53 protein-coding genes, 18 tRNA genes, 1 rRNA gene, 1 pseudogene, 3 riboswitches and 1 other annotated feature (1 of these 77 running past the window's edge) are annotated in these 57671 nt (G+C 37.5%); of the genes and pseudogenes, 58 read left to right on the plus strand and 15 right to left on the minus strand.

Annotation, left to right across the window (positions count from 1 at the left end; all coding sequences use genetic code 11):
• The first annotated feature begins 164 nt into the window (after nt 1-164).
• From rrf to ACZ11_RS14165, 20 genes are all read left to right on the plus strand, one after another.
• Nucleotides 165-280, plus strand: a 5S ribosomal RNA gene (rrf, locus tag ACZ11_RS14070).
• Nucleotides 281-290: 10 nt separating this feature from the next.
• Nucleotides 291-366: transfer RNA gene (locus ACZ11_RS14075), tRNA-Val, on the plus strand.
• 24 nt (nt 367-390) lie between these two features.
• Nucleotides 391-465 (plus strand) — tRNA-Met (locus ACZ11_RS14080).
• Nucleotides 466-469: 4 nt separating this feature from the next.
• Nucleotides 470-545, plus strand: a tRNA-Asp gene (locus tag ACZ11_RS14085).
• A 13-nt stretch (nt 546-558) separates the two neighbouring features.
• Nucleotides 559-634 (plus strand) — tRNA-Thr (locus tag ACZ11_RS14090).
• 6 nt (nt 635-640) lie between these two features.
• Nucleotides 641-724: transfer RNA gene (locus ACZ11_RS14095), tRNA-Tyr, on the plus strand.
• A gap of 13 nt (nt 725-737) precedes the next feature.
• A tRNA-Trp gene (locus ACZ11_RS14100) sits at nt 738-811 on the plus strand.
• A gap of 47 nt (nt 812-858) precedes the next feature.
• A tRNA-His gene (locus tag ACZ11_RS14105) sits at nt 859-934 on the plus strand.
• Nucleotides 935-943: 9 nt separating this feature from the next.
• Nucleotides 944-1018, plus strand: a tRNA-Gln gene (locus tag ACZ11_RS14110).
• A 15-nt stretch (nt 1019-1033) separates the two neighbouring features.
• Nucleotides 1034-1106: transfer RNA gene (locus tag ACZ11_RS14115), tRNA-Lys, on the plus strand.
• 15 nt (nt 1107-1121) lie between these two features.
• Nucleotides 1122-1198 (plus strand) — tRNA-Arg (locus ACZ11_RS14120).
• Between the two features lie 16 nt (nt 1199-1214).
• A tRNA-Pro gene (locus ACZ11_RS14125) sits at nt 1215-1291 on the plus strand.
• Nucleotides 1292-1306: 15 nt separating this feature from the next.
• A tRNA-Ala gene (locus ACZ11_RS14130) sits at nt 1307-1382 on the plus strand.
• 14 nt (nt 1383-1396) lie between these two features.
• A tRNA-Ser gene (locus ACZ11_RS14135) sits at nt 1397-1489 on the plus strand.
• A gap of 7 nt (nt 1490-1496) precedes the next feature.
• Nucleotides 1497-1572: transfer RNA gene (locus ACZ11_RS14140), tRNA-Phe, on the plus strand.
• 3 nt (nt 1573-1575) lie between these two features.
• Nucleotides 1576-1649, plus strand: a tRNA-Gly gene (locus ACZ11_RS14145).
• 9 nt (nt 1650-1658) lie between these two features.
• Nucleotides 1659-1735: transfer RNA gene (locus ACZ11_RS14150), tRNA-Ile, on the plus strand.
• A 4-nt stretch (nt 1736-1739) separates the two neighbouring features.
• Nucleotides 1740-1816, plus strand: a tRNA-Asn gene (locus ACZ11_RS14155).
• A 1-nt stretch (nt 1817) separates the two neighbouring features.
• Nucleotides 1818-1889, plus strand: a tRNA-Glu gene (locus ACZ11_RS14160).
• Nucleotides 1890-2391: 502 nt separating this feature from the next.
• Entirely contained in the window at nt 2392-3438 is a 1047-nt protein-coding gene (locus tag ACZ11_RS14165; RefSeq protein WP_049667200.1) for a nitric oxide synthase oxygenase, read from the plus strand.
• Nucleotides 3439-3684: 246 nt separating this feature from the next.
• On the opposite strand, the gene ACZ11_RS14170 is transcribed toward ACZ11_RS14165, so the two are convergent.
• Nucleotides 3685-4893 carry a CynX/NimT family MFS transporter gene (locus ACZ11_RS14170; RefSeq protein ID WP_049667201.1) on the minus strand — a complete coding sequence of 403 codons (1209 nt, stop codon included), beginning with the start codon at nt 4891-4893 and terminating at the stop codon, nt 3685-3687.
• Between the two features lie 175 nt (nt 4894-5068).
• A riboswitch (Lysine riboswitch) is annotated at nt 5069-5245 on the plus strand.
• Nucleotides 5246-5329: 84 nt separating this feature from the next.
• On the opposite strand from ACZ11_RS14170, the gene ACZ11_RS14175 reads away from it, so the two are divergent.
• From ACZ11_RS14175 to ACZ11_RS14195, 5 genes are all read left to right on the plus strand, one after another.
• Complete coding sequence (locus ACZ11_RS14175) at nt 5330-6793, plus strand: amino acid permease (RefSeq protein ID WP_049667202.1); 1464 nt, start codon at nt 5330-5332, stop codon at nt 6791-6793.
• A 687-nt stretch (nt 6794-7480) separates the two neighbouring features.
• Entirely contained in the window at nt 7481-8173 is a 693-nt protein-coding gene (locus ACZ11_RS14180; protein ID WP_049667330.1) for a response regulator transcription factor, read from the plus strand.
• Nucleotides 8174-8177: 4 nt separating this feature from the next.
• On the plus strand, nt 8178-9113 hold the full coding sequence (locus ACZ11_RS14185) for a sensor histidine kinase (RefSeq protein ID WP_049667203.1): 936 nt from the start codon (nt 8178-8180) through the stop codon (nt 9111-9113).
• A 137-nt stretch (nt 9114-9250) separates the two neighbouring features.
• On the plus strand, nt 9251-10174 hold the full coding sequence (locus ACZ11_RS14190) for an ABC transporter ATP-binding protein (protein WP_049667204.1): 924 nt from the start codon (nt 9251-9253) through the stop codon (nt 10172-10174).
• The gene (locus ACZ11_RS14195) at nt 10167-10856 is read left to right on the plus strand and encodes an ABC transporter permease (protein WP_049667205.1); all 690 of its coding nucleotides are present in this window, start codon (nt 10167-10169) and stop codon (nt 10854-10856) included. The genes ACZ11_RS14190 and ACZ11_RS14195 overlap by 8 nt, the downstream gene beginning before the upstream one ends.
• 329 nt (nt 10857-11185) lie before the next feature.
• On the opposite strand, the gene ACZ11_RS14200 is transcribed toward ACZ11_RS14195, so the two are convergent.
• Entirely contained in the window at nt 11186-12451 is a 1266-nt protein-coding gene (locus tag ACZ11_RS14200) for an Nramp family divalent metal transporter (protein WP_049667206.1), read from the minus strand.
• A 306-nt stretch (nt 12452-12757) separates the two neighbouring features.
• Nucleotides 12758-12982: a hypothetical protein gene (locus ACZ11_RS25860; protein ID WP_134008580.1), complete on the minus strand. Its 225-nt coding sequence runs from the start codon at nt 12980-12982 to the stop codon at nt 12758-12760.
• A 528-nt stretch (nt 12983-13510) separates the two neighbouring features.
• Nucleotides 13511-13661, plus strand: a riboswitch (cyclic di-AMP (ydaO/yuaA leader).
• A 176-nt stretch (nt 13662-13837) separates the two neighbouring features.
• On the opposite strand from ACZ11_RS25860, the gene ACZ11_RS14205 reads away from it, so the two are divergent.
• The 3 genes from ACZ11_RS14205 to ACZ11_RS14215 all read left to right on the plus strand — a co-directional run bounded on the left by ACZ11_RS14205 (nt 13838) and on the right by ACZ11_RS14215 (nt 18032).
• Nucleotides 13838-15661 (plus strand): APC family permease, encoded by a 1824-nt coding sequence (locus tag ACZ11_RS14205; protein ID WP_049667207.1) that lies wholly within the window; start codon nt 13838-13840, stop codon nt 15659-15661.
• 197 nt (nt 15662-15858) lie between these two features.
• Nucleotides 15859-15960, plus strand: a riboswitch (purine riboswitch).
• A gap of 189 nt (nt 15961-16149) precedes the next feature.
• A complete protein-coding gene (locus ACZ11_RS14210; protein WP_049667208.1) occupies nt 16150-16734 on the plus strand; it encodes a xanthine phosphoribosyltransferase in 585 nt (194 codons plus the stop codon).
• Nucleotides 16734-18032 carry a nucleobase:cation symporter-2 family protein gene (locus ACZ11_RS14215; protein WP_049667209.1) on the plus strand — a complete coding sequence of 433 codons (1299 nt, stop codon included), beginning with the start codon at nt 16734-16736 and terminating at the stop codon, nt 18030-18032. Before ACZ11_RS14210 ends, ACZ11_RS14215 begins: the two co-directional genes overlap by 1 nt.
• A gap of 167 nt (nt 18033-18199) precedes the next feature.
• Here the strand turns inward: ACZ11_RS14215 and ACZ11_RS14220 are convergent, their stop codons facing one another.
• Together ACZ11_RS14220 and ACZ11_RS14225 are read right to left on the minus strand one after the other, a co-directional pair.
• Nucleotides 18200-18598, minus strand: coding sequence for a hypothetical protein (locus ACZ11_RS14220; RefSeq protein WP_049667210.1), 399 nt, complete (start codon nt 18596-18598; stop codon nt 18200-18202).
• Between the two features lie 2 nt (nt 18599-18600).
• Nucleotides 18601-18798 (minus strand): helix-turn-helix transcriptional regulator, encoded by a 198-nt coding sequence (locus ACZ11_RS14225; protein WP_049667211.1) that lies wholly within the window; start codon nt 18796-18798, stop codon nt 18601-18603.
• A gap of 532 nt (nt 18799-19330) precedes the next feature.
• Here ACZ11_RS14225 and ACZ11_RS27050 point away from each other — a divergent pair.
• Nucleotides 19331-19492 carry a hypothetical protein gene (locus ACZ11_RS27050; RefSeq protein ID WP_236690879.1) on the plus strand — a complete coding sequence of 54 codons (162 nt, stop codon included), beginning with the start codon at nt 19331-19333 and terminating at the stop codon, nt 19490-19492.
• 23 nt (nt 19493-19515) lie between these two features.
• Nucleotides 19516-20148, plus strand: a complete 633-nt coding sequence (locus ACZ11_RS14230; protein ID WP_049667212.1) for a hypothetical protein — start codon at nt 19516-19518, stop codon at nt 20146-20148.
• Nucleotides 20149-20232: 84 nt separating this feature from the next.
• On the opposite strand, the pseudogene ACZ11_RS27570 reads toward ACZ11_RS14230, so the two are convergent.
• Nucleotides 20233-20349, minus strand: a pseudogene (locus ACZ11_RS27570) (IS3 family transposase); the annotation flags it as partial.
• A gap of 419 nt (nt 20350-20768) precedes the next feature.
• Here ACZ11_RS27570 and ACZ11_RS14235 point away from each other — a divergent pair.
• Both ACZ11_RS14235 and ACZ11_RS14240 read left to right on the plus strand, forming a co-directional pair.
• A complete protein-coding gene (locus tag ACZ11_RS14235; RefSeq protein ID WP_049667213.1) occupies nt 20769-21290 on the plus strand; it encodes a DUF2179 domain-containing protein in 522 nt (173 codons plus the stop codon).
• A gap of 230 nt (nt 21291-21520) precedes the next feature.
• The gene (locus tag ACZ11_RS14240) at nt 21521-22090 is read left to right on the plus strand and encodes a YitT family protein (protein WP_049667214.1); all 570 of its coding nucleotides are present in this window, start codon (nt 21521-21523) and stop codon (nt 22088-22090) included.
• Nucleotides 22091-22133: 43 nt separating this feature from the next.
• On the opposite strand, the gene ACZ11_RS14245 is transcribed toward ACZ11_RS14240, so the two are convergent.
• Together ACZ11_RS14245 and ACZ11_RS14250 are read right to left on the minus strand one after the other, a co-directional pair.
• Nucleotides 22134-23015 carry a DMT family transporter gene (locus ACZ11_RS14245; protein ID WP_049667215.1) on the minus strand — a complete coding sequence of 294 codons (882 nt, stop codon included), beginning with the start codon at nt 23013-23015 and terminating at the stop codon, nt 22134-22136.
• A gap of 105 nt (nt 23016-23120) precedes the next feature.
• Nucleotides 23121-24278: a PucR family transcriptional regulator gene (locus tag ACZ11_RS14250; protein WP_049667216.1), complete on the minus strand. Its 1158-nt coding sequence runs from the start codon at nt 24276-24278 to the stop codon at nt 23121-23123.
• Nucleotides 24279-24618: 340 nt separating this feature from the next.
• Between ACZ11_RS14250 and ACZ11_RS14255 the strand changes: the two genes are divergently transcribed.
• From ACZ11_RS14255 to ACZ11_RS14265, 3 genes are all read left to right on the plus strand, one after another.
• Nucleotides 24619-25518: an EAL domain-containing protein gene (locus ACZ11_RS14255; protein WP_049667217.1), complete on the plus strand. Its 900-nt coding sequence runs from the start codon at nt 24619-24621 to the stop codon at nt 25516-25518.
• On the plus strand, nt 25478-26434 hold the full coding sequence (locus ACZ11_RS14260; RefSeq protein ID WP_049667218.1) for a GGDEF domain-containing protein: 957 nt from the start codon (nt 25478-25480) through the stop codon (nt 26432-26434). Before ACZ11_RS14255 ends, ACZ11_RS14260 begins: the two co-directional genes overlap by 41 nt.
• A gap of 327 nt (nt 26435-26761) precedes the next feature.
• Nucleotides 26762-28090: an L-cystine transporter gene (locus tag ACZ11_RS14265; RefSeq protein WP_276525231.1), complete on the plus strand. Its 1329-nt coding sequence runs from the start codon at nt 26762-26764 to the stop codon at nt 28088-28090.
• Between the two features lie 306 nt (nt 28091-28396).
• Here ACZ11_RS14265 and ACZ11_RS14270 read toward each other — a convergent pair whose 3' ends face one another.
• Nucleotides 28397-28711, minus strand: coding sequence for a hypothetical protein (locus ACZ11_RS14270; protein ID WP_049667220.1), 315 nt, complete (start codon nt 28709-28711; stop codon nt 28397-28399).
• Between the two features lie 258 nt (nt 28712-28969).
• A complete protein-coding gene (locus ACZ11_RS14275; protein WP_049667221.1) occupies nt 28970-29524 on the minus strand; it encodes an SLOG family protein in 555 nt (184 codons plus the stop codon).
• 582 nt (nt 29525-30106) lie between these two features.
• Between ACZ11_RS14275 and ACZ11_RS14280 the strand changes: the two genes are divergently transcribed.
• From ACZ11_RS14280 to ACZ11_RS14295, 4 genes are all read left to right on the plus strand, one after another.
• On the plus strand, nt 30107-30835 hold the full coding sequence (locus tag ACZ11_RS14280) for an amino acid ABC transporter ATP-binding protein (protein WP_049667222.1): 729 nt from the start codon (nt 30107-30109) through the stop codon (nt 30833-30835).
• Between the two features lie 34 nt (nt 30836-30869).
• Nucleotides 30870-31694 carry a transporter substrate-binding domain-containing protein gene (locus ACZ11_RS14285; RefSeq protein ID WP_049667223.1) on the plus strand — a complete coding sequence of 275 codons (825 nt, stop codon included), beginning with the start codon at nt 30870-30872 and terminating at the stop codon, nt 31692-31694.
• Between the two features lie 242 nt (nt 31695-31936).
• Nucleotides 31937-32590: an amino acid ABC transporter permease gene (locus tag ACZ11_RS14290; RefSeq protein ID WP_049667224.1), complete on the plus strand. Its 654-nt coding sequence runs from the start codon at nt 31937-31939 to the stop codon at nt 32588-32590.
• A gap of 15 nt (nt 32591-32605) precedes the next feature.
• Nucleotides 32606-33253, plus strand: a complete 648-nt coding sequence (locus ACZ11_RS14295; protein ID WP_049667225.1) for an amino acid ABC transporter permease — start codon at nt 32606-32608, stop codon at nt 33251-33253.
• Nucleotides 33254-33482: 229 nt separating this feature from the next.
• Here ACZ11_RS14295 and ACZ11_RS14300 read toward each other — a convergent pair whose 3' ends face one another.
• The gene (locus ACZ11_RS14300) at nt 33483-34655 is read right to left on the minus strand and encodes a DUF418 domain-containing protein (protein WP_049667226.1); all 1173 of its coding nucleotides are present in this window, start codon (nt 34653-34655) and stop codon (nt 33483-33485) included.
• Nucleotides 34656-34758: 103 nt separating this feature from the next.
• On the opposite strand from ACZ11_RS14300, the gene ACZ11_RS14305 reads away from it, so the two are divergent.
• From ACZ11_RS14305 to cydS, 12 genes are all read left to right on the plus strand, one after another.
• On the plus strand, nt 34759-35460 hold the full coding sequence (locus ACZ11_RS14305) for a response regulator transcription factor (protein WP_049667227.1): 702 nt from the start codon (nt 34759-34761) through the stop codon (nt 35458-35460).
• Nucleotides 35457-37100: a sensor histidine kinase gene (locus ACZ11_RS14310; RefSeq protein ID WP_049667228.1), complete on the plus strand. Its 1644-nt coding sequence runs from the start codon at nt 35457-35459 to the stop codon at nt 37098-37100. Before ACZ11_RS14305 ends, ACZ11_RS14310 begins: the two co-directional genes overlap by 4 nt.
• Nucleotides 37101-37355: 255 nt before the next feature.
• The gene (locus tag ACZ11_RS14315; RefSeq protein WP_049667229.1) at nt 37356-38549 is read left to right on the plus strand and encodes an FAD/NAD(P)-binding oxidoreductase; all 1194 of its coding nucleotides are present in this window, start codon (nt 37356-37358) and stop codon (nt 38547-38549) included.
• 25 nt (nt 38550-38574) lie between these two features.
• Nucleotides 38575-39138: a hypothetical protein gene (locus tag ACZ11_RS14320; RefSeq protein WP_049667230.1), complete on the plus strand. Its 564-nt coding sequence runs from the start codon at nt 38575-38577 to the stop codon at nt 39136-39138.
• A 20-nt stretch (nt 39139-39158) separates the two neighbouring features.
• Nucleotides 39159-40580 carry an MBL fold metallo-hydrolase gene (locus tag ACZ11_RS14325; RefSeq protein ID WP_049667231.1) on the plus strand — a complete coding sequence of 474 codons (1422 nt, stop codon included), beginning with the start codon at nt 39159-39161 and terminating at the stop codon, nt 40578-40580.
• A 181-nt stretch (nt 40581-40761) separates the two neighbouring features.
• Nucleotides 40762-41100 carry a rhodanese-like domain-containing protein gene (locus tag ACZ11_RS14330; protein WP_049667232.1) on the plus strand — a complete coding sequence of 113 codons (339 nt, stop codon included), beginning with the start codon at nt 40762-40764 and terminating at the stop codon, nt 41098-41100.
• Between the two features lie 73 nt (nt 41101-41173).
• Nucleotides 41174-42211, plus strand: coding sequence for a PAS domain-containing sensor histidine kinase (locus tag ACZ11_RS14335; protein WP_403089345.1), 1038 nt, complete (start codon nt 41174-41176; stop codon nt 42209-42211).
• On the plus strand, nt 42208-42840 hold the full coding sequence (locus ACZ11_RS14340; RefSeq protein ID WP_049667233.1) for a response regulator: 633 nt from the start codon (nt 42208-42210) through the stop codon (nt 42838-42840). Before ACZ11_RS14335 ends, ACZ11_RS14340 begins: the two co-directional genes overlap by 4 nt.
• Before the next feature lie 409 nt (nt 42841-43249).
• Nucleotides 43250-44008 carry a sulfite exporter TauE/SafE family protein gene (locus tag ACZ11_RS14350; protein ID WP_403089386.1) on the plus strand — a complete coding sequence of 253 codons (759 nt, stop codon included), beginning with the start codon at nt 43250-43252 and terminating at the stop codon, nt 44006-44008.
• A 129-nt stretch (nt 44009-44137) separates the two neighbouring features.
• On the plus strand, nt 44138-45481 hold the full coding sequence (locus tag ACZ11_RS14355; RefSeq protein WP_049667236.1) for a cytochrome ubiquinol oxidase subunit I: 1344 nt from the start codon (nt 44138-44140) through the stop codon (nt 45479-45481).
• Complete coding sequence (locus tag ACZ11_RS14360) at nt 45478-46506, plus strand: cytochrome d ubiquinol oxidase subunit II (protein WP_049667237.1); 1029 nt, start codon at nt 45478-45480, stop codon at nt 46504-46506. The genes ACZ11_RS14355 and ACZ11_RS14360 overlap by 4 nt, the downstream gene beginning before the upstream one ends.
• Nucleotides 46507-46518: 12 nt before the next feature.
• Nucleotides 46519-46620: a cytochrome bd oxidase small subunit CydS gene (gene cydS, locus ACZ11_RS27575; RefSeq protein ID WP_403089349.1), complete on the plus strand. Its 102-nt coding sequence runs from the start codon at nt 46519-46521 to the stop codon at nt 46618-46620.
• 171 nt (nt 46621-46791) lie between these two features.
• Here cydS and ACZ11_RS14365 read toward each other — a convergent pair whose 3' ends face one another.
• Entirely contained in the window at nt 46792-47697 is a 906-nt protein-coding gene (locus ACZ11_RS14365) for a TetR/AcrR family transcriptional regulator (protein ID WP_049667238.1), read from the minus strand.
• 157 nt (nt 47698-47854) lie between these two features.
• On the opposite strand from ACZ11_RS14365, the gene ACZ11_RS14370 reads away from it, so the two are divergent.
• Nucleotides 47855-49369, plus strand: coding sequence for a DHA2 family efflux MFS transporter permease subunit (locus ACZ11_RS14370; protein WP_049667239.1), 1515 nt, complete (start codon nt 47855-47857; stop codon nt 49367-49369).
• Nucleotides 49370-49576: 207 nt separating this feature from the next.
• Here ACZ11_RS14370 and ACZ11_RS14375 read toward each other — a convergent pair whose 3' ends face one another.
• Nucleotides 49577-51763: an MMPL family transporter gene (locus ACZ11_RS14375; RefSeq protein WP_049667240.1), complete on the minus strand. Its 2187-nt coding sequence runs from the start codon at nt 51761-51763 to the stop codon at nt 49577-49579.
• A gap of 124 nt (nt 51764-51887) precedes the next feature.
• Here ACZ11_RS14375 and ACZ11_RS14380 point away from each other — a divergent pair, with 124 nt between their 5' ends.
• The 6 genes from ACZ11_RS14380 to ACZ11_RS26645 all read left to right on the plus strand — a co-directional run bounded on the left by ACZ11_RS14380 (nt 51888) and on the right by ACZ11_RS26645 (nt 55599).
• The gene (locus ACZ11_RS14380) at nt 51888-52505 is read left to right on the plus strand and encodes a TetR/AcrR family transcriptional regulator (RefSeq protein WP_049667241.1); all 618 of its coding nucleotides are present in this window, start codon (nt 51888-51890) and stop codon (nt 52503-52505) included.
• A 500-nt stretch (nt 52506-53005) separates the two neighbouring features.
• Nucleotides 53006-53434, plus strand: a complete 429-nt coding sequence (locus ACZ11_RS14385) for a DUF1641 domain-containing protein (protein WP_049667242.1) — start codon at nt 53006-53008, stop codon at nt 53432-53434.
• Nucleotides 53435-53484: 50 nt separating this feature from the next.
• Nucleotides 53485-54669 carry an NAD(P)/FAD-dependent oxidoreductase gene (locus ACZ11_RS14390; RefSeq protein ID WP_049667243.1) on the plus strand — a complete coding sequence of 395 codons (1185 nt, stop codon included), beginning with the start codon at nt 53485-53487 and terminating at the stop codon, nt 54667-54669.
• Between the two features lie 205 nt (nt 54670-54874).
• On the plus strand, nt 54875-55144 hold the full coding sequence (locus tag ACZ11_RS14395; RefSeq protein ID WP_049667244.1) for a hypothetical protein: 270 nt from the start codon (nt 54875-54877) through the stop codon (nt 55142-55144).
• On the plus strand, nt 55125-55328 hold the full coding sequence (locus ACZ11_RS14400; protein ID WP_049667245.1) for a hypothetical protein: 204 nt from the start codon (nt 55125-55127) through the stop codon (nt 55326-55328). Before ACZ11_RS14395 ends, ACZ11_RS14400 begins: the two co-directional genes overlap by 20 nt.
• Nucleotides 55318-55599 carry a hypothetical protein gene (locus ACZ11_RS26645; protein WP_049667246.1) on the plus strand — a complete coding sequence of 94 codons (282 nt, stop codon included), beginning with the start codon at nt 55318-55320 and terminating at the stop codon, nt 55597-55599. Before ACZ11_RS14400 ends, ACZ11_RS26645 begins: the two co-directional genes overlap by 11 nt.
• 203 nt (nt 55600-55802) lie before the next feature.
• On the opposite strand, the gene ACZ11_RS14410 is transcribed toward ACZ11_RS26645, so the two are convergent.
• Together ACZ11_RS14410 and ACZ11_RS14415 are read right to left on the minus strand one after the other, a co-directional pair.
• The gene (locus tag ACZ11_RS14410; protein ID WP_201778533.1) at nt 55803-57050 is read right to left on the minus strand and encodes an MFS transporter; all 1248 of its coding nucleotides are present in this window, start codon (nt 57048-57050) and stop codon (nt 55803-55805) included.
• A 67-nt stretch (nt 57051-57117) separates the two neighbouring features.
• Nucleotides 57118-57382: a binding site (T-box leader), on the minus strand.
• 85 nt (nt 57383-57467) lie between these two features.
• A protein-coding gene (locus ACZ11_RS14415; protein WP_049667247.1) for a hypothetical protein crosses the window boundary here: on the minus strand, nt 57468-57671 show its 3' portion. The gene runs 414 nt beyond the window's last position; 204 of the gene's 618 nt are visible here — the last part of the coding sequence; its start codon lies beyond the right edge, outside the window; its stop codon occupies nt 57468-57470.

A 57671-nucleotide genomic window follows, 5' to 3' on the forward strand; every position in this document is an offset into this window, starting at 1 on the left:
CGTTTATCCAGTTTTGAAAGAACAAACCCTTTCATTTTAGGGTTTCAAGATACGAGTAGTTCGAGGAAGCGATGGAGAGAGGGAAGGAGCGTACTTAAGTACGTGACTGACAGAACGACTGAAGCTGACGAAGAAATACGACGTATATTGAAAGCCGTTAATAGTCTAGTGATGATGGCAAAGAGGTCACACCCGTTCCCATACCGAACACGGAAGTTAAGCTCTTTAGCGCCGATGGTAGTTGGGGGCTTCCCCCTGTGAGAGTAGGACGTCGCTAGGCATTATACCCAGGAGGATTAGCTCAGCTGGGAGAGCACCTGCCTTACAAGCAGGGGGTCGGCGGTTCGAGCCCGTCATCCTCCACCATTATTTAAATAAATTACTCATTATCGCGGGGTGGAGCAGTGGTAGCTCGTCGGGCTCATAACCCGAAGGTCGTTGGTTCAAATCCAGCCCCCGCAACCAAAATGGTCCCGTGGTGTAGCGGTTAACATGCCTGCCTGTCACGCAGGAGATCGCCGGTTCGATCCCGGTCGGGACCGCCATTTTTTTTTTTTTGCCGGTGTAGCTCAGTTGGTAGAGCAACTGACTTGTAATCAGTAGGTCGTGGGTTCGACTCCTATCGCCGGCACCATCCCTTGGAGGGGTAGCGAAGTGGCTAAACGCGGCGGACTGTAAATCCGCTCCTTAGGGTTCGGCGGTTCGAATCCGTCCCCCTCCACCAGTTTTTTATTCATAGGGGCATAGTTTAACGGTAGAATAGAGGTCTCCAAAACCTTTGATGTGGGTTCGATTCCTACTGCCCCTGCCAATTTTCGAGGTACTCGTTATCAAACACTGCTATGATTACATATAGTGGCGATTGTGGCGAAGTGGTTAACGCACCGGATTGTGGTTCCGGCATTCGTGGGTTCGATTCCCATCAGTCGCCCCATTTAATTATTGGGGTATAGCCAAGCGGTAAGGCAACGGATTTTGATTCCGTCATGCCTAGGTTCGAATCCTAGTACCCCAGCCATTCATTTCTTAGTTTGAGCCATTAGCTCAGTTGGTAGAGCATCTGACTTTTAATCAGAGGGTCGAAGGTTCGAGTCCTTCATGGCTCATCAGTTTTTATAAATGCGCCCGTAGCTCAATTGGATAGAGCGTCTGACTACGGATCAGAAGGTTATGGGTTCGACTCCTGTCGGGCGCGCCAAAAAAACCTATAATATCGGAATGTAGCTCAGCTTGGTAGAGCACTTGGTTTGGGACCAAGGGGTCGTAGGTTCGAATCCTGTCATTCCGACCATCTTTCCTAATTATTGGGGCCTTAGCTCAGCTGGGAGAGCGCCTGCCTTGCACGCAGGAGGTCAGCGGTTCGATCCCGCTAGGCTCCACCATTTATATAATTTCCGGAGGTATACCCAAGTCTGGCTGAAGGGCTCGGTCTTGAAAACCGACAGGCGGGTAACACCGCGCGGGGGTTCGAATCCCTCTACCTCCTCCATTTTTCCGGGTCAGTCGCTCAGTTGGTAGAGCATTAGATTGAAGCTCTACGTGTCGGCGGTTCGATTCCGTCCTGACCCACCATCTGCGGGTGTAGTCTAGTGGTAAAACCTCAGCCTTCCAAGCTGATGTCGTGAGTTCGATTCTCATCACCCGCTCCAAAAAATAATGGGCCTATAGCTCAGCTGGTTAGAGCGCACGCCTGATAAGCGTGAGGTCGATGGTTCGAGTCCATTTAGGCCCACCATTATTCCGAAGTAGCTCAGTTGGTAGTAGCACCTGACTGTTAATCAGGTTGTCGCAGGTTCGAGTCCTGCCTTCGGAGCCACGGCCCGTTGGTCAAGTGGTTAAGACACCGCCCTTTCACGGCGGTAACACGGGTTCGAATCCCGTACGGGTCATCAAGCATGTTGCACATTAGTGCGACATGCTTTTTTTATGCCAACTATACTGACAAACAAAGCTCACTATGCGTTAAGGAAATTTTATTTCTAATGCACAAGTAATAGCGTCTTCTCCTAAATACTGCGAAGGGAGTGCAATGTGGCCTAAAGCGTCTCATGTATTTCCTACTTCGGCATAAGAAAACGTTATAATAGCAAGTCTATACTCAATAGTTTTTTCCTCCGTAATTTCTCCTAATATTTATAATGTCTACTCAAGATGGGAACCCTAATTATTAAATAACTTTAGTGCAGGCCTAAGCATAAAGCCGAATCTGGACGCATTGTTTATTTGCGCGACAGCGGCAATTATGCCGAGGCATAATTGATAAAATGAAGAGGTGGTATGAAATATTGAACAAAGTATTTCATATATAAAATATGTATGTTTTCTGGCAGGTTTTTTCGTGGTGATTATAGTTCCATTCCTCTAATATGAGGGTAGATGGAGGAATTCGATATGAATTTACAGGAAGTACAGCGTTTTTTAGAACTTTATCAAGTAGAACAAAATGAGTCGAAAACATGGCTAGAAAATAAATTACAGCAAATTAAAACTGCAGGCGAATATATACCGACAACGGAAGAATTAATCTTTGGTGCACGAGTGGCCTGGCGTAATAGTAATAAGTGTATTGGTCGATTGTTTTGGCAATCGCTGCATGTTGTAGATGCCCGCGATATTTCCAATGAAGAGGGTATCTTCAACGCTTTGCTTGAACATATTAAGTATGCAACAAATGGTGGAAAAATTCGTCCAACAATAACGGTTTTTGCACCAGGGCGTGTTCGTATATGGAATCATCAGCTAATCCGTTATGCTGGCTATGAAACTGAATCTGGAATCATTGGTGATTTGCATTCTGTTGAGTTTACAAAATTATGTGAGTCACTTGGCTGGCAAGGAGAGGGAACGGCATTTGATGTGCTTCCACTTGTTGTACAAATGGATGGAAGGGAGCCGCAATTGTTTACGATTCCTGACGAGTATGTACTACAGGTACCGATTCGTCATCCAGAATCATCTCAAGTAGAGAAGCTAGGATTAAAATGGTATGCAGTGCCGATTATATCGAGCATGCGTTTCCAAATGGCAGGTATTGATTTTGAGGCTGCCCCATTCAATGGTTGGTATATGGGTACAGAAATCGGGGCACGTAATTTAGCAGATCATGAGCGTTATAATATGCTGCCCGCTATAGCAGAAATTTTCAATCTCGATACAACTAAACAGGCTTCTTTATGGCGTGATCGCGCATTAGTCGAGCTGAATATTGCCGTACTACATTCCTTTAAAGAAGACGGTGTGAGCATTGTAGATCATCATACAGCTGCACAGCAATTTAAATTGTTTGAGGAAACTGAAGCAGCGACGGATCGTAAGGTTACAGGCAATTGGACGTGGTTGATTCCACCTCTTTCACCAGCTACGACTCATATTTTCCATAAGCCCTATGTTAATGTTTACAATACACCGAATTATTTTTATCAGAAACCACCTTATTAGAGAAAAAGGCAGCCCACTTTAACTTCTTTCAGCGGGTGTTTAAAACAGCCGCTGAAAGAAGTTAAAGCCTCCGGCGGATGTCACGGAATCGGGAAGGAGTGCTTTGTGCATGCACAAAGCCGATTCCGGACGCAATTATGCCGAGGCACAATTGATCTATCTCAGCGGGTGTTCAAACATCTGTACCTGTCGTTACGCTTTCGGTACAAAAGACATCCGCTGAAAGAAGATCATGAGCCGCCTTATTTAATTCACATATTCATTTTTAGAAGCCCTAAATGAACATAAGAAAAGTATCAATACTACGATAACAAATAACCAACCAACGATATTCCAGCCACCAAATAAATCATGTAAATATCCAAATAAAATTGGACCGATTGCGGCTAATAAATATCCTAATGATTGTGCAAATCCTGATAAATCAGCTGCCTCTAAAGCTGTACGGGTACGTAGTGTAAAGAACATCATCGCTAATGCGAATGAAGCACCTCCGGCTAAGCCTAGTAGCACCATCCATAGTACAGCGAGGCTTGTCCATTCCATGACTACTCCGATAAAGCCAACTAAGTAAAATACCGTAAACATTAATACGAGAGGACGTTGAGATGTCATTTTACTAGCTATAATAGGCACAGCTAAAGCCATTGGAACTTGTGAAAATTGCATGATGGAAAACATCCAGCCTGCACGATCTGCAGCTAATCCTTGTGCTATATATATTTCAGGAATCCAAGCGGCAGTTGTGTAGAATAATAATGACTGAAATCCCATAGCCCCTGCTACTGCCCAAGTAACAGGTGATTTCCATAATGGTGTACTTTCTTTCGTAGTCTCAACAGTCGGTTCAGGCTTATTAAATTTCAACTGTGGAATCCAAATTAAGATGGTTAACACCACAAGAACAAGTGCGATTGCCAGTGCACCTTGCCAACCGAGTGATGAGTTGGCAATAGGATAGCTAATGCCAGCGCCGAGTCCAGCTGTCAAATTCATCGACATTGTGAAAAATGCCATAAGTAAACCTACGTGATAGGGAAATTTCAATTTAAGTAATCCCGGAATTAGTACGTTACCGAATGAAATGGCTATACCAATTAGCATAGTACCAAAAATAAGTAAACTAGTTGTGCCAAGGGAGCGTAGTACAATCCCTACCGCTAATAGAATAGTCGATAAAAATAATGTTAATTCTAGTCCAAATTTACGTGCGACAATTGGTGCAAATGGTGAAATGATTGCAAATGCTAGCAATGGAATCGTCGTTAGAAAGCCTGCTAGTACATGGGATATGCCGAGGTCTTCACGAATAAAGGAAGTAATAGGTCCAACAACTGTTAGCGGCATCCGTAATGTCGAGGCAATACAAATTACTCCGATAACTAGTAATAAGGTTGTACCTTTCCAGTTAATTTTCCTGCTAGGATAAGTATCGGTATGTTCATGAGTAGTCAAATAAATCCCCCTTGTTAGAACAATTTTGATTGAATCACTATACCACTTTATCACATTAATAAAAAATAGTTGAAAATTCACAAAATATAGAATATTACTCGAGTTATTGAAATGTCATAGGTCGTATGTTAAACTAATACCCATCATAAATTTAATATTTAATGCCTCATGTTTATATTGAGGTAGAGGTCGCGGTATTTAAGAGTATGTTAATGGAAATGACAAGCATTTGAGAAATTAGCTGAAAGGAAATACTGCCGAAGTGTGAGGGGACTTGAAAACCTCATGCTGGGGCTGTCTCCGAAAGGAACAGAACTGTCACGTTTGGACAACGTGTTGAGCTATCATTTTGAAAGAACAGAGGATTTACTTAGCCATCACAGCAACGTTCATGTGATGGCATTTTTTTGCCTCTTAAAAGGAAGGAAGCTATATTGTGAGTGAAATAAAAGTCAATCAGCTCGGACATAAAGCGCCGAAGCTGAAAAAAGAATTAAAAAGCCGTCATATTACAATGATTTCATTAGGCGGTACAATCGGTACTGGATTGTTTTTAGCTAGTGGTGGTGCAATTGCACAAGCAGGCCCTGGAGGTGCACTACTCGCTTATGCATTAATCGGTATCATGGTGTATTTTTTAATGACGAGCTTAGGCGAAATGGCAGCCTATATGCCATCATCGGGTTCATTTAGTACGTATGCTACAAAATTTGTAGACCCAGCTCTAGGCTTTGCACTTGGTTGGAACTACTGGTACAACTGGGCAATTACAATTGCAGCAGAAATTTCTGCTGTATCATTAATTATGAAATATTGGTTCCCAGATAGCTCATCAGCACTTTGGACTGTTTTATTTATTGCCGTCGTTTTAACGTTCAATCTATTATCGGTAAAAAGCTATGGTGAAAGTGAATATTGGTTTGCCATGATAAAGGTTGTAACTGTAATCATTTTTATTATCATCAGTTTTTTAATGATTTTTGGTATTTTAGGAGGAAACGCTCCGGTAGGCTTTACGAATTTCTTTATCAGTGATGGACCATTCCACGGTGGATTCCTTGCTACATTTGGTATTTTCTTAGCTGCAGGATTCTCGTTCCAAGGGACAGAGCTACTTGGAATAACAGCAGGTGAAACAGATGATCCTGGTAAAAATATTCCGAAAGCAGTTAAGTCTGTTTTCTGGCGAATTCTTTTGTTCTATATTTTAGCAATCGGTGCAATTGGGTTGTTGATTCCATTTACAGACTCACGTTTATTATCTGAAGATATCGCTGTTTCACCATTTACACTGGTGTTTGACCGTTTAGGAATTGCCTTTGCTGCATCATTGATGAATGCTATCATTCTAACGGCAATGCTGTCAGCAGGGAATTCAGGGCTGTACGCATCTTCTCGTATGCTTTGGCAATTAGCGATAGATGGACATGCACCGAAATTTTTCACTAAACTAAGCCGTCGAGGTATTCCGATTTACGCATTGCTGGCGACTTTAGCTGTAGGCTCCCTAGCATTTTTAGCTTCATTCTTTGGTGATGGTGTGGTCTACATGTGGCTTCTAAATGCCTCAGGAATGTCTGGATTCATTGCTTGGTTAGGTATTGCATTTAGCCACTACCGTTTCCGTCGAGCATTCGAGGCACAAGGCTTAGATCCGAAATTATTGCCGTATAGAGCAAAGCTGTTCCCATTCGGTCCGCTATTTGCCTTTACGGTTTGTATGATTGTTGTTATTGGACAAAACTACAATGCCTTTATGGGTAATACAGTAGATTGGTACGGAGTCTTTGTCTCGTATATCGGTATTCCACTGTTCTTGCTGTTATGGCTTGGCTATAAAATCAAGCATAAAACAAAAATGCTTCCATTAGAGCAATGTGATTTAAAAGTCGAAGAATAAAAAATAAAACTGTCCTGTGAGTCATAGAAAATGACTTGCAGGGCAGTTTTTTAAGTTAAATAATAAATTTGTAACCCTAGACGTTCAAAATACTGCGAGTGAACGATTAATCTTTAAGCTCCAAAACCTCGTATCCCCATAATTGCAATCATCGATCCGTAGACTACAAGAATAAGCAAAATGATGAGTAATTCTAGTTAATTAAAAATACCTGTTTGTACTGGAGAGAAGAAGAAAGGGGACTTTAGTTTCTCAAATCGTCCCCCACTTTTGGTGCACAACCTTAATATGGTAAACTAATAGAGAAATGACACATCACCAAATTTTGGGTATAACATTTATTAAAACGTATACCATGCATATAAGTTGATTGGAGTGGAGGCTGGGCGACCCCTTGGGGATTAGCAATAGAGGAACGAAGGCTAAAACCATCACGTCCTGTGATAACGCCTTCGTGATCAACATCCTGCTGCTGACGCTTCGTTAGCACTACGCTTTCGCGCAAAAGACATCTGTTGGTCTAAGCGGCTCATCGGACGCCCCCAGGAAGCTCTGCTCTGCGCGAAAGCGAAGCGTCAGCGGCAAAGCGCCCAGCTGGAACGGAAATCAACCCCTCTTTGTGGTGATGATCATAGTAATGACCAAGTCATATATAGACTGCTTTATATTAGGAAGAGGTGCATGAAAGTGCAAAACAATATATTACTAGTAGAAGATGACGAAGCCATTCGTGAAATGGTGGAAAACTATTTAACGATGGAGGGGTTCCTTGTCACCTCTGCGGTAAATGGTGAGGAAGCATTACAAAATTGTTTAAACAATCCCTTTGATTTAGTGATCTTGGATATTATGATACCGAAACTTAATGGGTTAGAAGTTTTAAAGATTATACGAGAGCAAGCATCACTTCCAATAATCATTATGTCAGCCAAGGATAGTGATGTTGATAAAGCGTTAGGATTAGGATTAGGGGCAGATGATTATATCGCTAAGCCATTCTCGATGCTGGAATTTTCAGCACGTGTCAAAGCCGCAATTCGAAGAGCTACGAAATACTCCAGTCAAGTAGAGGAGAAGAAAGATATAGTAGAGATAGACAACTTATCGATTGATCTTGTTAATTTTTCAGCTGAGAAGAATGGGCAGCAAGTAAAGCTCACATCAAAGGAATTTGCTATCTTAAAATTATTCGTGACAAACCGTAATCGAGTTTTTACAAAGCAACAAATTTACCAATTGATTTGGAATGATGCTTACTATGGGGATGAAAATATTATTAATGTACATATAAGAAGATTACGCGAAAAAATTGAAGACGATCCATCCAATCCTCTATATATTAAAACACTTTGGGGAATCGGCTATAAATTTGAAGGATAAACAGATGATTATATTTCTATTACTGATGATTGTGTTACTTGTAGGTATTATTATTTTTCAGGTGAGAGTTAAAAAACAACAAAACACTTCCATTCAATACATGCATCAAAAACTGCAAGCAATCATTAACGAACAATCGAGCGAAAAGATTTTAGTGCCGACAGCAAATCAAGAATTACAGCAACTACTTATTGCGATGAATGCGTTGCTAGATCACAATCAAAGAGTATCGGCGACACATCGAAAAATGGAAAGCTCTATGAAAAAAATGTTGGCCAATATTTCACATGATCTTAAAACACCTTTAACAGTTGTACTAGGTTATACAGAAATGCTACAGCTGAAGCAATCACTTAGTGAAGAGGAGCAGCGCCGGTTGCTCAAGGGTGTTCATTCGAAATCATTGGAAGTATTAAAAATAATCCATACATTTTTTGACCTGGCAAAATTGGAGGCAGGAGATACAGATTATCCAATGACGAAAATTAATGTTAATGAAATTTGCCGCAAAAATATTTTATCATTTTACGATATGGTCACGTCTATGGGACTAGAAATCGATATAGCAATACCAGAGATGTCCATGTATGCATTTGGCAATGAAGACGCGTTAGATAGGGTTCTGAATAATTTACTGTCAAATGCTGTTGCCTATGGGGCAGCGGGAAACATCATTGGCCTCACAGTAAGAAATGATGATACTAATATTTTTATTGATGTCTGGGATCGTGGTAAGGGGATTGACGAATATCATATTGATAATGTTTTTGAAAGAATGTATACGCTTGAGGATTCCAGAAATAAATCCTTTCAAGGGAGTGGCCTTGGCTTAACTATTACAAAACGCCTTGTAGAATTAATGGAGGGTTCCATCCAGCTTTCCAGTATCCCATATGAGAAGACCATTTTTTCAGTTTCTTTAAAACGAATAACATACTGAGCAGTCATGCTTGTAGAGCAATTTTATGGCTTTACAGGCTTTTTTTCTGCCCTTAAGAAATTTGTAAGAATCAAGTAATAAATTAGAGAGTTTCGTTTTTTATAATAAAGGTAGCTAAATTAAAGGGAGAGATCTACATGACATATATTGTGAAAACAAATCAGCTTACAAAGGTGTTTGAGGGAAAAGAAGTTGTTTCTGCTGTAACTATGCATGTGAAAAAGGGAGAGATTTACGGTTTTTTAGGTCCTAATGGTGCCGGCAAAACGACAGTCATGAAAATGCTAACAAACCTTACGAAGCCAACGAGTGGAGATGTCGAAATATTTGGTGAAAAATTAATGGACCGCTCATACGACGTGCTGAAAAGGATGGGGACGATTATTGAATACCCAATTTTTTATGAAGATTTAACAGCAAAGGAAACGTTAGAATTACATTGTGAATATATGGGCTATTATGACAAGAAAGAAATTGCCCATGTCCTAGATCTAGTGAAACTAACAAACACTGAGAAGAAACGTGTTAAAGACTTTTCACTAGGGATGAAACAACGGTTGGGTATTGCACGTGCAATTATTACTAAGCCGGAATTACTTATTTTAGACGAGCCGATAAATGGGCTAGATCCAGTTGGCATTAAAGAGCTTCGAGAACTATTCAAGATGCTTTGTAAAGAGTATGGAATTACGATTATTATCTCTAGTCATATTTTGGGTGAAATTGAACAATTGGCAGATACAGTTGGGGTTATTAAAGATGGAAGATTAATTAAGGAAGTATCAATGGATGCTGTCAATCGTAGTCAAGCAGACTATATTGAAGTGATTGTCAATGATGGGAAAAAGGCTGCCTTTATTATAGAAAGTAAATTAAATATTACTAATTTCAAACTAATGGATGATACATGTATTCGAATTTATGAATCGACAGCTTCACAAAAGGTGCTTTCTAAAACATTGATTGAGCATGATATTGAAATTGAGGGCATTAGCAAAAAAACAAGCTCATTAGAGGATTATTTCTTGAAGTTAATCAATGGAGGTGTCGCTAGTGCTTAATTTAATGCGTCTAGAAATGAAAAAATATCATATTGGTTCATATATTAAACGAGCCATTTTCGCAAATTTTGTGATATTAGCTGTTATATTTATGCTTATATTTATCACTAAAATAGAAGGGGATCAAGATTTTCGAACTTATCAGAGGGCATTTAGCATTATAGATTCAGGTGTAAGAGCAGTATTTATTATTTTTGCTAGTGTGTTAATCGCCAAGTTTATTATTGGAGAATTTAAATATAAAACTATCACCGTAGCATTTATGTATCCGATCAATAGAAAAAAGCTAATTGCTTCAAAACTAGCCATTGTTGTTCTTTTTACCTTTAGTGCAATTCTTATTTCGACTATTTTTGTAACAGCGATTTTTTGTGCTGTTAGTGAGAGTTTTCAATTGCTTCCAGATACAATATCGGTATCTCTCATAATACAACGAATTCCCGCTGTGATCATGAATGCAGTTTCAGCATCATGCATCGCATTAATACCATTGTATTTCGGTATGAGAAAATACTCTATTCCGGCAACAATTATATCATCTATATTAATTGTATCGGTCGTATCATCAAATTCGGGTAATTTCACCTTGTACGATATTATTTTCATTCCTATAACTTTAGCTATTATCGGTATAAGCGTGGCCTATTTATCATTTCGGAACATTGAGAAGATAGATATTTAAAGGTGAAAAATAGGGCATTGTAGTAGGGGCGACAATTGTTAAAACGTATGCCATATATTAGTTGATTGGAGTGGAGACTGGGCGACTCCTTGGAGATCAGCGATATAGAGGAACGAAAGCTAAGAGCATCACGTCATGTGATAACGCCTTCGTGACCAACATCCTGTTGCCCCGACGCCCCCAGGAAGCTTTGCTCTGTGCGAAAGCGAAGCGTCAGCGACAAAGCGCCCAGTCGGAACGGAAATCAACCACACGTTATGGAGTAAGCCCCTTACATGTAGAAATGCCAGCCACAAAACCAAATTTGAGGTTTTGTGGCCGGCATTTTTTCAACCAAATACTGTTTGCCATAATAAATAAAGATTTAAAGTAACTACAATCGCTACGACAATCCATCCTAATATTGTTGTAATACGATGATTGACTAGGCTTCCCATAATATCACGCTTACTTGTAAACATAACAAGCGGTACAAGAGCAAATGCAATACCAAAGGATAAAATAACCTGGCTTAGGACAAGCGCGTAAGTCGCATTAACGCCGGATGCAATGATGACCAAAGGAGGTAACATTGTAACAGCACGGCGTAAATAGAGCGGAATTTTCTTTCTAATAAAGCCCTGCATCACAACGTCACCTGCTAGTGTACCGACTGAAGAACTGGCAAGACCTGCAATGAGAAGTCCAAGACCAAAGGACACTGCCGCCATCGGACCAAGCGCCTCTTTTAATCCGTTATAAGCGATATCTAAATCTTCCACTACAACACCTTGTGTATGGAATACGGCCGCGGCAATAATAAGCATACTCATATTGATAGCACCGGCAATAATCATCGCGATGATTATATCAATAAATTCAAAACGGAAAATACGTTTTTTTTCAGCATCATTTCGACCAACGATACGATTTTGGGTTAAGGAAGAATGCAAGTAAATGGCGTGTGGCATGACAGTTGCTCCTAATATACCTGTTGCAAGTAAAATAGAATCTACTCCATCAAAGTGTGGTGTGAACATGCCTAGTGTTACTTCGCCCCAATTTGGCTGTGCTAAAAATGTCTGGAATGCAAATGCTAAAACGACAATAAGCACCATGCCAGAAATACCCGCTTCAAACGCTCTAAAGCCTCTACGCTGTAATTCTAAAATAGCAAATGAGCCGACCGCTGTAATAAGCGCTGCAGGTAACATTGGAATATTGAATAACAAGTACAGCCCTAGTGCCGCACCAATAAATTCTGCTAGGTCTGTTGCAATAATGACCAATTCAGCCTGTATCCATAAAAATATAGAAGTTTTTTTAGAAAAATGTTCACGAGCTACTTCAGGTAAATTTTTACCTGTCGCAATGCCGAGCTTTGCTGACAAGGATTGAATTAACACCGCCATTAAATTGGAAAAGGCGATTACCCACAGCAGTAAATATCCATATTGTGAACCTGCTGTAATATTTGTTGCGAAGTTGCCTGGGTCAATATAGGCAACTGATGCGATGAAGGCTGGGCCAAGAAACGGTAAGATTCGTCGCCAACCTTTTATATCTCCATCTAAAACCGCCTCTGCAGACGATTTCGTCATTCGTTTATAAACCATTTTGTTCCCTCATTTCAAAGAGTATCACAAGTGAAATAAAGTTTCCTAGAGGAAAATTATATATTCTTATTTTATAGCTAGAAGAAGAAAATGTGAAGGAGTTTGCTCAATTTTTTACTTAATTCATAATTTTTTTGATATAGTAAATCAAAGGTCATTGAAGATCTTTGATTTTTGTTTGTGTACCATAATGTATTGAAGCATAATAGCAAAATATTCGATTCATTTGAAAATGATTAAGGATTAATGTACTTAGCCATTTTAAAAGAGGGAATATACTTATAAGGTGGCTTTTAACTTCTTACATCAATTGTTTTTTGTAACGAAAGTGAAATGGTAGTTACAAATGTCTCCCTCCTCTATAGGTGGTGAGATGAATGCAGGTTTAGGTAACTTTTCATCGGGTGTCCAAATGTCTGTACCTGTCGCTACGCTTTCGGTACAAAAAACATCCGCTGAAATAGAGGAACTCAGTCTAAGAACGCCACGTCCTGTGGCGACGACTGAGTGACCAACATCACGTTGGCTCAAAGCCTCCGGCGGATGTCACGGAATCGGAAAGGAGTTCTTTAAAGGATGTTAGCCTAAAATCATTGCATCCATGCGATAACGGCTAACTGACCTGCATCGGTAAAAGCGCCACGTCCTGTGGCATTACCGAAATGACCGACATCGTGTCGGCCCTCACGCAGGCCTAAGCACAAAGCCGATTCCAAACGCACTTATGCCAAGGCATAAGTGATTTAATCGATTTCCGATTCGGGTATTCACATATTTTCTACCAATATTAAAACGTTATTCTTCAAATAGTAAAGAATCGTCTCCAAAGTTGAGGAATAATTAGGGTGAGATTTGGCGACTCCGCTTCACAACGAGGCTCTGAAATACAAGCGAAGCGGCTTCCTAGGAAAGCAACCAGTCGGAACGGAAATCTCACCAAGTTATGGTAGAGGGCCAACATACAAAAATATCAAGTAAAATAAATTTTTTGTAACCGTTTTCTTCATCTTTACTTTTTCTTAATTCAGGCGTAATATGACATCATTATAAAAGTTTCAAATTTCTAAATCGCTGAAGCAATTATACGCGGGGGACCCAATTTTTACGGATTATAAGGTAATCCTTGGGGTGAATCTCTTCATTTATTGAGGGGTAGGGCTACTCAGGCCCGAATCCGACAGCTAACCTCGTAAGCGTTAAGAGCAGAAAAGTGGAGCTTGGCAGACGAATGAGCGTCTACAAGTCTTATTTAGTGATGGCTTGTAGATTTTTTTTATCTTCATTTAATGAAACAAGGCCCCGGTGAATGGCACAAAACCGATTATGCTAAAGTGTAATCGATTTAGAAATGCGAAACACATTCTATGAAACTAGAAGGTGTCGAATATGAAATCCTCATTAAAACGTTATATTATCGGTAAACCATTGAGATCTGATGCGTTAGGGGAACAAAAGCTTAGTAAAACAAAAGCACTTGCCATACTATCTTCTGATGCTTTGTCATCAGTAGCGTATGGGCCTGAGCAAATATTAATTGTACTCATGACAGTAAGTACGGTTGCCTTTTGGTATTCTTTACCGATTGCTGCTGGGGTAGTTGTGTTACTGACAGCACTTATTTTCTCGTATCGTCAGGTTATTTATGCGTATCCACATGGTGGTGGAGCATATGTAGTTTCTCGGGAAAATTTAGGCGTCAATGCTGGTCTGGTCGCCGGGGGATCATTGCTTGTCGATTATATTTTAACAGTTGCGGTAAGTGTATCGGCTGGAACAGATGCCATTACTTCGGCATTTCCAAGTCTACATCCCTATAATGTTGTAATCGCTGTGTTTTTTGTTATATGTTTAACGATTTTAAACCTACGTGGTGTTACAGAATCAGCATCTATTTTAGCGTATCCAGTTTATTTGTTTGTGATCGTAATGCTGATGTTAATCGGGGTAGGGATTTATAACGTAGTAACAGGGCAAGTTCCTGCAGAGTTGCATCCAAAGGTCGGTACACCAGTTGCAGGGATTAGTTTATTTATATTATTAAAAGCATTTGCATCAGGAAGCTCAGCTTTGACTGGTGTCGAAGCAATTTCAAATGCTATTCCTAATTTTAGAGATCCAGCGCCGAAAAATGCGTCTAAAACATTACTAGCTATGGGCGGTATTTTAGCAGTGTTATTTATCGGTATTGTGAGTCTAGCATATTTTTATGGAGTTGCTCCAAATGCGAAAGAAACGGTTGTCTCACAAATCGCGGAGGCAAGTGTAGGTCGTAATATTTTTTATTATATAGTACAAGGAACAACAGCGATGATATTAGTACTTGCTGCGAATACAGGTTATTCTGCCTTTCCTTTACTGGCTGTCAATTTATCGAAGGACGGTTTTATCCCAAGAATATTCCAAATTCGTGGGGATCGACTTGGTTATTCAAATGGCATTTTGATGCTTGGTTTAGCTGCCATTGTTTTAATCTTTTTATTTGGTGGAACAACAGAACATTTGATTCCACTTTATGCAGTTGGTGTGTTTATTCCGTTTACTTTAGCGCAGGCTGGAATGATGCGAAAATGGTGGCGTGAAAAACCAAAAGGTTGGCTTGCTAAATTTATGATCAATACGGTTGGAGCGATCATTTCCTTTATTGTAGCCATGATGTTTTTTGTGACAAAATTGCCTCAAGTATGGCCAGTGTTTATATTTTTACCAATTATTATTTGGACGTTCCACCGTATTAAACGGCATTACAAAACAGTTGGTGAACAGCTAAGATTAGATAATGTGGAATTACCGAATGTTGAGGGTAATGTTTTCATTGTCCCTGTTGCGGGTATTACGAAAGTAGTCGAAAACACATTGCATTACGCGCAGACATTAAACGTTGATAAAATTATTGCCTTTTATGTAGCCTTCGATCAAGCGGAAGCAAAAGCATTTGAGGAGAAATGGAAAGCTTGGCAGCCAGATATACGGCTTGTGACATATTATTCTCCATACCGAAGTATTACACAGCCGCTGATGAAGTTTATTGATAAGGTTGAACATCAATGTACGAAATCTGGCTATCAATTAACAGTTATCATCCCACAGTTTTTACCGAAAAAAGGATGGCATCATATGTTACACAATCAATCGAGTTTATTAATTCGCGCTTCGCTATTATTTCACAAAAATATCGTCATTATGACAGTGCCCTTCCATTTATCAAAATAATGACTAGCAAGCTCGAAAATAGTCTGATATAATCATTACGTTGATTGTAAAACACGAACGTTTACAATTAAAACTTACTAGAATGATAGTAAATTCCGAAAATACAGACTTTATTTAGTGTGAGATATAGGTACATGCCGAATAAAGTACCAATTTTGGAAATAACGCCAAGGCGTTATAAAGATAAGGAAATTCTTACAGCTTTATACTATTTCACTCATATAATAGCGAGAATATGGCTCGCAAGTTTCTACCGATTTACCGTAAATAAATCGACTATGGGTAGCAATGCTTTAGAAGACTTCATATAAGATGTTTTCTATTGGTTTCGACGTTTTTACGCTGAATGCTTTGCTCCACTCGTAGATGATTGGAATCAAAGTATTCAGCGTTTTTTATTACTTGCATTGCTTGCGGCGCTCGCCTGTAACGGAATGTAAGTCGCTCATAAAGAGTTATTACTAATAAGAAAGAAGGCTATCAAGGAAATGAAGTTATTACACGACAAAATTACACAAGAGGGTAAAGTTTTATCTTCATCTGTATTGAAAGTAGATTCATTTTTAAATCACCAAATTGACCCAATGCTTATGAAGGAAATTGGTCATGAGTTTGCAAATCGATTTTCTGATCAAGTCATTACAAAAATATTAACAATCGAATCTTCAGGTATCGCACCATCCGTAATGCTAGGTCTTGAAATCGGTGCTCCTGTAGTGTTTGCACGTAAACGTAAATCATTAACACTATCAGATAATCTGTTTTCTTCAAAAGTACATTCTTTCACAAAAAATGAGACAAATGATATTTCAGTATCACGTAATTTCTTAAATGAAGATGATAACATTCTAATTGTTGACGATTTCTTAGCTAATGGGGAAGCTGTCAAAGGTTTGCTTGATATCGCAGCACAAGCTGGTGCAAATGTTGTTGGTGTAGGCATTGTTATTGAAAAAGGCTTCCAAGACGGTGGAAAATTATTACGCCAGCAAGGGGTTCGCGTGGAATCATTAGCAATTGTAGACTCTCTTGAAGACGGCAAAGTAACATTTGCTACGGAGGCTAATGCGTAATGAATACCGTTAAGTCGACGACGCTAGCTATTCAACATTTACTTGCGATGTATGCAGGAGCCATTTTAGTGCCACTGATTATCGGTGGGGCAATCGGCTTTGATTCAGCACAAATGACGTATTTAGTAGCGATTGACATTATGATGTGTGGGATCGCAACGCTTTTACAAGTGTATTCAGGTAAAATGATCGGTATTGGTTTGCCAGTAGTACTAGGCTGTACATTTACAGCAGTTAGTCCAATTATTGCAATCGGTACAAATCCCGAACAAGGTATTACTGATATTTATGGATCTATTATTGCATCAGGTATAATCATTATGATTATTGCAGGCTTTTTCGGTAAGTTAGTAAAATTCTTCCCGCCGGTTGTTACAGGCTCGGTCGTGTCGATTATCGGTATTTCTTTACTACCAGTAGCTTTAAACAATATGGCAGGTGGACAAGGTGCAGAAGACTTTGCATCCAGTTCGAATGTAGCTTTAGCATTTATTACATTGGTCATTATTTTAGTCGTTTATCGATTTTCTACAGGCTTCGTTCGTGCAATATCAATTTTAATCGGATTAGTTGCTGGGACAATCCTAGGAGTATTTATGGGGAAGGTTGATTTTAGCCCAGTGTCAGATGCTGACGTCTTGCACATGGTTCAGCCATTTTACTTCGGGATGCCAACATTTAATGCATCTGCGATTATTACAATGACGCTTGTAGGAATGGTTTCTTTAGTAGAATCAACAGGAGTTTATTTTGCACTAAGTGATATTTGTAAGAAAAAATTAGATTCAAAAGATTTATCACGTGGGTACCGTTCAGAAGGTCTTGCCTCTGTTATCGGTGGTATTTTCAACGCTTTCCCATATACAACATTCTCACAAAACGTGGGACTTACACGTATGTCAGGCGTAAAAGATCGTAAAGTCATTTACATCACAGGTGGTTTCCTCGTAGCACTTGGCTTCCTACCAAAAATCGCAGCATTAACAACGATTATTCCAACACCAGTACTTGGTGCGGCAATGCTAGCGATGTTCGGTATGGTTATTACTCAAGGTATGGGCATGTTAGTACCTGTTATGAATGAGTCAGCGGAAAACGCCATGATTGCTGCCATTGCAGTTAGTCTTGGTGTCGGTGTATCGGTTGTTCCTGGAGTTTTTGATGCACTACCAGAGAAGGTATCTCTTCTAACATCTAACGGTATCGTCTGTGGTTCGGTTACAGCGATTATCCTTAATATTTTATTCAACATGATCGGGCCAAAGCATAAGATAGACCCGATGCATGGGGAAGCTTAAAACAAATATTTAAGAACATTCATCTAAATATCCTAAATATTTCGATAATGTTGCCACCTACTTTTATCTACTGATTTAGATTTAAGGAGGTGGTATTTTTTATGCGGAAAAAGGCTGTTTCTACAGCAAGCCTTTCTCGAGGGGTTTCCTTGTTTCAAAAACCTTTATTAATATTTTTTAGTATAAATAATCATTGTAGCCGGAATTGATACAACCATCACGGAAAATATAATAATTAAAAGTTGAACTCCACTCAAAATCCAAATATCCGAACTAATAAGTGAATATAAAACAAATAACATGATAAATAATACAAAATAATTTATATACATAGCTCTACCAACAATTTTTTCAGAACGTTCATCATTCGGAAATATATGGGGAGCCAAATATGCAAGCATAATTTGGCCAATTCCAATCGCTAATAATATATAACTTTCAGAAAAATAATTAGATGTGATCGCTGGAATGTTTATGTATATACCAATTACTGTACAAACAATACCCGAAAATAAATATGCAATACGACTGTTCCTACTAGTATTTAAAAATAAATCTTTTTTCATAGTTAATTCTCCTCATAAATAAATATATTTTCAATCTGACAATTGAATAATTTAGCTAACTTAAAAGCAAGAATAATTGAAGGACTATAGCGTTCTTTCTCCAAAGATATAATAGTTTGTCTAGAAACACCTATTTCCTTAGCTAAATCTTCTTGAGTTAAATCAAATTGTTCCCTCAATTGTTTAATATTATTTTTCAACTAAACGCCTCTTTATAATTTAATTTTTATTTAACGTAAAGTGTACTTTACATTAATATCAAAAATCAAGTATTTAGTTTTCTGATTTTTATCAATTTTTGTTCAATTTACAGCAAAACTTGATTTGAAAATTTAATAGAATAGTGGAATGGGGGCTCTCTAAAGAATTTTATGAGTACTTTAATACTTCTAATTAAATGTAGAGGTCTAGTTTTTATTAGATGCCTTTTCTTTTAGTATCATCACTCTTATCAAACTCAATCTCCTTCCAATTGTCACACACCTAAATACTTGCAACATAAATTGTTCAGAACACCTTAAGTGTTGTTCTAGCAACAGTTCGTTATTGCAATTTCGAAGGTTCGCATATTAAAAAGTAGTAGATATTTATTATGATTTTTATCAAATTTTGTTCAATTAATGACAAAACTTGATTTTAAAACATTTATAGCTAATGATATCCTATTAACATACCCGGGTAAAAGTAAGAGTAGAACTAAATAAATTAAAAATACCTTTAAAACTTAAATTTATGCTACGTATTGGTACAGGTGTTTTAGTATTAAGTGCATTTTCAGGCAATACAAAAGCTAAAATTGTAACAGATGCACTAAAAAAATTTAGTGAAGGTTCTTTTAACGTAAAAGTCATTTATGTATTTACACTTCAATTAAAATCTATATATGTAATATAAATATATTTAAAAAGGAGAATACAATGAAAAAAATACTATCTTATGGCTTAGTAAGTATCTTGGCACTATCTTTAGTTTCACCTACGTTAGCACACGCTGATACAAAAATAAACCAAGAAGAAATTACTTATCAGGGAGATAATAATGAATTTGTAAATCTCTCCGAAACCGATTTAAATGAGTTACAAAAATCCGTTAAAATAAATGAAAATGGACATATACATCTCGAAAATGTACCACCAGATCAATACCAAAAATACGGCCTGCAATATCTTGAAGAACATTTCAATCTATTAAATGAACAAGTTGATGATGGACAAATTATCATTAATCAAGATTTATCTATTACAAATTTAACTGTTAAAGCTAGAGCTGTTTATGGTGAGTGGACAAATCATTGGTGGGGTTATGATAGAAATTTTGGTAAAATAGCCGCTGAAAAATACGCAAATGAGTGTAATAAAGTAGCAACAAAGTTAGCTATAGGAGCTGCTGTAGCTGCTCCTTTATATTGGGTATCAGCTGGTATTGCTCTAAGTTCAGGATATTACTATTTACTAGAATCTGCTGTTAACGAAGCCAATGCAAAAAGCAATAGAGGAGTAGAAGTGAAAATCTATTGGACAAGAAATTACTCAGTTAAACCTTTATACTAAAAAAATGAAAGTTTATATTTTAAAAAAATAAGCCAACATCCCTTTTTAAAGCGTACCCTATGTAAGGGGCATTTTGAAAAAAAACTAGGCAACTTGAAAAAGCTGCTGTCTGTATTTTGCAGGCAGCAGCTTTTTCAAGTTCCAATGCCATCGATAATGGATGTAATACATCATATAACTTTTCACTTCTAGTTTTACTTCTACTAATGTTTCTCACGTTTTCAGATTGGTTTCATTTTTAAAATTACCTAAGAAGGATTCTTGAGGGGCGTTATCCCAACAGTTTCCTCTGCGTGACATAGATTGCCCTAGTCCCATTTTCTTCACAAGTTTCTGGAATTTTGGATTCGTATGAAAGCGTCCGATTGGGACGGAAAACAACCACACGTTATGGTGATGAGCCTTTTATTTAACATTATTGGACCGAAGCAAGGGTAAGTTTAAAGGTAATCAAAAAAATGCCATCTCCTCTATAGCAGGTGGCACTTTTTATGAGAGTAGATGTTTAAATTTTTATTGTTAGGGAATCAAGAAAATAGATACATCTTAATAGAATGCAAGTCGATGTCTCAACATACATTTATAGTATATAAAACTACTTTTTGAAAGGTTTCTTACAAATGCAAAGTATATTTCTGATATTAATACTTCAATTAATTTATGTGCCTTTTTTAACGTTACGTACAATACTTTTAGTGAAAAATGTTACTTTCCTTGCCGCCATATTCGGTATGCTGGAAATGTTAGTGTATGTATTTGGCCTTTCACTTGTTTTTAGTGGGAAGCAAAGTATGTTAGCTATGGTCTTTTATGCTGTCGGCTTTGGGTTAGGTATATTTTTAGGGGCCAAAATTGAACGTAAACTAGCGATTGGCTATGTTTATACGACCATTAATACACAAAATAAGAATGAGGAACTTGTGAAATTTCTTCGGCATGAAGGATTTGCGGTCACGATTTACATTGGTGAGGGACGAGATAGTAATCGCTATAAATATGAAATATTAACAAAGAGAAACCGTGAGACGGAATTGTTCCAAATTGTTGAGCATTATGAACCGAATGCTTTTATTATTTCGTATGAGCCCAAATCATTTAAAGGTGGATTCTTGCTGGATCGAATGAAGGTAAAAAACAAATAGTTTGTCCTTAACAACGCCCTTTTGTTTATATGCAGAAGGGCATTTTTTTGTGTCCACACAATCCATCGAAACGACGTTTTGCACTCATCTTTTTAAGTAAATATGAGAAATTTAGCGACCAAGCTCGATAAAAAATAACACTACTATTACATCGACAGACGTGAACGATAACATGTTCAAATAGATTTTTTCATACTATAAAAACATGCTAAGTCTCGGAGGGGGGTTTTATGTATTTTGTTACGAAAGGCTTGGTCATTCTTATAGGAAGTGCCTCGGTATCATTAGGAATTAATTTATTCTTAACGCCCTATCAAATTTTAGATGGGGGCGTTGTGGGGATAGCGCTTATTTTACATTATATATATAGGCTTAAAATAGGTTTAATGATCATCATTATTAGTATTCCGATTTTCGTTATTTCTTGGTATAAATACAGAGCGTATTTTTACAATAGTATTCATGGATTATTCGCATATTCACTTAGTATTGATTTACTCAAGTCCGTCCGCAATCTTATTCATGTAGATGCCCTCTATAGCGCCATATTTGGAGGGATACTTATGGGTTTTGGTGTTGGTTTGATGCTTAGATTTCAGACAAGCACTGGTGGTACAGATTTGATTGCACAATTTTTAAGTGATAAAACTGGAATTAATGTCGGGATACTTATTTTTATGATAGATTCAATCGTCATCGTTATAGGGGGACTGCTTTTATCTTCTAATACATTATTGCTTTCTATTATTACAATTTTGGTAGCAGGGATTACTACGAGTATCATGACCAGCCGTGTTTAATAAAAAAATAGCTTCAGTAGGACTGAAACTATTTCAAAAATTGTTATTGGGAGCTCTTCACCATTCGTTTTTTAGGATGTGCAGGCTTTACTTCTGCAATTAATATGGCGAGTAAAATCAGTATTGCCCCTACAACCATACGACTTGTTAGTACCTCATGTAAGAATATAACGGATAATACCATGCCGAAGAAGGATTCTGTAGACAGGATAATAGCTGCTTTTGTAGCAGTTGTATATTGATTTGCAATATTTTGAAAAAGATAAGCAAGGGTAGTTGAAAAAATGGCTAAATAAATGATTGAATAGATTGCTTCTTTTTCAATGGTGGTCGGGATATCGCCTTTACCGACTACGACTAGGACACCTATAAAAGATGCCGTGATAAATTGAATAATCGTCAGGGCAATAGCATCTTCCTTTTGTACAAAAAGGTTCGTACAAAAAATATCGAATGCGAAGGCGACAGCACATGCTAAGGAAAGCGCATCTCCGATATTCATTGTTAGAGAGCCCTGCAAAGATAAAAAACCAATACCAACTATAGCTATAATTGAACCGATAATCTCATAGCCATCTATACGACGCTTGTAAACCGCAAACGCAATTAACGGCACAATGATGACATTGACAGCGGTTAAAAATGCATTTTTAGATGGTGTTGTATATTGTAACCCTACTGTCTGAAGGGCAAAGGCAATATACAAGATGCTTCCTAACAAAATACCTTTCCAAATAACTGATTTTGAAGCTTTTTTTAATTTATATCCAAATAAGACTGTCAGTATAATCGAAGCTAATAAGAATCTACCTGCCATTACTTGATAGGCTGTTAAATATTCTAATGCAATAGCCGTTATAACAAAACCGCTACCCCAAACGATTGCAGTGACTAATAGCATACCATCAGCTATGTACTTTTTCATCATTCTTCCTCCTAACTTCAATAGAATAGCATGAGATGGAAGAGAATAGTTTGATTTTAATTCTAAAAATTCAGGCGTTTTTTGTACTTATTCCAAAGCTGTCATTCAAACATTCGTTTTGCTATGTAATAAGTACAATTTAACGGCTGCAGCTATACGCTCATAAAAAACATAATCATTTTCTAAAGGTGCTACTAGCTGACGAATTTTTGACATACGATAACGAATTGTGTTTGGATGGCAGAAATGAGCAACGGCTACTTCTTTAATATTTCCTTGTTTTACGACATAGGTGATTGCAGTTTTTATTAAATCCGGATCAACCTTTACTTCAAATAGGGGACCAAGATAGCTATTTACATAGTCCATAGCAAATTTAGCGTCCTTACGGTGCAATTCAATTAATAACGAATCGGAAGCAAGGTTCTCATAATGACATGTAGAATCCGTTTTAATTTCAGCCATGATGCGTGCATAAAAAGCTTCGCGAACAGCAAAAGGGAATTCTGTTTGTGTAACGTGACAACGACTATAGCCAAAGGTCATTGAATCCGTCGGAATTGCATACAACGTTAACCATTCATTAAGAAGTTTTTCAAATTGAAGTTGTTGTGATGAATGGGTCATTATTATAAAGAGACTCTTTTTATAGGTACAAATCATACCAGATTTCAATAGAGGCTCTAATTGAAAAAGCGATTTCATCCATTGGCTGTTTGCATGATCTTGCGTTTGAATATTAGCAACATATACATATTTTTCAAAGGGCTTATTGATTTGCTGTAAAATAGACTTTATTTGTTCATTAGTTACTTCTTCCTCCATGAGACGTCGCATGATCGTATCTAAAAAGAATGAATAATCTTGCGTTTTTGCATAGGCCATCGTTTCTAAAATAATCTTTTCAAAAAATTCATCTCCCCCAAATCGCAATATCGGGAAATCTTGTTCATCTGCATAGGCTAGCAATTCCACTGGTAAATGCTCATAGATGACAGGTTTATAAGCTAGGGCACTTGCCCCTAATTCAATAAGGTTTTTAACGGCATTCCATAAATACTCGGGCTTTTGCTTTGCGAATAATAAACTGCTTAAAACAACGCTATTCGGTGTGAATATCGTTTCTCTCACAGTTTGAATATCAGGTGAAAATTCAAAGTCTAGAATTTCCACATTTTGAACGGGTTTATGTAAACCATTGCGACCGGCAACGACTGTAAAATCTTTTGTAATAGGCAGTTGTAAAAAGTTCTCTACGTTCATTAGGATATCAAACAACCTTTCTTGAGATTGAGCTTCTATTACTTATTATAAAAGTACTTGTCAGTAAAATACTATTAGTATCGCTAATAAGGCAATTCGGAGTCGCTGATTAATTGGTCGACATCGCTGATAAAACACGACGAATCGTCAGATCCCCACAAACCTTTGCTCGAACTGCCTTCTCCACATCCTGAATTTATACCGCTCATCAAATAATCAAAAAAGATTATTTTCACAAGGGGATCTAGTGCTAGAGACACTTGTTTTTACATAAAATTCACAGTGTTTTTACAATGAAAGCGTACAATAGATGCTAATAACCGATTTAAGAGGTGCGAGCATGGAGTCTGTTGTGAGACAAAGCATAAAAACAAGTAATATATTTTCATATTTAAAGTATTTATACGGGCAGCATCAAAACAATACTCTCTATATAAAACGTTTAAAAGCATTGAAGCAAATTATTCAGGACAAGAATTTACATACTTATTTTCAGCCTATTGTCGATTTACAGACGGGGCAAACAATTGGCTTTGAGGCATTGAATCGTCCAGAGCCCTCAGAATTGTTTCGCAGTGTCGATCAGTTTTATGAATTTGTTGGGCAAACGGACTGCGTATTTTTATTTGAATGCTTTTGCCGTAATCTTTCATTGCAGCGTTTCAAAGAACGACTGCACGGAGAATGGGTTAACCGAGATTTTCTAGTATTCGTCAATATACATCCTAATGTTTTACTAGATAGGAGCTACCATTGCGGTGAAACCTTGCAGTTATTAAAGGAGCTTGGGATAAAACCACAGCAGGTAGTGTTTGAGCTCACTGAACGTAGTGCAGTGGTAGATTTTGAAGAGTTTGAGCGTGTATTATCAAATTATCGATCACAGGGCTATCGCATTGCAGTGGATGATGTAGGATCAGGCTACAATAGCTTGAAAACTCTTGTTTACTTAAAGCCAGAGTTTATTAAGCTAGACCGTTCTTTAATACAATTTATTGATAAAAACAGCGAGCAGCAACAACTTGTTACATTGCTGATGAGCTACGCAGAGCAGGCTGAGACGAAAATTATTGCAGAGGGTATTGAACGCCAGGAAGAGCTTAATTATTTACGTAATATTGGAATCCACTACGCACAAGGTTATGCGATAGGGAAACCCGCAAAGGAAATACATTTGGGGAAAATAAGGATGGGTGACCATGAAGATAGGGGAAGTCATAGAAAATGTTCCTTGTATTGATGAATTTGTGAAAAATCAAGAGGTGGATTTACTTTTTACAAGTATTCCGTCATTACGTAGTGTTGTCGTTGTTCGAGATGACAAACCAATTGGGCATATTACACGTACACATTTCTATCAAAAAATTGGTACACGCTATGGCTATAATTTATTTATGGGTCGGCATAATCAGCTGATTATTAAAGAAAATCCTTTAATTGTAGATCGCAATATACCTATAACAGAGGTCAGCACGTTAGCGATGTCTAGACCTTCAGAGGACTTATATGATGATGTGATTGTAATAAGGGATGACTTATATTACGGTGTAGTGAGTATTCGGGAGCTACTGTTGAAGCTCGTAGACACACAAGTAGCTATTGCTAGCTTTTTAAATCCATTAAGTAGTCTTCCTGGCAATAAATTAATAGATGAAAAACTAGAAGAGACACTACAGCTATCACAATATAGTTTGATTTATTTTGATTTAGATCATTTTAAATCATACAATGACACGTACGGTTTTAATAAAGGGGATAAAATTTTACTGTATTTAACAGATATTTTGAAAAGAAACATAGGCGGAACAGAAGATTTTTTAGGTCATATTGGGGGAGACGATTTCGTTGCGATTCTTCCCCATTATGAGGCTGCCGAGATCTGTCAAAGAATTATTGATGACTTTGATACGTTTATTTTAAGCTTTTATGATTTAGAGGATTTAACATACTTACAAGTACAAAATAGAGCTGGTAAATTAGAGCCTTTATCTTGTACTACGCTATCCATTGCGGTTATTACTAATCAATATCAGCAATTTGAATCTGTTGACCAATTGTCAGATGCGGTGACACGTGTGAAAAAACAATGTAAAAAAATTCCGGGAAGCTGTTACCTCATTAATGACAATGAAAAAGAAAGCTATCTCGTTCATTAAATAAAGTAGATCAGACAGTGGGCAAGCTCGCAATAAATTGAGCTTGCCCACAGTCTTTTTGGCCTTCCTTGGGAAAAACACACATATTGCTGTCGTTGAATATTCAATAACAACATTTAATCCGGTTTTTAGGGCATAATCAAAAGAAATAAATTGCTTTCACTTTAGGAAATTATTAATCTAAATAAAACATACTTGAATTATAGGGATTATAGGTATATAATTCGATTACATTAATCAAACTTCTTAGGAGGCTTTCAATTGTCTACATTACAAATTATTCTTAACGTTGCTGTTTTGTTGGTATTCGTTGGAATTTTATATTTTATGAATAAAAAGCACGTTAAGTTTTCAAATCGTGTTTTTACTGCTCTAGGCTTTGGTATTGTACTTGGTCTTGGACTGCATTTAATTTATGGTATTGATTCTGATGTATTAGCAAAAACAACAAGTTGGTACAATATTATTGGTACTGGTTATGTTAAATTACTACAAATGGTTGCGATGCCATTAATTTTTATTTCCATCTTAATAGCCTTTACGAAAATGAAGGTTGGTAAAAACTTCGGAAGAATGGCAGCTCTTATTTTAGCCATTTTAATCGGTACAACTGCTGTTTCAGCTGCTGTTGGTATTTTTTCAGCAACGGTGTTTCATTTAGATGCTTCACATATTATGCAAGGTGCTGCAGAGACAGAGCGTGGAGCATATTTAGAGGAAAAAACTTCTGGATTAACTGCGCCGGATTTACCAACGCAAATTATTGAGTTATTCCCAGCAAACCCATTCTTAGATTTAACAGGTGCTCGTTCAACATCAACAATTGCTGTTGTAATTTTTTCAGCATTCTTAGGTTTTGCTTATTTACGTGTAGCACGTAAGGATGAAGGTACTGCAGCTACTATTAAAAAGGGCTTGGATGCCATCTATGCATTAGTAATGGGAGTTGTAACAATTGTCTTACGTTTAACACCATATGGTATTTTAGCAATTATGGCACGTACAGTTGCAACATCTGATTTCGGGGCAATCTATAACCTAGGTAAGTTTGTTGTAGCATCTTATGTAGCGTTAATTATCGTGTTTATAGTACACTTACTAATTCTTACTTTAAGTGGTTTAAATCCATTTACGTACTTAAAGAAAACTGCGGAAACATTATTGTTTGCATTCACTTCACGTTCAAGTGCAGGTGCTTTACCAATGAACATTAAAACACAAACGGGTCGTCTTGGCGTATCTGAGGGTATTGCAAACTTCTCGGGCTCATTTGGTCTATCTATTGGTCAAAATGGCTGTGCCGGTGTTTATCCTGCAATGCTAGCGATTATGATTGCACCGACAGTTGGGATTAATCCACTTGATCCAGTGTTTATCATTACTGTTATTGCAGTTGTAGCTGTCAGCTCATTTGGTGTAGCTGGTGTTGGTGGTGGTGCGACATTCGCAGCAATTCTTGTATTATCAGCACTTGACTTACCGATTGCACTTGCGGGTATATTAATCTCTGTTGAGCCGTTAATTGACATGGGCCGTACTGCACTTAATGTAAGTGGTTCAATGACTGCAGGTGTGACAACAGCACGTATTACAAAAGAATTGGATACTGAAATGTACAATAATAAAGAATTAGGTGCTCAAGTATCAGATTTATAAATATAATCAATTTCGCCTTGGCGTAATTGCGTAGGGATTTTGAATTGTGCTCGCACAATTTATTCCTTTCAAAATCCCTGACATCCGCCGGAGGCCTTATCTTCATTCAGTAGATATCCGGTTATTATGACCACCTTCAGAGGTGGAAGTCTTCTGTAACTATCGTTTCACTTTTGCTACAAAACATCTAATGAATGAAGATAAAGAGCTACTCTCATTGAGGGTAGCTCTTTTTTATCGAAAATAAAAAGAGGGTTGTTATGTAAGAAACAACCCTCATGATTGATATGAAATCAATTCATCCCTTTATATTATTTTTACATAAAAATCTTTACCATTTATAAGCTCGGTCAGTTCAATGCCGTGATTTATTTTATAGTAATTAAAAATATTGCGTGCCAATCCAGAGTGTCCATTTAAATATGTTCCTTTTTTAATCTCCCTACGAGGATTATGAAAATCAAAATACAAGCGAGAATCGTGGCACATTGTATCCAAAATTGCTTTAAACTCTTGTTCTTCAATATGAATCCCTCGTGTATATCTGCATTCTCTACGGTACGTATCATGAGAAACATTCACCGGCGACGACTCAAGAACCATTTCGATTTTTTTACTCAAATGTTAGCAGCTCCTTTTTAGAAATTAGCACTAAAGGGTAGAAAAGTAGATGTGAAAAAGAAATACCATTTTTATATAAGTTGATTGGAGTGGAGACTGGACGCCCCCAGGAAGCTCTGCTCTGCGCGAAAGCGAAGCGTCAGCGGCAAAGCGCCCAGTCGGAACGGAGATCAACCATACGCTATTGTGATGAACCATAAGGCTATGACTAATATAGTTCAAGTATATAATTATCAGAAAATTATATCAATATTTTACCTACCAATCTTGTTGCTGTATTTCTTCTGCCACTATTTGTAAATCATAGGCGGTAATCATTAAAAGGGTATATTCGTGTCTTTCCATATATTTTTCTGCTAGACGTTTCATATATTTCGGGGAGCCTTCATTTTCTTCATCATAAATTAGCAGCAGACCATCTGTATTTTGTATAATGAACTTGTCTTTTTCGATAAATTGCCACGGAGCCTCGTATGGCTTTTTCGTTACACTCGTTACAAAGTCTGCTTGAGCTACTAATGTCTGATATTTTTCTTTTTTATGTTCCTGCCAATTTTTCTCCTGCTCTAAAAAAGGTGTGATAACAGCATATTTTAAATGAGGAAATTCCTTTCTTAACGTAAGAATAACCTCAACACCCCATGTTTCTACACCTTGCTGACCACTAATAATCACCCATTCTAAACCTTCGTCGATTAATATACGCAGACGGTTTTCAAGTGCTTTTTTTATGATAGCAATGCCTGGGTGCTTGTCATTAAAGATGCCCAATTCATGTGGTCTATAGCCAGTAATAATAATTCGCTGTATCAATAGGAAAACCTCCAAAGCTAAGCTTTATTTAAAATAATTATACAATATGAGGAATTAAAAAGGCGTAACATCAAAAGGGTATTAGAAATAACGATTTCCCATTAATACAGTAACAAACGTCAGCAACACTTGTAGCTGATGCTTTGATTTTGCTACAGAAAACATTTGCTGAATAAAGATAACTTAAAATCGTTCGGATGATGAAATTAAATATATTAACATAAAGATAATAAAAAAACGTTTATTGTTAAATAAAGTATATACATTTTTATTATAACCATGCAAAGTTATTTTAAATGTTATATAACAGATAGAAATAGATTAGATGAATTGGTTATTCTATGTATTTTATCTTGTATAACTATTTCTAAATAGAAATATCGGTGATGATAGTCTTTATTTTCTGCTTTATGAATAAAATATTATTTTATATTTAGATAATTCATTTTTCTGAAAATATTGTTGCGTTTTGTCAATAATTAGGGTTATAGTTAAATAGAGTTAAATGTCTATAAATTTTACTTGTTGAGTTATAACAGTATCTATGAATATAATATGCATTTTGGTAAGGGGTTTGATAGAGTGATTCGATTTCAAAACGTAAATAAGCATTATGGAGATTTCCATGTCTTAAAAGATATCAATTTGACCATTGAAAAAGGGGAAGTTGTTGTTATTATTGGACCTTCTGGTTCCGGAAAAAGTACTCTGCTTCGTTGTATCAATCGTTTAGAAACCATTTCTGATGGATTATTAGAGGTGAATGAAGTAGAAATCAGTAACAAAAAAACAGACATTAATGACTTGCGTAAAAATATTGGTATGGTATTCCAACATTTTTACTTATATCCACATAAAACGGTTTTACAAAATATTATGCTAGCTCCTATGAAAGTTTTGGGGAAATCGGAAGAAGAAGCGAAGAAAACGGCATTATATTATTTGGAAAAAGTAGGTATACCTGATAAGGCAAATTCATTTCCATCGCAATTATCGGGAGGACAACAACAACGTGTTGCAATTGCGCGTGGCTTGGCTATGAGTCCTGACATCATGTTGTTTGATGAGCCGACTTCGGCGCTTGATCCTGAAATGATTGGGGAAGTATTGGATGTTATGAAAGCGCTAGCACAAGAAGGAATGTCGATGGTGGTTGTGACGCATGAAATGGGGTTTGCTCGTGAGGTGGCTGATCGAGTGATTTTTATCGATAAGGGTCAAATTTTGGAGGATGCTAATCCAGCTGAATTCTTTAGAGAGCCAAAAGAGGAACGTGCTAAATTATTCTTAAGCAGGATTTTTAATCATTAATAATTTTTAGAGAAAAGAATAGGGGGATTTTTTTATGTTTAAAAACAGAAAATTTTTAATGTTCATGCTACTATCAGTACTTTCTGTACTTGTTCTAGCAGCTTGTGGTGGAGGAGATAAAGAATCGAAAGATAAAGACTCAGGGGCTAAATCGAAATCATCATTAGAAACTATTAAAGCGAATGACAAAATTGTATGGGGTGTTAAAAACGATACAAAGTTATTTGGTTTAAAAAATCCAAGTACTGGTGAAATTGAAGGCTTTGACGTAGATATTGCGAAAGAACTTACAAAAATTATTCTTGGTGATGAGACAAAAGTTGAATTTAAAGAAGTAACATCTAAAACACGTATACCAATGTTAAATAACGGTGATATTGATTCGATTATTGCAACAATGACGATTTCAAAAGAACGCCGTAAAGAAGTTGATTTCACAGATGTTTATTTCGAGGCAGGTCAATCACTATTGGTGAAAAAAGGAAGTAAGATTAAGAGTATTGATGATTTAGATTCAAAAACAAAAGTAATTGCTGTTAAAGGCTCTACATCGGCAATTAATATCCGTGAAAAAGCACCGGATGCACAGGTTCTAGAGTTTGAAAACTATGCAGAGGCATTTACTGCATTAAAAGCTGGCCAAGGTGATGTATTAACGACGGATGACTCGATTTTATATGGCATGGCTTCACAGGATAATAACTTCGAATTAGTTGGTGGTAAATTCACGGAAGAGCCATATGGAATTGCAATGAAAAAAGGTAGTGATGATTTTGTTAAAGCTGTTAACGACGCGCTTGCAGAATTAAAGTCAAATGGTAAATATAATGAAATCCACGACAAATGGATTAAGAAATAATCTATTATAAAACGAATATTAATGTTGCGAGCAGTCATATGAATAACCTCATGAATGCGATGTTCAATAGGTGTATGACTGCTTGTTTTAATTTGGTTATTTAGTTTTATTCAGCGGGTGTTTATACACACCCGTTGAATAAAGTTAAAGCTTCTGATGGGGTTGCGAATTTTGAGACAAGCCAATTCAAAATGAAAACGTAACTATATCGGCAGAGCGTATTGGATTGGAGTGAAAATTGAATGCTTGATTTTACTATTCTTACAGATAATATGGGGATGTTTCTTGAAGGTTTTAAAAATACTTTAATTGTAAGTCTTTTGGCATTGATTGGTAGTTTTATTCTGGGGACGTTGATTGCTGTATTTCGTATTGCACCTATTAAGCCTTTAAACTGGATAGGTACAATTTATGTCGAATTTTTCCGTAATATCCCGTTGTTAATTATTTTATTCTTCATCTTTATAGGATTACCGGTCTTAGGTATTCGTTTTAGTGGATTCCAAGCGGGCACAATTGCGTTGACGGTGTATACTGCTGCTTTTATCGCAGAGGCTATTCGTGCAGGTGTTTTGTCTGTGCATAAAGGACAAACTGAGGCTGCGCGATCTTCAGGTTTGACGTACATCCAAACGATGCGTTATATCATTTTACCTCAAGCGATTAAAATTGTTATTCCGCCATTGGGTAACCAATTTTTGAATTTAGTGAAGAATTCATCAATTTTAACAATTGTTGCAGCAGGTGAGCTAATGTATCAGGGAGATTTGATCTCTTCAAGAACTTTCGTAACTTTTGATGTATATATTTTTATTGCACTTTTTTATTTAATTATTACGCTTCCGTTAAGCTATGGTATTAATCGTTTAGAAAAAAGCTTAGCGAAGAGCAATTAGTAGGGGGTTAGATGGATGGACTTTATTGGAGCATATAGCCCTGATCATATTGTTTTCTTGTTGAAAGGTTTTTTGGTAACACTTGAAGTTGCGGGTATTTCTATTTTATTAAGTTTCCTTCTCGGAGCAATTCTAGGTATTGTTCGGTATACTAAAGTACCAGTATTTGCACAAATTTCTGCTATTTTTGTTGAGACCATAAGAAATTTACCGCTATTATTGATTATTTTCTTTGTATACTTTGCTTTGCCGGAAGTGGGAATTAAGTTAAGTATTACATGGTCTGCTATTTTAGCGCTAACGATTTTTGAATCTGCAATGCTAGCAGAAATTATTCGTAGTGGCTTAAACTCTGTACACAAAGGACAGATGGAGGCGGGGCGTTCGTCTGGGTTATCTTATATACAAACCTTATGGTATATTATTTTGCCGCAAGGGGTACGACGCATGGTACCACCGATTGTTAGCCAGTTTATTTCACTTCTGAAAGATACGTCGCTAGCGGTTGTTATTGCACTACCAGAGATGATGCATAATGCACAGGTTCTTAATGCACAAAATATTAATTATATTATTCCGATTTTCATTTTAGTTGCTGTAATTTATTTTATTGTGAACTTTGCACTTTCTTTAGTTGCGCGGCGTCTAGAATTGAATATGTAAATTTGGCGAAATGCCAAGTGAATTGTAAATATAGAGTGCTAAAATTTTGAACTCTAGCACCCTATATTAATAATACACCCCAAAGCTTTGATGCATCAAAGTTTGGGGTGTGATTTTTATTTATAATCATTTTGTAATCTTCTAAAAAGCAAATAGTGTTAAAACTACAGCTACGGCAGTACAGATTCCTAAGAACCACCATGTATCTGTAAAATCCTCTTTGGAGTCACTATTCATGTAAAGTACTTCCTTTCTGCTTTATTTTAATTTGTCCGTTCCAAGACCAATTCGTCCAAATACGCAGTATAGTTTCGAATGGTCCGCGTTTAAATTTCTTGAAATAGGCAAGGCTGAAAACACATTGCAAGCTATACAAGACGATTCCGAATAAAATACCGCCAAATACACCGAGCTTGCCGTATAAGCCTAGACCATATCCATAAAATACTGTTGTACAAATAATGGTTTGCATTAGATAATTAGTTAATGATAGTTTACCGACACTCTCGAAGGCAGGAGCGAGACGTTGTACAGGGCGGGTTTTGTATATTAAAGCTGCAAGGCAGACATAGCCAACTGCTAATAACTCAGAGCCTCCTGTTAACAACATGCCAGAAAAATTGCTTTCTATAAAACTCAGACTTTTACAAGCTAGCCCTATTGGAACAAGCAGGGCGCCGAGCTTATACCATTTCTTTTCGTCCTCCATATTCACAAAAGATTGCTTTTTTGCAAGACCCATGCCGAAAAGGGTCAATGAAGTGGTATACATTGGTGCAAGGAAAATTAATAAGAAAACGACTAAACCTGCATCGTCCATGCCCGGAGGTAAATCGTTTGCACGGAAATCATAAATGTCTAAGTAGCTTCCGTTAGCGTATATATTGTCGGCTTTCTCTATATAGGAAGCTATTTCTTTCTGCTCTTTTTTAGTTTCTTCAGCGGAACCAAATGATATGCTAGTAATAAGTAATAAGAAGATACCAGCCCAAATAAATAAAGTTTTTGGTTTGCGATTAATAAAAGGGATCAAAAATAAAATCATAAAGCCATAAGAAAATAGAATGTCGCCTTCCCATAAAAACATTGAATGCAGTAAACCTAAAGCAATAAGTCCAGTTGCACGCCGTAAAATGGACCATCGACTCTTATCTTTTTTTCTGCGAATAGATTCTATAAGTTTAATAAGAGAGAAGCCGAACAAAATGGTGAAGATCGGCATAAATGACCCTTCTATAAAGATTTTTACAAAATACCAGGCTCCATTATCGAGGGCGGATAGATCTTTTAGTTCATCTTTGCCATACATGCCAAACTGGAAAATCAACAAATTTGCCATTAAGATGCCGAATAAGCTAAATCCACGCATTGTATCTATGAAGGTAACACGGTTAGTTGTCATTGCGTTTTATCTCCTTAATTGGTTATCTTATACATAGTGTAGTTGGGAAAGCTTATGGTGAAATGATGGCTACCTTAAAGTAATCTTAAAAGAAGGTGATAGCATGCAGGACGCGTCAATTTTAGTATTAGAGGACGAACGTGCAATTGCAGAAATGATTGAAATTATCTTAAGAAAAGAAGGATTTTTAAACATTACACTCTGCGACACTGTTCAAGAAGCAAAAAGGAAAATTGAAACGAAGGTTTTTGATTTTTATCTATTAGATATTATGCTCCCGGATGGTAGCGGACTTGATATGGCGAATATGATTCGAGAGCAAAGTGAAGCACCTATATTCTTTTTAACTGCAAAAGGTAGTGATGCTGATAAGCTTCGTGGTTTTATGAACGGGGCAGATGATTATATTACGAAGCCATTTAATCCACTTGAGCTTGTTGCGAGGGTGAAGGTGCAACTTACCAGATATATGAAGAAAAAAAAGGCTCCGAGCAGTCATTTATTTTCATGCAGTCGATTTACATTCGATATCGATGCAGCAGAGGTGACTGTAAATGGTACAAAGGAGATTATTAGCGGTAGGTTATTTTATTTGTTGAAATATTTATGTGAAAATGCAGGGCAAGTATTATCGAAGGAGCAAATTTACGAGCGCGTATGGGGTGACTGTTTGTTCGATGATAATACTGTGATGGTTCATATTCGAAAACTGCGAGAAAAAATAGAAAAGAATCCAGGTAAACCAACCTGCATTATTACTGTAAGAGGTATTGGGTATAAACTTGTTGGAGATGTTCATTCATGAAGCCAGCTAGAAGATTAACACTTCGTTTTGTATCTTATTTCATCATTTTTTATTTACTAATCATTGCAGGTTTTATTATAAGCTTGGTGTTGTTTGCAATCTTTATCAATCGTCATGTCGGTGACGATATTCATATAATGAGTTCCTCTGAAATTAAAGATGATGCAGTCGTGGAAGAAGGAGAATCTATTAAGATTGCTGATTATTTAGTGAAGCGAGCTAAGGAGAACTTAGGGGAATTATATTTGTTCGATAATTCGATGGACATTGTTGATTACACGGGAGATACATGTGAACTATGTAGTATGACAGATAACGAAATAATGACTCTTAAAAGGCCGGGAATGCACACGTGGGAGATTCCTAAATACCACTTGTTATTCCTCCCGGCCTTACCTGTCCAACCGCTTTTTGAGGAAGTAGTTCGGGATTGGAAGGAGAAAGGAGAGGTTTCTTCAGAACTGCTCCAGCATTTACAGGATAAGAAGGCCTCAGTTGAAATCTATAATGAACAGTGGGATCGGGTAGAAGTCATTGGTGAGCGCTACAAAAAACTCTATAAGCCTCAATTGCTGGAAGAGAACTACGATATTTTTGAGTATAAAGAGCTTTCGCGAAATGTTGCTTTAGAGGATGGCTCGACACTAGTTGTGCGTATGCCAAACCCATCATATAAGCCATTTGACGAGCCTTTTAATAAAGCGATGGTTTTATTTGTTTCCATCTTCTTTGGTGGTCATATTATATTGTTATTAGGGATCGTCTTTTTATCGATTAGCATTTCCCGTCAATTTGTTCGTCCGCTTGTTTATGTAATATCTCGTATCGAACGGCTAACGCAGTTTGACTACAGTAAAGTGAGAGATAAAAGTATCCATCATCGAGAGACAGGGAAGTTAAAGAAGAAATTTAAATTATTCCAGCCAGTTGATGAATCGATTAATAATTTATCAAAACGCCTTTCCTCCAATGAAAGGCAAATTAAGCATGCAGAGCAATTACGTGAGGAATGGATAACAGGCTTATCCCATGATTTAAAGACACCGTTAAGCTCTATTTATGGTTATTCAACAATGCTTGCTTCTGAGGACTATGAGTGGACAAAGGAAGAAATGCGCGTCTTCGCAACTACGATGCAGGAGAAGGCGACGTATATGGATGCTCTAATACGAGACTTAACATATACGTACCAATTAAAAAATAAAGCGATACAGCTTGAAAAAGTGCTATTACCACTTAACGTATGGTTACCTCAATTTGCAGATGAGCAAGTGTCTGTAAAGGTTTATGGGGATGTCGTGCTTGAAGCGGACGAGCTTTTATTAAAGCGTATTTTAGATAACCTTATAACCAATGCTAAAAAATATACTCCTGAAGGTACAAAGGTGAACGTAGAAGCGCAAAATATAGGCCAAGAGATTATGCTGACAATCGCCGACCAAGGTCCAGGAATTCCTCAAGAGGAGCTCGATAATCTGTTTGAGCGATATTATCGTGGTACTAATACTACGGATGAAACGGCGGGTACAGGTCTAGGATTGGCTATTACTAAGCAGTTAATTGATTTACACAATGGTACCATTAGTGTCCAATCAGGAGCTGAAGGTACAGTCTTTGTGATGAAGTTTAAATGTAAGTAGTAGTGTTTTGGCCTCAAAGAATCAACCCCACGTTATGATAATGAGCTAGTTCTTGATTGATAAAGTAAAGAAAACACTGTTAATTTTGGCAGTACAAGTGATGAAACATTCACCTTGTACTGCCTTTTTGTGCTATTTGAGTATTAGGATGTAATTTTTTAGGGGATTACCCCTATATGAACAGCTCTCTCTTATACCTATTATTAAGGTGTAAAAGTTGTATACGAAAGACAGCATGATAAGGAGGATATACACATGAAGACTTCTTTTAAAGTAGTCATCGTTGGAGGAGGAACTGCTGGCATTTCAGTAGCTGCACGTTTACTTCGTCAATCTCATTCGCTTCAAGGGGAGATTGCCATCATAGATCCTGCACAAAAACATTATTATCAACCACTCTGGACATTGGTGGGAGGTGGTGCAGCAAATAAATGGGACTCTGAGCGTGAAATGAGGTCCGTTATTCCTAAAGGAGCTGTTTGGTTAAAAGAAGCTGTTAGTAGTTTTGATCCCAATCAAAATCAGGTACTAACACAAGATGGTACAACATACACGTATGATTTTTTAGTAGTCGCTGGTGGGATAGAGATTAACTGGGGTGCTATTAAAGGGCTAAAAGAAGCACTTGGGACTAAAAGTGTATGCAGTAACTACTCTTTTAAGCATGTAGATTATACGTGGGAAACGATCCGTAATTTTAAGGAGGGAACAGCATTATTTACACATCCGAACTCTCCGGTAAAATGTGGCGGTGCACCACAAAAAATTATGCATTTAGCAGAGGACTATTTTAATAACGTCAATGTTCGTGGCAATATTAACGTTATTTTTGGTTCGGCCAATCCAGCAATTTTCGATGTTCTAAAATATCGAGAAGCACTTGAAAAGGTAATTGAGCGAAAAAATATTGATGCTCGATTCCGTCGTAATTTGATTGAAATTAAGGCGGATGAAAAAATAGCTATCTTTGAAAATTTAGATACGGGCATATTAGAAGAAATTAAATACGACATGATTCATGTGACACCTTATATGTGTTCACCTGAATTTATTCGAACAAGTGCATTAGCAGACGAATGTGGCTGGGTAGATGTCGACAAATTTACTTTGCAACATAAAAAGTATAGCAATGTGTTTGGAATAGGTGACAATGCCAATCTCCCGACTTCCAAAACGGGTGCAGCTATACGCAAGCAAGCACCTGTTGTTGCACAAAATCTTATTTCTTTAATGCGACAACAGCCGATGACACAAATGTATAATGGCTACTCTTCTTGCCCGATTGTAACAGGCTACAACAAACTGATATTAGCTGAGTTTGATTACAATAAAGAGCCTGTCGAATCTATGCCTTTTAACCAAGCTGTGGAAAGATCCAGTATGTATTTCATGAAAAAGGATTTACTGCCTGTCATGTACTGGGATGGCATGTTGAAAGGAACAATGTAATTACAAATGAAGGGAGGCGACAAGCATGGCTAATGCAACGGTAAGTATGAGCGAAGAATTATATCAAATAATCGAAATGCTTGAGAAACCAGAAGTTCGGCACTCTTTGCAGCGATTGTTGGATAAATTACCGAATTTAGAGCAAACGATAGATTCAGCTGAAAATGTTGTGGATTTTGGAAAAGCAGTACTGACGGATGAAAAGACAATAGATCGATACGAACAATTTGTCACTACTTATAATGTAGGCTCAGAAACGATAACAGCTATTGTACAGCTTATAGAGAAATTGCCAAAGCTTGTTCAAATCATTCATCAGTTAGAAAACATCGTTGATTTTGGAAAAGCAGTACTTCGAGATAAACAAACGACAGAATATACAATGAATAATTTAAAGAGCTATATCGATCCGTATGTTGAAAAAGGAAAGACAGGTTTGGATTTCTTAAAAATGGTACAGCAAAGAGCAGAAGAAAAGCCTCAGCATATTAATGTTTTTTCAATTGTCAAATGGCTGAAAGATCCTGCTGTTCAAAAAACACTGAATTATGTCCAATCGGCATTAGATATTTTAAAAGAAAAAAATTGAGTATAAAGGGGAGTTTAAACATGTTATTACGATATTTTTACGATGAAAAATTAGCACATGCTTCTTATGTTGTGGGATGTCAGGCGAAGGGAGAAATGGTTATCGTTGATCCGATGCGTAACATTGAACCCTATCTTGCATTAGCAGAAAAAGAGAAGATGCAAATTGTTGGCGCATTAGAAACGCATATCCATGCTGATTTTGTAGCAGGGTCTCGTGAGTTAGCAGACCGTGTTGGAACAAAGATGTATATTTCCGATGAAGGGGATGCTGATTGGAAGTATCAAAATCTGGAAGGCATTCCTCATCAATTATTAAAAGATGGTGATGAATTTAGTATAGGTAATCTTATCTTTAAAGTTATGCACACACCTGGGCATACGCCTGAAAGTATCTCCTTCTTATTAACGGATCGTGGCGGCGTAGCAGATAAACCAATGGGGATTTTTACGGGTGACTTTGTCTTTGTAGGTGATATTGGACGCCCTGATTTATTAGAAAAAGCTGCTGGGATTCAGGGTACATCACTATCTGGCGCAAGAGCAATGTTTAAATCATTAGAGCGCTTTAAGGATTTACCAGATTACATGCAGCTTTGGCCGGCTCATGGAGCAGGTAGTGCTTGCGGTAAAGCACTAGGAGCAGTGCCGTCCTCAACAGTTGGGTATGAGAAGCAATTCAACTGGGCTATGCAATTTGATGATGAACAAAAATTTATTGACGCGTTACTAGATGGCCAACCGGAGCCTCCTTATTATTTCGCTGTTATGAAGCGTGTCAATAAAGTAGGGATAGAGCTTATTAAGAACCTAACGCCAGTGAAGGTCGTGTCAAGCTATGAAGAAATTGTTCAACTTCTTGCAGATGGAAAGCAAGTTATTGATACACGTCCAGCGGAAGATTTCTCACAAGGATTTATCGCCGGTACACTAAACATTCCTTACAATAATTCATTGACAAATTGGGCTGGCTGGCTAGTAGATTATACAAAACCATTATATTTACTAGTTAATCTTTCGCAACTAGATAATATTTTAATGGCTTTACGTTCTATAGGTATCGACAATGTTGTTGGCTATGGGGATGTATCGAAAGTTTTGGAAGAGGCTACTTCTCTAGAAAGTTATGAAAATATAACGCCTTTAGAAGCGAAACCATTAATTGAAAGTGAACAAGTTTATGTGCTTGATGTGCGCAATCAAACAGAGTATGATGCGGGGCATATTGAAAACGCTCAGCATATTATGGTTGGTACATTATCTAAACGTTTAGATGAATTGCAAACAGATAAAAAAATTGTTGTACAATGTCAAGGCGGCGCTCGTTCTGCAATTGCTGTAAGTGTACTGAAAGCAAATGGCATTCATAACATTGTAAATTTAACGGGCGGTTATATGGCATGGCAACAAGAGGTAATGGCTAAAAAAGAAAGTTTTATTTAAAGAGGTTGTTCTAAAAGAAAAATAGCATACTAGTAATCCTAGTCTGCTATTTTTCTTTGCTTAGCACTTTGGAAGATGAGAAGTATAAATCGTTATGTTTAATTAAAATGGATTATGAGACTCGTCTGTGAAAGCTAAACGGATTTAGACAACCTTTTTTCTCGTTAAAAGGGGTTAAAAAATGATTATTGCAAGTTTGAGTATATTCCTTCTTATTATTGGTAGAATTATTTATAAACGCCATGTCCCAGTGCGTCAAATACAGGAGTGTTTACCGCGAGAGTTAAATGCGGGAACGGCGATAGTGGATGTACGTGATTATAATGATTCTTACAAATCACCTACACCAAATGCATTAAATTTACCAATTTCCTATTTGGTCCGTCACATACATGAACTACCAAAAAAGCCCCTTCATATTATTGCATCAACACAGCTAGAAAAAAATATGAGTGTTCGTATCATTCGGAAAGCAGGGCATGAAGTTAATAGTTATAGCTTGATAGAAGAAAAAGTATAGGACAAAGTATGCTGGTTGGTAACTTAAAGGAATGCATTGATTCTTGTTGTGCTTTCAATTTTAAGTCTGGAGTGTGTTTAAGTTGGAGAAAGAACAGCTATATTTACAGCAAATATTTCAATATATTCAAGATGGAATTATGATTATGAATCACAAACGTGAGATTTTAATGATGAATCCCTCGGCGGAGCGGTTAACAGGATGGAAATTAGGAGATCGAGTGCCCTTTTGTTCATTTTGTGAAAACCGTCAAAAGTCTCCAAGCGAACATACATGTTATTTAATAGAGCATAATGAGATTCCCTATTTTTTATCGAAAATGCCGACGTATCATGGGAGTAAGATAGATGTTGAAATGAGCACGGCATTGATGTATACAGACGGTAAAGCGAACGAGCAAGAGTTTCTGCTTGTATTGCGAGATCAGACTCTTCAGTTAAAGGAAGAAGAGGCCCGGATTTCAAAGCTTATTATTAAAAAGCTGATTGAGGCAAAAGAGGAGGAACATAAAAGGCTTGCGCAGGAATTACATGATGGCGTTGGCCAATCATTATATACAGTATCTGTTGCACTACAAGCGATTGAATCTTATGTCAAAGACAATGAAAAGCTAAATACGTATATTGAAGAAGTACGCAATGAGCTAGAGCAAGTAATGAATGATATTAAATTGTACTCTTATCAACTTCGCCCTCATAGCATTGATCAGTTAGGGATTACACCTACATTAGGCACCCTTGTCGATTCCGTGCAAAAGGTACATCCTGATATTGCTATATCGTTCGAAACAGATTTTGAAGAACGTTGTCATCCATCTGTGGAAATCAATATTTATCGCGTCGTACAGGAGGCTTTACACAATATTACTAAATATGCCAAAGCTTCTAAAGTCGTCATTCGGCTCGAAAAGAAAGCTACAAATTTAACGCTCAATATAGAAGATGATGGCGTAGGATTTAATCTACGGCAAGTGAAAAAAGAAGGGCTTGGCTTAAAGCATATGGAGGAGAGAATTACATTGTTAGGGGGATTTTTTAATATTACTTCAGCTCACGATAAAGGTACACAAATTAGCATTCAAGTTCCTAATTGGAAGGATGACTTTAGATGATTCGTGTTTTAGTAGTAGATGATCATGTGCTAATCCGTAAAGGAATTGTTCTTTTGTTGGAAAATTATTTAGATATAGAGGTTGTGGGTGAAGCGGGTGATGGAGCGGAGGCGATCACTCAGGCAATATCATTAAACCCGGATGTCGTTTTGATGGACGTATCCATTCCAAATGGGTTAGATGGATTTACGGCTACTCAAGAAATTCATAAGCAAATGCCTAACGTGAAAATTATTATGTTAACAATGCACAATGAAGTTGCTTATATTCAAAAAGCGATTGCTGTTGAAGCCCATGGCTATATTTTAAAAAATAGTCAAGGTGGAATTCTCTATGAGGCTATCCATGCTGTATATAGTGGTCGCGTATATTACAACGTTGGTATTCCGCAGGAGCAGATGGATAAATTATTTGAACATAAAGGGCATGAAGATCAATGCATTTTAACTGTGCGTGAGCAGGAGATAATGAGGTTAACAGTTCTAGGGTATACGAATATCCAAATTGCTGGGCAGCTATATATAAGTAGTAAAACGGTTGAAAATCATAAATCGAATATTATGCAAAAGCTCGATTTAAGTAATAAAGCTGAGCTTATTCAGTATGGGCTTGCAAATAACTATATGTAACAACTTGTTACTGTTGAAAACTGGTGCAATATGTAAAGTAAAATATATAGCTCTGCGGCAAAATGAGGGGCTGATTTACGTTCCGACTAGGCGTTTTGTTGCTGACGCTTCGCTTTCGCACAGAGCAAAGCTTCTTGGGGCGTTCGATGAGACCCTGGAGTGCGAGCAAAGTGACTTGCGTCAAGGTGAAATTGATGGACATACATTTTTTATAATTATTACTTTGCTGACAAGCTAAGATCACTTGAAAGATGAGTGATCTTTTTTGTTTTTTAGGAATAATTTTCAATATTGTCACAGTGAGTAAAGCTAATAGTGGAAAACCCCTATATGTCTGAAATTGTAGCAGGACTATACTGAAAGCACATAAATAAAAGGAGATGCAAGCACAGTGGATATAACATTTATAATGGTGATTTTCCTGATTGGATTCGTTGGATCTTTTGTGTCCGGTATGTTGGGGATAGGCGGTTCAATCATTAAATACCCAATGCTACTATATATACCGCCACTTTTTGGCTTAGTCGCATTTTCAGCGCATGAAGTTTCAGGTATTAGTGCGGTACAAGTGTTTTTTGCTTCGATTGCAGGGGTTTGGGCGTATCGAAAAGGTGGATATCTTAATAAGCCACTCATTATTTATATGGGAGGAGCAATTTTAGCTGGTAGCTTTGTTGGGAGCTACGGGTCAATGTTTTTATCTGAAAACAGTGTGACTGTCGTCTACGGTATTTTAGCCCTGATTGCAGCTGTGATGATGTTTATTCCTAAGAAACAAATTGATGATAAGCCAATGAATGAAGTAACCTTCAACAAGCCGCTAGCAGCTATTTTAGCATTTATAGTTGGGATTGGTTCAGGGATTGTTGGTGCTGCAGGTGGTTTCTTACTTGTTCCGATAATGCTTGTTGTGCTTGGTATTCCAACGCGTATGACGATTGCAACTAGCCTAGCCATTACGTTTATATCATCGATCGGAGGAACAATCGGAAAGTTAATGACAGGGCAAGTCGATTACTATTCTGCAGTAATTATGATAGTGGCAAGTTTACTTGCGGCTCCCCTTGGTGCAAAAATAGGTAAAAAAATGAATACAAAAATTTTGCAAAGTTTTTTAGCCGTACTCATCTTAGCGACAGCGATTAAAATTTGGGTTGATTTACTATGATGGAAAAACAAAAGGCTGCTGCATATAAATCGCATGAGAAAAAGCTGATAATTATAAGTTTTTTAGTAGCGGGGATAATGTTTCTTTCGATAATTGGAAGAATTTTTGGTACCTAGGAGATGAAATAAAATGAATGATTCAGCTGTAATGTGGAGTCGAGCCTTAACGGAATTAACATTATCATTTCATATTGTATACGCAACAATTGGTGTTGGTATACCTTTAATGATAATGATTGCTCAATGGGTTGGATTGAAAAATAATGACGAACATTATTTATTACTCGCAAGAAGATGGGCAAGAGGGTTTGTAATTACTGTCGCAATCGGTGTTGTCACTGGTACAGCGATTGGACTGCAGCTATCGCTACTATGGCCAAACTTTATGGAGTTGGCTGGTCAGGTAATTGCATTACCTTTGTTTATGGAAACATTCGCGTTCTTTGTTGAAGCCATTTTCTTAGGGCTTTATTTATATACTTGGGATCGATTCAAAAATCCAAAGCGCCATCTATTATTATTGGTTCCAGTAGCTATTGGTGCTTCTATGTCGGCTGTTTTTATTACGATTGTGAATGCATTTATGAACGCACCGCAGGGCTTTGACCTTGTAGATGGAGAGCTTGTAAATATTCAACCAGTACTGGCTATGTTAAATCCCGCAATGCCAACGAAGGTAGCGCATGTATTAGTAACATCTTATATGACTGCGGCATTTTTATTAGCCTCTATTGCAGCTTATCGTATGCTGCGAGGATCGAAGCATGTGTATCATAAAAAAGCGTTACATCTATTATTGAAACTTGGCTTAGTATTTTCGATAGCGGCACTGATTGTAGGTGACTTTTCTGGGAAGTATTTAGCTGAATATCAACCTGAAAAATTAGCTGCTGCTGAATGGCATTTTGAAACAAAAGAGGATGCTTCACTTGTGCTATTCGGAGTGTTAGATGGAGAAGAAGTGAAATACGCCATCAAAGTACCGTATGCATTGAGTGTATTGGCGCATAATAATCCTTTTGCTGAAGTAAAAGGTTTGGATCAATTTCCTGAGGACGAACAGCCGCCACTTTATATTCATTATTTGTTTGATGTCATGGTAGTTATCGGAACTTTACTAATTGTCGTTGCAGCTATTTATGTGCTAGGTAAGTGGCGAGGATGGAAGTTTATTTCTTCAAAAAGTTTTAAGAGAATAGTAGTGGCAGGTGGTCCGCTATCTCTTATTGCTGTTGAGGCAGGCTGGTGGTTTGCGGAAGTAGGGCGTCAGCCTTGGATACTTCGTGGTTATATGAAAACGGCGGAAGGTGCTACAACAAGTGGCCAAGTCGATACTATGCTAATACTATTTGCGGGGCTGTACATTGTATTAGCGGTAGGAAGTATCGTTGTACTTATTCGTATGTTCCGTAACAATCCGATTGAACGTGAAATTGAAGAACATCAACAAGTGGAAGGATGTGCAGGGCAATGAGTTTAGAAATATTAGGGATTTCAGTGCTATGGTTATTTCTATTCGGCTATGTCATTGTTGCGTCCATAGACTTTGGAGCGGGCTTCTTTAATGCGTATAGTGTCGTGATTGGTAAAGACCAAATACTAGCCAATGTTATTAAGCGCTATTTATCTCCGGTGTGGGAAATTACAAACGTCTTCCTTGTATTTTTCTTTGTTGGAATGGTAGGTTTCTTTCCTCAAACAGCTTATTATTACGGCACAATTTTGCTAGTGCCGGTCAGTATTGCATTAATATTAATTGCAATTAGAGGGAGCTATTATGCATTTGAGTCCTACAGTGAAAAAGGTGGACATATTGGTTATACAATGATGTACGGAATTACTGGTTTATTTATACCTGCATCTCTTTCTATTGTGTTAACGATATCCGAGGGAGGGTTCGTAAAAATCGTAAATGAAGAGCCGCATTTGCAAATGGTTAAACTTTTCACAAATCCGTTAACTTGGTCTATTGTGTTATTAAGTATAGTTGCAGTTTTGTATATTTCAGCCGTTTTCCTAACATGGTATGGGAAAAGAGCGCGAGATGAACATGCTTCTAATTTAATGCGAAAGTATGCACTCGGTTGGTCGTTGCCGCTCATAATAAGTGTAATAGGGATTATGGTGGAGTTAAAGGGACATGTGCCTGTGCATTATGAAAATATGTTAAATCTGTGGTGGCTTTTCGCCATTTCAGGTGTGCTATTTGTTGTCACATTAATTCTTTTATTTAAAAAGAAAAACTATGGCATAGCAGTCTTTTTAATGGTTGCCCAATTTGGCTTTGCATTTTTTGGCTATGGTATTTCACATTATCCATATTTACTGTATCCGTACCTATCAGTCTATGATAGCTTTACAAATGAAACAATGGCAGTTGCATTAGTGATTACGTTTGTTGGAGGATTAGTTCTACTCATACCTTCACTATATTTAGTAATGAAATGGTTCGTGTTTGATCGTGATTATGCTTGCGGTAAACATGATCATCATGCATAGGGGGAATTATATATGAATCAATTTATTATTTTGTATGCACCTTTTCTTGTAGTAACTATTAGCATTGTGATTGGCTTTTGGATAGGGCCGAAAGATCGTCAAATTAAGCGGTAGGCTGTGGACGCTGATCCCCAAAGGAGTCGCCCTGCTACTTATATAAAAAATGTCATCCCACCTATTTGATGTCGAACCTTAATTTAAATAGAGTAAATACAAAAAGGGACTATATGAAAAGCGTGATACTACACTTTCCGTATAGTCCCTTTAAGTGTCTAAAGATAAGTTTTACTTCATGCAGCGTTCTGATGGTCGTTCGATTTTTACATAGCGCCATAAGCTATTAGCGATGTCACGTGCCTCTTCTGCGTGTTCGGTCCCAACGAATGCTTTACGGAAAGGTGTAAGAAGTGATTCGATGATAAAGAGCTTTGGCTTTTCGCGCTGTAGTTCCTCTAATAAGAATTCCACATACTCTAAGCCTTCCGCTGTTTCATTCTTAGACAATCCTTTTTTAAAGCCTGTTAATTGCTCGATGACCGTTCCCTTATCTACGGTTTTATAGTTCGCGACGTTTTGTATCGTGTTGATCATTTCCGTACTAATGAGGATTTCTTTTGATTCAAGCATAACGGGTATAATTACGCTAATATTGCGTAATGCTACACGTACAATGGCTTCGCGATTTATATATTTATAATCAGCAATTAAGACAGCACGTATTGAAAGGTTAATCATACCAAGTGTTTGCACAGCACATTCGTAGCTAATTGGACTAACTTCTTCTCCGAAAACTTGTACAAGTCGATTGGCAAGCCACTCCAGTTCTTGTAAATGATAGTTTAAAATAATTTTTTTCAGTTCATTATCACGAGAATGGAAAACCGATTCAAAAATTTGAATTAAATTATGTTCTCGATTGACATACATGAGTACCGCAACTTGCTGTGTTAATACTTCTAAATCAGTAGGATCTTTGCCGTAAAGAAGTTCGTGACGGCGATTACTTGCCTCCTCACGCCCTTCATCCAATATGGCGATTAAGCATTCATTTTTAGAAGAAAAATGATTATAAAATGTACCCTTTGAAATTTTAGCTGCACTAATGATGTCGTTAATCGATGCATCCACGAATCCTTTTTCAATAAAAAGAGCACGTGCAGCAGTAATGATTTGTCTTTTTCTTTTGTTCATAACCTCACCTTTTTTAAAATATTATACTCTCATTCTATAGCTAAAACGCCTATATATCAATGTTTTTAAATTTTATAATCTTAATTCTTGAAAAAAGTAGACTGCGAGTATAAAATAAGTCTTATCGAAAAAAACAGGAAAGAATTGAGGGATATAAATGAATAGTGGTCAAACACTGAAAAAGCCCCCCTATGGAATGATTTCAATTTTATTTGTGGGTGCTTTTGTTGCTTTTTTAAACAACACATTGTTAAATGTTGCGTTACCAACAATCATGAAAGATTTTGATATAACGTATTCAAAGGTACAATGGCTAGCAACAGGTTATATGCTTGTAAGTGGTATTTTAGTACCTGCTTCAGCATTCTTCGTAACACGCTTTAAAAATAGACATTTATTTATTGCAGCAATGTCAGTCTTTACAATCGGTACAGTTATGGCCGGCTTTGCACCTAACTTCAGTACACTTTTAGCAGGTCGTATGGTGCAGGCAGCAGGGGCTGCAAGTATGTCACCACTTTTAATGAATGTAATGCTGATCAGTTTTCCAAAAGAAAAACGTGGTGCAGCAATGGGTATTTTCGGTTTAGTTATGATTTCTGCGCCAGCGATAGGTCCTACATTATCTGGATATATTGTTGAGCACCATGATTGGCGTATGCTGTTCCAAATGATTATTCCATTTGCTGTAATCAGTTTATTATTTGGTATTTGGAAATTAGAAAACGTAATGGAAACACGTAAAGTTCATTTAGATTTCCCATCAGTACTATTATCAACAATAGCGTTCGGTGGTATTCTATATGGTTTCGCTACTGCAGGAGATAAGGGCTGGTCAAGTCCTTGGGTATATGGCACAATTTCAGTTGGTTTTCTTGCTTTAATCATCTTCATATTTAAACAACTACGTATGGATCAGCCTTTACTTGAATTACGGATTTATAAATATCCGATGTTTGCACTGGGATCAGCCATCTCGGTTATCGTGTCAATGGCTATGTTCTCTGGGATGATTTTAACACCTGCTTATGTACAATCTATTCGTGGAATTGATCCATTTAAAGCGGGCTTAATGATGCTTCCTGGGGCACTTGCAATGGGTATTATGTCGCCGATTACAGGGAAACTTTTTGATAAATTTGGACCGCGTATATTAGCGATTATCGGTTTAACGATTACAACAATTGCAACATTCGGTTTAGCAAAGTTAGAGTTAGATTCAAGCTATACATTTATCGTGTCCATGTACACAATTCGTATGTTCGGTATGTCAATGGTTATGATGCCAATTATGACAAACGGTTTAAACCAATTACCACAAATGATGAACCCACATGGTACTGCCATTAATAATACTTTACAGCAAGTGGCAGGGGCGATTGGTAGTGCTGTGATGGTAACGATCATGAATAACCGTACAAAAGCAAAAGCGGAAGAATTAATTGCAGAAGCAAAAGCCAATGCAGCGCAATCAGGTGTTGCACCAACGCCAGAACAAATGCAACAAATGCAGGATCAGATTACGCAAAATGCTTTATTAGAAGGTATTACACACTCATTCTTAATAGCAGCTGGTGTTACAGTTCTTGCGCTAGTGCTTGCGTTCTTCCTAAAACGTGTAAAAATTGAAAGCTCAGCGGCTTCAATGGATTTGAAAAAAACAACTAAATAATGATGACTGATAGGCTCCCCTATAGGTAGACGGATGAAAAAATATAATTCTGTTTATCGAAGGGGAGTTTTTTTGATGCATCTCATAGCAATACATAGATGCAATATTCGTTTGGCACTCAAAAAAACACGGACATTAGCAAAAGCAAAAGGGTGGATGAATTTTAAAATCATCCAAACCTTTTGCGCTAATGTCCGTGCATTAATTTTAAGCATCCTTTTTAAATAATGCTCCTGGCCAAAACGCATACTTACCGAGAACTGTCGTAATGGCAGGTACAAGCAATGGACGTACAATGAATGTATCAAGCAACACCCCAATTGCCGTAACGACACCGAACTGAACAAGTACTTGAATAGGTAAGGTAGCAAGGACAGCAAATGTTCCTGCTAAAATTAAACCAGCAGATGTAATAACACTTCCTGTTCGTACGACACCTTCCTCAATAGCTGTTAGATGATCTACGGTCCTACGTTTTTTCCAAATTTCCGAAATCATAAAGATATTATAATCTTCTCCGAGTGCCACTAAAAATACAAATGCATAGAGTGGAATCGCTCCTGAAATGGCATCCGCACCCATTACATGGTGTAAAATTAGCCAACCTGCACCAAGTGCACCGAAATAAGAAATAATAACCGTCGCTAATAAGTAAACAGTTGCTGTTATTGAACGTAGATAAATAAATAATAATAAAGCAATTAATGCAATCATAGTTGGCATAATAACAGTTTCATCGCGTACAGTTAATTGCTGTGTATCATATTGGCTAGCTGTTTCGCCGCCAATCCAAATATGTTTATCTGCATCTTTTATACCTTCGGCCTCAAGCATTTTTATAACCTCTGCTCTAAGCTCTGGAATATGAGCTAACGATTCCTTAGCATAAGGATTCGCATTTAAAGAAACCTCGTACAGTTGGATAGCATTATTCTTCTTTCCAATTTGACTATCTGCAACACTATCAATATAAGAGATTTCAGTTAATTGCTGCTGCAAGTTAATATCTATACCTTCTGTATCAATGATGAGCTGAACTGGAGCTAATTCGCCAGGTGAAAAATTTTCTTCTATTAAAGTAAAGCCTTCACGTGATGGCATATCCTCAGGGAATGACGATAATAAGTCAAAAGTATACTGAATACGTGGTACGAATGCTGCTAATCCACCGAGTAACAGTAAAGTGACAACAATGACAATCCATGGTTTATGCGTCGCAAAGCGCCCAATTTTACGGCTTATTTTATGTGTTGGTTTGTGCTGTTTTTTATCCTTCTTACGAGCCATTTCCTCTGTTCGAGGTATGAATGGGAAGAAGGCGACGCGACCTATCATGACAAGAATTGCTGGAAGAACAACAAGTGCTGCAATTCCCATCACGAGTACGCCAAAGCTAAAAGGAACTGCAAAGCGTTGGAATGCACCATAATGGGCCAGACTAAGAGTAGCTAGACCAATGACAACCGTTAAGGCACTCATCAAAATTGCACCGCCAGATTCCTTTATAGCAAGCTTCATGGCAGTAGTCTTATCCTCAATTTTAAATAATATCTCTCGGTACTTTGATATTAAAAATAAACAATAATCTGTACCTGCACCAAAGAGTAATACAGTCATAATAGAGACGGCCTGCGAATCTTTATCTATCAATCCGTTATCAGCTAAGAAGCCGAGCGTAGGACTTATGACACCATAGGCAAGAACGACAACGATTAATGGAATAATAGCTAATAATGGTGAACGATAAATAATAATTAGTAATACTAAAACAAGGAGCACTGTTGCAATCAATAATTTCACATCAGCCTGAGAGAATAAACTGACAGCATCCGTAGCAATACCAACTGGTCCGGAATAACGCACATGAAGATTGTCGCTAACTAAGTCTTTATCTAGTTGGATATTGTACTTATCCATTGTTTTTGTTAATGCCTTTAAACTCTCTCTTAACGAATCAGTAGCCACGCCTTTTTCAAAGAAAATAGGAGTTACAATTGTTGTGCCATTGTCAGATGCAGACGCTAAAAAGGCTTGAGGTGGCATTTTATCATATGGTGGAATAAGAGTTTGGTTTTCTAAAGGTTTAGACTTAAGCTCACCGTAAACCTTTTGGATGGCTACGAAATCGTCGGTAGTTAGCCCACTTTCTCGATACCAGACGAGTAATAATGGTGTACCTGCTTCATTCGGAAATTGTTCCGCAATAATAGTCGCTGCTTGCTGAGACATTTTGCTCTCGGGTAAATTTTTACCAGATTCACTCTTGATACTATTAATCTGTGGCCAAGCAAAAGACAATACAACCACAAGTAAAACCCAAAAAACAAGGGCTAATAGGCGACCCTTTTTACTTGCTACCATCGAACCCCATTGCTCAAGTGGGTGTTTTTTCATGATAGGACCTCCATTTCATCTATGTAATTTTAATTATATATACTGGAAGGTTAATTAATCAATTGCGAAAAATTTATATGCTATACTATGTCTAAAAAGAATCCTTTATAAGGGGGCGAACTTGTTGAAGCAGTCACCGCGTGTTCTAGGGAGACCTCGCCATGATGAAAACGCGAAACCAAAAAAAGATATTGTCCTTGAAACGGCAACAAGGCTTTTTATAAAAGAAGGCTATAAAAATATTTCGATGGATGATGTAGCAAAAGCTTGTAACGTTACAAAGGCTACTATCTATTACTATTACCCGACTAAAGGGGATTTATATACATCAGCGTTGTTGGCAATGATGGATCGAATCAGACTGTCCATTTTGCATATTTTAGAGCAGCCAATAGTATTTAAAGAACGGTTAGAGCAGCTTATTGAAATCCATTTATCAGCCACTGTAGATATTGATATGAAAAATTTTATGAGAGAGGCGACAATTAATTTATCGAAATCCCAATTAAAAGAAGTACTGGCATCTGAAAATAATATGTATAAAACGATAGAGCAGGCGATGCAGCGAGAGATGGAGCAAGGCACAATTCGGAAGGGAAATGCTACTTTTTTTGCACATGCGTTTATGGCATTAATGTCAGTAGGCTACTTTAAAGATGGAGAAGGGGAAAGGTTATTTCAATCAGAAGCTATGGCTGCGAAAGAAATTGTAGACTTTTTCTGGCAATCTGTTGAAAAATGATTTCTTTATATATGTAACATATAATGCTGAAGATAAAATAAGTATTACCAGATCGATTTAGGGGAAGCTTAAGTAGACTAAATACTATTGAAAATCAAATGTTTTACAGTGACATTTTAAAAATTTGAGGTTGAAAATATTGTATTTTTTAACAGTGGGGACAAAAAGCAAACTTAAATACGATGTATAGTTGACAAAACAATGAATTTTGAAAAGATTGTCGAAATTGTGATTTAGCTCATTGAAATAATGTGCAAACAGTCTTATAATGGAGTTTATAATGTCACCAAGACAAGATAAGGATGGAATTATGATGCACTTTTTGCAAAATAAAGTTAACATTGTAATAACAAGTTATACGAATTACTATCCAGCTCTTGAGACTGGTGATTTGTAAGATATACGCGCTGTAACGACTGTTAAGAAGTGCCTTAATGGTCTTTTTTACATGGAAGCAATAAAATTAAAATAGTAATAGTGATGGCAAAGGAGAGTTCAAAATGTCAGAAACGAAAAACCAAACACAGTCTGAACAACTTACTGTGAGTCAAGAACAACTAGATGTGCTAGATCAATTATTAAAGCCTGAGGTTCAGGAATCACTTACAACATTAGTTGAACAATTACCTAAGTTAACTGAAATGATGACGCTATTAACAAAATCATATGAGTTTGCTCAAGCTGTTGCAACTGACGAAGTACTTAAAAATGATACTGTTGGTGCAGTAACAGAAATGGCTGGCCCAGTAGTAGGCTCAGCTAAAAACCTTGCAGCTACTGCAATTGAAGCGAAGGACCGTGCTTCTGAAAGCCAAGAAGTAATTGGTTTATTCGGTCTTATGAAAATGTTAAAAGACCCACAAGTTCAAGGTGTTTTCCGTTTTGTTAATGCTTTCTTACAAGTAAGCGCTGAACGTAAAGCTAAATAAGACTCGACTCGAGATACATTCAATTCGTAAGGACGGAGGATTAATTAATCATGACAAAAGAAATCGTCATCTTAGGTGCTGGTTACGCTGGCGTTTTAACTGCATTAACAGCACGTAAGTATCTATCAGCTGATGAAGCTAAAATTACTGTAGTAAACCAATTCCCAACACACCAAATCATCACTGAACTTCACCGTTTAGCTGGTGGTACTATTGCTGAAGGTGCTGTTGCTTTACCACTTAAAAAAATCTTTAAAGGTTTAGATATCGATTTACAAATCGCTAAAGTTACAAATTTCAATGTAGACAATAAAAAAGTAGACCTAGATACTGGTTATACTTTAAACTACGATACTTTAGTAGTATCTTTAGGTAGCCAAACTGGATTCTTCGGTATCCCTGGATTAGAAGAAAACTCTATGGTACTTAAATCAGTAAACGAAGCAAACAAAATTAACAAACACATCGAAGACCGTATTAAAGCATATGCGCAAACAAAAGATGAAGCAGATGCAACAATCGTTATCGGTGGTGGCGGTTTAACAGGTGTAGAGCTTGTTGGTGAAATCGTGGACAACTTCCCGAAAATCGCAGCAAAACACGGTGTTAACTTTGCTGATCTTAAAATCAAACTTGTTGAAGCTGGTCCAAAAATCTTACCAGTACTTCCAGATGTACTTATCCAACGTGCTACTGAAAGCTTAACAAAACGTGGAGTTGAATTCATTACAGGTACTCCTGTAACAGGCGTTGATGGTAATGTCATCGCTCTTAAAGATCGCGAACCAATCGTTGCTAATACGCTTATTTGGACAGGCGGGGTAGCTCCACTTCCAATCGTAGGCGAGTCTGGCCTTGCTGCTGACCGCGGTAAAGCAACAATTAACGAATTCTTACAATCAACATCTCATAAAGATGTATTCGTAATTGGTGACGCATCTGTTGCATTACCAGCTGATGGCGGACGTCCGCTATACGCACCAACTGCTCAAGTTGCATGGCAAATGGGTGAGTGCGCTGGCTACAACCTATTCGCACAATACAAAAACCAAGAGATGAAGACTTTCTCTGCAATTAACTCTGGTACACTTGCAAGCTTAGGCCGTAAAGACGCTGTTGCGACTATCGGTGCTAGCAACACAGAACTTAAAGGTCTTCCTGCAACACTTATGAAAGAAGCGTCTAACATCCGCTATCTTACACACATTAAAGCGCTATTCGGCTTAGCGTATTAATATTTTAAGGGCATGAATCAATAGTAATATTGAATTCATGCTCTTTTTGTTTTATTAGGGTATATATACAATTTTAGGTGAAGTGAGCGCTCGGCATTTCTGCTGTAAAAACTGGATGAGAGAGTCGGAGTGGCGGATAGGAAGGCAAGAGCGACAGAAAGAACGGTCAAAGCGACGGAAAGAAGGGTCGGAGTGACGGATAGAAATGCCGAAGCGACGGAAAGAAGAGCTAGAACGACGGAAAGAAATCGAAGCGACGGAAAGAAGAGTCGAAGTGACGGATAGAATCGTCAAAATCGTGGATAGAACCACCAAAGTCATGGATAGAATCGTCAATATCGTGGATAGAACCACCCGAATCGTGGATAGCCACGACAAAGTGACGGAAAGAAGTGCCGAAGTGACGGAAAGAAGAGTCGAAGCGACGGATAGAAGAATCGGAGCGACGGAAAGAAATGCCGAAGCGACGGAATGAAGAGTCAGAGCGACGGAAAGCAGTCGGGGCGACGGATAGCAAGGTAAGAGCGACGGAAAGAAGAGTCGGAGTGACGGAAAGAAGGGCTAGAGCGACGGAAAGAAGGGCTAGAGCGACGGAAAGAACGGTCAAAGCGACGGAAAGAAATCGAGGCGACGGAAAGAAGAGTCGGAGTGACGGATAGAAATGCTGAAGCGACAGATAGCAAGGCAAGAACGACGGAAAGAAGAGCCAGAGTGACGGATAGAATGGTCAAAGCGACGGAAAGAAGAGTCGAAGTGACGGATAGAATCGTCAAAATCGTGGATAGAACCACCAAAGTCGTGGATAGAACAGGCAAAATCGTGGATAGAACCGCCAAAGTGACGGATAGAAATGCCGAAGCGACGGAAAGAAGAGCTAGAGCGACAGAAAGAAATCGAAGCGACGTAAAGAATCGTCAAAATCGTGGATAGAACCACCAAAATCGTAGATAGCCCTGCCAAAGTGACGGATAGATATGCCGAAGCGACAAATAGAGCTATCGATACAACTGTAGAATACCATGATGTCTTACCCCAATATTTTACGTAGCACCCCTTATAATAGGAAGTGCTACGATTTTTATATCGCTATTGCTTCTGTGTGCAAAAGCGAAGCAATAGCATCAAAATTCCCTCTACTCATTGAGTTCAGAAACATTTCTATAAAATCTGGCCTTTGAAGGTTGAATATTTAAAATTAGCAGTATCGTTGCTACTACAAACATGATGATGGCTGCAGGTACAATAACATATCGAATAGATGTAATTTCTGCTGCAATTCCAAAGATGGCCGTTATGATAATAATGAACAAGGCTTCTACAAAGCCATAAATACTTCCTATTCTCCCCATACTATCGACGGGAATATTGTTTTGATAAAAAGTATGGAAGCCCGTATTGGCAAAGGCTGTTGCAAAGGACAAAATAAAGCATCCAAAAGAAGCGATAAGAAATGTGTAAGAGGATGTGAAAGTTAAATAGCCTAATGCGGTTATTAATGAACCCATTCCTATTAGCCAAGCAGTCGACACTTTTTCAACGATTGCTGTATTCGTTAAAGAACCAACTAATAAACCAGCACCTGCTATCCCCACTAAAACACCGTATTCACCTTCGGATAATGAAAGTACTTGAGTAGCAAAGGCAGCCTCTAAAGAATCCGTCGCTGTCATCATGACAATCATTGCACTAAATAAAATATAGATCATCATAATATAAGGATTTTTAAGGCTAAATCTTATAACAAGCTTCCAATCATTGAATAATACTTTGTAGGAAATTTTCTCATCTGCTTTACTAGCCAGCTGTTGATTGGCTTCAACATTAGGCATACCTAATGTAATACAGGTTGATAAAAATAAAGCGAGGGCATTTAAGTAAATAGCCATATGAGGCGATCCAATCGTAAACAGCAGTCCTGCAATGGCTGGACCGGTTATGAATGCGCCGGAATCAAGAAAGCTACGAAGCGAGTTAAAACGTTTTCTTTGTTCAGGTGGTATCAATTTCGTAATGTAGGTCATAGAAGTTGGATGATACATAGAACTAGCCATTGTGATAACAAAGACCATGAAGTATATCCAAGTCAAAGTAGAGAAGAAAGGTAGTGTGACAATTAGTAACGATTCGAAAAGATTGAGAACAATCATGAGATATTTTTTATTTAAACGATCTATCAAACTACCTGACCAAAAACTGGCGAAAAGTGTAGATGACGCTCTAACGATATACAAACCGGACACAGCTATAGCTGATCCTGTAAGGTTTAAGACAATAAGATTTAAAGCTATAAAATATATCCAACTTCCAACGCTGGATACTCCAATACTAAACAATAATATAGCCGGATAACGCCACGCTTCTAATAATTTATTCATGCTCATATAAATTCCTCCTTGTAGTTATGACAGGTAACTAAAACAAAAAAATCCCACCCCCAAGACGATTTGTCTTAGGGACGAGATTGTGGAATTTATACTCACGTGGTGCCACCCTAGTTCGCTATTATGTCACCATAATAGCCTTTTCAGTACGGCATAAATTCTTATGCTTATACTGTTACTCTGTAACGGGAGTTCCCGTCGCACCATCATTCAATCAGAAATCCAATGCGCTACTCCGAGGCTTGTTTCAATAATTCGTTCTTACTCGTTTTCAGCAATCCGAGCTCTCTGGGAAGAACAGCCTTATTTACTTTTCTCTTCAATGTATTTTTGCTAGTGTAGCATATGTTAATAATTTCAGTAAAGTGTTAAATTTCAGAAATATTCCAATAAACTATGGAAAAGGTTCCGACATTCTTATTGAAGATAAGCTTTAAGCTCTTTTAATAGTGACTGACAAATGATGACTGACTCAACGGTATGATTTGTTATTTCAAGAGAATGGTTAGCATTTTCTACAATAGCAAGCTCATGTGAAGAAAGTAGTTCTAAGCTTTCTTTTGAGTAGTGAGGATCAGCTGTACCGATTGCTAGAAATGCCTGCTTTTCAAGCAAATTTTT

This window comes from Lysinibacillus xylanilyticus (genome assembly GCF_001183605.1).
Taxonomy (GTDB): domain Bacteria; phylum Bacillota; class Bacilli; order Bacillales_A; family Planococcaceae; genus Lysinibacillus; species Lysinibacillus xylanilyticus.

Excerpts from the sequence above, each read along its gene's own strand:
- ACZ11_RS14390 (WP_049667243.1), top strand. The coding sequence starts at position 53,485 with ATGACAAAAGAAATCGTCATCTTAGGTGCTGGTTACGCTGGCGTTTTA.
- cydS (WP_403089349.1), top strand. The coding sequence starts at position 46,519 with ATGAATCAATTTATTATTTTGTATGCACCTTTTCTTGTAGTAACTATT.
- ACZ11_RS14325 (WP_049667231.1), top strand. The coding sequence starts at position 39,159 with ATGTTATTACGATATTTTTACGATGAAAAATTAGCACATGCTTCTTAT.
- ACZ11_RS14220 (WP_049667210.1), bottom strand. The coding sequence starts at position 18,598 with ATGAAAAAAGATTTATTTTTAAATACTAGTAGGAACAGTCGTATTGCA.
- ACZ11_RS14290 (WP_049667224.1), top strand. The coding sequence starts at position 31,937 with ATGCTTGATTTTACTATTCTTACAGATAATATGGGGATGTTTCTTGAA.
- ACZ11_RS14230 (WP_049667212.1), top strand. The coding sequence starts at position 19,516 with ATGAAAAAAATACTATCTTATGGCTTAGTAAGTATCTTGGCACTATCT.
- ACZ11_RS14205 (WP_049667207.1), top strand. The coding sequence starts at position 13,838 with ATGAAATCCTCATTAAAACGTTATATTATCGGTAAACCATTGAGATCT.
- ACZ11_RS14320 (WP_049667230.1), top strand. The coding sequence starts at position 38,575 with ATGGCTAATGCAACGGTAAGTATGAGCGAAGAATTATATCAAATAATC.
- ACZ11_RS14240 (WP_049667214.1), top strand. The coding sequence starts at position 21,521 with ATGTATTTTGTTACGAAAGGCTTGGTCATTCTTATAGGAAGTGCCTCG.
- ACZ11_RS14330 (WP_049667232.1), top strand. The coding sequence starts at position 40,762 with ATGATTATTGCAAGTTTGAGTATATTCCTTCTTATTATTGGTAGAATT.
- ACZ11_RS14185 (WP_049667203.1), top strand. The coding sequence starts at position 8,178 with ATGATTATATTTCTATTACTGATGATTGTGTTACTTGTAGGTATTATT.
- ACZ11_RS14285 (WP_049667223.1), top strand. The coding sequence starts at position 30,870 with ATGTTTAAAAACAGAAAATTTTTAATGTTCATGCTACTATCAGTACTT.
- ACZ11_RS14355 (WP_049667236.1), top strand. The coding sequence starts at position 44,138 with ATGAATGATTCAGCTGTAATGTGGAGTCGAGCCTTAACGGAATTAACA.
- ACZ11_RS14360 (WP_049667237.1), top strand. The coding sequence starts at position 45,478 with ATGAGTTTAGAAATATTAGGGATTTCAGTGCTATGGTTATTTCTATTC.
- ACZ11_RS14385 (WP_049667242.1), top strand. The coding sequence starts at position 53,006 with ATGTCAGAAACGAAAAACCAAACACAGTCTGAACAACTTACTGTGAGT.
- ACZ11_RS14200 (WP_049667206.1), bottom strand. The coding sequence starts at position 12,451 with ATGGTTTATAAACGAATGACGAAATCGTCTGCAGAGGCGGTTTTAGAT.
- ACZ11_RS14310 (WP_049667228.1), top strand. The coding sequence starts at position 35,457 with ATGAAGCCAGCTAGAAGATTAACACTTCGTTTTGTATCTTATTTCATC.
- ACZ11_RS14395 (WP_049667244.1), top strand. The coding sequence starts at position 54,875 with ATGCCGAAGCGACGGAAAGAAGAGCTAGAACGACGGAAAGAAATCGAA.
- ACZ11_RS14255 (WP_049667217.1), top strand. The coding sequence starts at position 24,619 with ATGGAGTCTGTTGTGAGACAAAGCATAAAAACAAGTAATATATTTTCA.
- ACZ11_RS14295 (WP_049667225.1), top strand. The coding sequence starts at position 32,606 with ATGGACTTTATTGGAGCATATAGCCCTGATCATATTGTTTTCTTGTTG.
- ACZ11_RS14365 (WP_049667238.1), bottom strand. The coding sequence starts at position 47,697 with ATGAACAAAAGAAAAAGACAAATCATTACTGCTGCACGTGCTCTTTTT.
- ACZ11_RS14215 (WP_049667209.1), top strand. The coding sequence starts at position 16,734 with ATGAATACCGTTAAGTCGACGACGCTAGCTATTCAACATTTACTTGCG.
- ACZ11_RS14250 (WP_049667216.1), bottom strand. The coding sequence starts at position 24,278 with ATGAACGTAGAGAACTTTTTACAACTGCCTATTACAAAAGATTTTACA.
- ACZ11_RS14410 (WP_201778533.1), bottom strand. The coding sequence starts at position 57,050 with ATGAGCATGAATAAATTATTAGAAGCGTGGCGTTATCCGGCTATATTA.
- ACZ11_RS14210 (WP_049667208.1), top strand. The coding sequence starts at position 16,150 with ATGAAGTTATTACACGACAAAATTACACAAGAGGGTAAAGTTTTATCT.
- ACZ11_RS14340 (WP_049667233.1), top strand. The coding sequence starts at position 42,208 with ATGATTCGTGTTTTAGTAGTAGATGATCATGTGCTAATCCGTAAAGGA.
- ACZ11_RS14260 (WP_049667218.1), top strand. The coding sequence starts at position 25,478 with ATGAAGATAGGGGAAGTCATAGAAAATGTTCCTTGTATTGATGAATTT.
- ACZ11_RS14265 (WP_276525231.1), top strand. The coding sequence starts at position 26,762 with ATGAATAAAAAGCACGTTAAGTTTTCAAATCGTGTTTTTACTGCTCTA.
- ACZ11_RS14300 (WP_049667226.1), bottom strand. The coding sequence starts at position 34,655 with ATGACAACTAACCGTGTTACCTTCATAGATACAATGCGTGGATTTAGC.
- ACZ11_RS14350 (WP_403089386.1), top strand. The coding sequence starts at position 43,250 with ATGGTGATTTTCCTGATTGGATTCGTTGGATCTTTTGTGTCCGGTATG.
- ACZ11_RS14245 (WP_049667215.1), bottom strand. The coding sequence starts at position 23,015 with ATGAAAAAGTACATAGCTGATGGTATGCTATTAGTCACTGCAATCGTT.
- ACZ11_RS14375 (WP_049667240.1), bottom strand. The coding sequence starts at position 51,763 with ATGAAAAAACACCCACTTGAGCAATGGGGTTCGATGGTAGCAAGTAAA.
- ACZ11_RS14370 (WP_049667239.1), top strand. The coding sequence starts at position 47,855 with ATGAATAGTGGTCAAACACTGAAAAAGCCCCCCTATGGAATGATTTCA.
- ACZ11_RS14235 (WP_049667213.1), top strand. The coding sequence starts at position 20,769 with ATGCAAAGTATATTTCTGATATTAATACTTCAATTAATTTATGTGCCT.
- ACZ11_RS14190 (WP_049667204.1), top strand. The coding sequence starts at position 9,251 with ATGACATATATTGTGAAAACAAATCAGCTTACAAAGGTGTTTGAGGGA.
- ACZ11_RS14165 (WP_049667200.1), top strand. The coding sequence starts at position 2,392 with ATGAATTTACAGGAAGTACAGCGTTTTTTAGAACTTTATCAAGTAGAA.
- ACZ11_RS14400 (WP_049667245.1), top strand. The coding sequence starts at position 55,125 with ATGCCGAAGCGACGGAATGAAGAGTCAGAGCGACGGAAAGCAGTCGGG.
- ACZ11_RS14305 (WP_049667227.1), top strand. The coding sequence starts at position 34,759 with ATGCAGGACGCGTCAATTTTAGTATTAGAGGACGAACGTGCAATTGCA.
- ACZ11_RS27050 (WP_236690879.1), top strand. The coding sequence starts at position 19,331 with ATGCTACGTATTGGTACAGGTGTTTTAGTATTAAGTGCATTTTCAGGC.
- ACZ11_RS14315 (WP_049667229.1), top strand. The coding sequence starts at position 37,356 with ATGAAGACTTCTTTTAAAGTAGTCATCGTTGGAGGAGGAACTGCTGGC.